This is a genomic window from Streptomyces sp. NPDC001700, assembly GCF_053596435.1.
In genome coordinates, this window is record NZ_JBSFGE010000025.1 from 1 (window position 1) to 56377 (window position 56377).

The 56377-nt window shown below is 71.3% G+C and carries 49 protein-coding genes and 4 pseudogenes (1 of these 53 cut by a window edge); 16 read left to right on the forward strand and 37 right to left on the reverse strand.

Translation table 11 applies throughout. From position 1 onward, the window contains the following. The 11 genes and pseudogenes from ACWC5C_RS33435 to ACWC5C_RS33485 all read right to left on the reverse strand — a co-directional run. Positions 1-335, reverse strand: a pseudogene (locus ACWC5C_RS33435) (IS200/IS605 family accessory protein TnpB-related protein); the annotation flags it as partial. A gap of 124 nt (positions 336-459) precedes the next feature. Beyond that, positions 460-2010, reverse strand: a complete 1551-nt coding sequence (locus ACWC5C_RS33440) for an NADH-quinone oxidoreductase subunit N (protein ID WP_450881636.1) — start codon at positions 2008-2010, stop codon at positions 460-462. Next, positions 2010-3605: a complex I subunit 4 family protein gene (locus ACWC5C_RS33445; RefSeq protein ID WP_450881638.1), complete on the reverse strand. Its 1596-nt coding sequence runs from the start codon at positions 3603-3605 to the stop codon at positions 2010-2012. Before ACWC5C_RS33445 ends, ACWC5C_RS33440 begins: the two co-directional genes overlap by 1 nt. Positions 3606-3608: 3 nt before the next feature. After that, positions 3609-5627 carry an NADH-quinone oxidoreductase subunit 5 family protein gene (locus ACWC5C_RS33450; protein WP_450881640.1) on the reverse strand — a complete coding sequence of 673 codons (2019 nt, stop codon included), beginning with the start codon at positions 5625-5627 and terminating at the stop codon, positions 3609-3611. Then, the gene (gene nuoK / locus ACWC5C_RS33455) at positions 5624-6025 is read right to left on the reverse strand and encodes an NADH-quinone oxidoreductase subunit NuoK (protein WP_450881642.1); all 402 of its coding nucleotides are present in this window, start codon (positions 6023-6025) and stop codon (positions 5624-5626) included. Before nuoK (ACWC5C_RS33455) ends, ACWC5C_RS33450 begins: the two co-directional genes overlap by 4 nt. Beyond that, positions 6025-6588: an NADH-quinone oxidoreductase subunit J family protein gene (locus ACWC5C_RS33460; protein WP_385440652.1), complete on the reverse strand. Its 564-nt coding sequence runs from the start codon at positions 6586-6588 to the stop codon at positions 6025-6027. Before ACWC5C_RS33460 ends, nuoK (ACWC5C_RS33455) begins: the two co-directional genes overlap by 1 nt. Then, a complete protein-coding gene (locus ACWC5C_RS33465; RefSeq protein WP_450881644.1) occupies positions 6585-7223 on the reverse strand; it encodes a NuoI/complex I 23 kDa subunit family protein in 639 nt (212 codons plus the stop codon). Before ACWC5C_RS33465 ends, ACWC5C_RS33460 begins: the two co-directional genes overlap by 4 nt. Continuing rightward, positions 7223-8185, reverse strand: coding sequence for a complex I subunit 1/NuoH family protein (locus tag ACWC5C_RS33470; RefSeq protein ID WP_385440656.1), 963 nt, complete (start codon positions 8183-8185; stop codon positions 7223-7225). Before ACWC5C_RS33470 ends, ACWC5C_RS33465 begins: the two co-directional genes overlap by 1 nt. Next, positions 8182-9708, reverse strand: coding sequence for an NADH-quinone oxidoreductase subunit C (locus ACWC5C_RS33475; RefSeq protein WP_450881647.1), 1527 nt, complete (start codon positions 9706-9708; stop codon positions 8182-8184). Before ACWC5C_RS33475 ends, ACWC5C_RS33470 begins: the two co-directional genes overlap by 4 nt. Further along, positions 9705-10316, reverse strand: coding sequence for an NADH-quinone oxidoreductase subunit B (locus ACWC5C_RS33480; protein WP_450881649.1), 612 nt, complete (start codon positions 10314-10316; stop codon positions 9705-9707). Before ACWC5C_RS33480 ends, ACWC5C_RS33475 begins: the two co-directional genes overlap by 4 nt. Then, the gene (locus ACWC5C_RS33485; RefSeq protein WP_385440661.1) at positions 10307-10723 is read right to left on the reverse strand and encodes an NADH-quinone oxidoreductase subunit A; all 417 of its coding nucleotides are present in this window, start codon (positions 10721-10723) and stop codon (positions 10307-10309) included. Before ACWC5C_RS33485 ends, ACWC5C_RS33480 begins: the two co-directional genes overlap by 10 nt. Positions 10724-10938: 215 nt before the next feature. On the opposite strand from ACWC5C_RS33485, the gene ACWC5C_RS33490 reads away from it, so the two are divergent. From ACWC5C_RS33490 to ACWC5C_RS33525, 8 genes are all read left to right on the forward strand, one after another. After that, complete coding sequence (locus ACWC5C_RS33490; protein WP_450881651.1) at positions 10939-12186, forward strand: sensor histidine kinase; 1248 nt, start codon at positions 10939-10941, stop codon at positions 12184-12186. Positions 12187-12346: 160 nt separating this feature from the next. Continuing rightward, positions 12347-13693 (forward strand): sensor histidine kinase, encoded by a 1347-nt coding sequence (locus ACWC5C_RS33495; RefSeq protein WP_450881653.1) that lies wholly within the window; start codon positions 12347-12349, stop codon positions 13691-13693. A gap of 155 nt (positions 13694-13848) precedes the next feature. After that, entirely contained in the window at positions 13849-14508 is a 660-nt protein-coding gene (locus ACWC5C_RS33500) for a LuxR C-terminal-related transcriptional regulator (RefSeq protein ID WP_385440877.1), read from the forward strand. Between the two features lie 267 nt (positions 14509-14775). Next, positions 14776-16728 (forward strand): 2-oxoacid:acceptor oxidoreductase subunit alpha, encoded by a 1953-nt coding sequence (locus tag ACWC5C_RS33505; protein WP_450881655.1) that lies wholly within the window; start codon positions 14776-14778, stop codon positions 16726-16728. After that, positions 16721-17803 (forward strand): 2-oxoacid:ferredoxin oxidoreductase subunit beta, encoded by a 1083-nt coding sequence (locus ACWC5C_RS33510; RefSeq protein ID WP_450881657.1) that lies wholly within the window; start codon positions 16721-16723, stop codon positions 17801-17803. The genes ACWC5C_RS33505 and ACWC5C_RS33510 overlap by 8 nt, the downstream gene beginning before the upstream one ends. 157 nt (positions 17804-17960) lie before the next feature. Then, positions 17961-18818: an SDR family oxidoreductase gene (locus ACWC5C_RS33515; RefSeq protein WP_450881659.1), complete on the forward strand. Its 858-nt coding sequence runs from the start codon at positions 17961-17963 to the stop codon at positions 18816-18818. Positions 18819-18951: 133 nt separating this feature from the next. Beyond that, positions 18952-19929: an EamA family transporter RarD gene (gene rarD, locus ACWC5C_RS33520; RefSeq protein WP_450881661.1), complete on the forward strand. Its 978-nt coding sequence runs from the start codon at positions 18952-18954 to the stop codon at positions 19927-19929. A 182-nt stretch (positions 19930-20111) separates the two neighbouring features. After that, positions 20112-21107 (forward strand): M28 family metallopeptidase, encoded by a 996-nt coding sequence (locus ACWC5C_RS33525; RefSeq protein WP_450881663.1) that lies wholly within the window; start codon positions 20112-20114, stop codon positions 21105-21107. Positions 21108-21146: 39 nt separating this feature from the next. Here ACWC5C_RS33525 and ACWC5C_RS33530 read toward each other — a convergent pair whose 3' ends face one another. From ACWC5C_RS33530 to ACWC5C_RS33555, 6 genes are all read right to left on the reverse strand, one after another. After that, the gene (locus tag ACWC5C_RS33530) at positions 21147-22067 is read right to left on the reverse strand and encodes an ABC transporter permease (RefSeq protein ID WP_450881665.1); all 921 of its coding nucleotides are present in this window, start codon (positions 22065-22067) and stop codon (positions 21147-21149) included. After that, positions 22054-23007 carry an ABC transporter ATP-binding protein gene (locus ACWC5C_RS33535; RefSeq protein WP_450881667.1) on the reverse strand — a complete coding sequence of 318 codons (954 nt, stop codon included), beginning with the start codon at positions 23005-23007 and terminating at the stop codon, positions 22054-22056. Before ACWC5C_RS33535 ends, ACWC5C_RS33530 begins: the two co-directional genes overlap by 14 nt. 21 nt (positions 23008-23028) lie before the next feature. Beyond that, positions 23029-24267, reverse strand: coding sequence for a LolA family protein (locus ACWC5C_RS33540; RefSeq protein WP_450881669.1), 1239 nt, complete (start codon positions 24265-24267; stop codon positions 23029-23031). A 240-nt stretch (positions 24268-24507) separates the two neighbouring features. After that, entirely contained in the window at positions 24508-25515 is a 1008-nt protein-coding gene (locus tag ACWC5C_RS33545; protein ID WP_450881671.1) for a polyprenyl synthetase family protein, read from the reverse strand. Between the two features lie 249 nt (positions 25516-25764). Continuing rightward, the gene (locus ACWC5C_RS33550) at positions 25765-26967 is read right to left on the reverse strand and encodes an FAD-dependent oxidoreductase (protein ID WP_450881673.1); all 1203 of its coding nucleotides are present in this window, start codon (positions 26965-26967) and stop codon (positions 25765-25767) included. 19 nt (positions 26968-26986) lie between these two features. Beyond that, positions 26987-28231, reverse strand: a complete 1245-nt coding sequence (locus ACWC5C_RS33555) for a carboxylate--amine ligase (RefSeq protein WP_450881675.1) — start codon at positions 28229-28231, stop codon at positions 26987-26989. A gap of 250 nt (positions 28232-28481) precedes the next feature. Between ACWC5C_RS33555 and ACWC5C_RS33560 the strand changes: the two genes are divergently transcribed. From ACWC5C_RS33560 to ACWC5C_RS33575, 4 genes and pseudogenes are all read left to right on the forward strand, one after another. Continuing rightward, the gene (locus tag ACWC5C_RS33560) at positions 28482-29795 is read left to right on the forward strand and encodes a fumarylacetoacetate hydrolase family protein (protein WP_450881677.1); all 1314 of its coding nucleotides are present in this window, start codon (positions 28482-28484) and stop codon (positions 29793-29795) included. Positions 29796-29861: 66 nt separating this feature from the next. After that, positions 29862-30362, forward strand: a complete 501-nt coding sequence (locus tag ACWC5C_RS33565) for a hypothetical protein (protein ID WP_450881679.1) — start codon at positions 29862-29864, stop codon at positions 30360-30362. A gap of 231 nt (positions 30363-30593) precedes the next feature. Further along, a pseudogene (locus ACWC5C_RS33570) lies at positions 30594-31302 on the forward strand (GntR family transcriptional regulator); the annotation flags it as partial. Then, positions 31295-31363: pseudogene (locus tag ACWC5C_RS33575) on the forward strand (4Fe-4S dicluster domain-containing protein); the annotation flags it as partial. The pseudogenes ACWC5C_RS33570 and ACWC5C_RS33575, both read left to right, overlap by 8 nt. Positions 31364-31453: 90 nt before the next feature. On the opposite strand, the gene ACWC5C_RS33580 reads toward ACWC5C_RS33575, so the two are convergent. Next, positions 31454-32644 (reverse strand): RNA-guided endonuclease InsQ/TnpB family protein, encoded by a 1191-nt coding sequence (locus ACWC5C_RS33580; protein ID WP_450881681.1) that lies wholly within the window; start codon positions 32642-32644, stop codon positions 31454-31456. Positions 32645-32835: 191 nt separating this feature from the next. On the opposite strand from ACWC5C_RS33580, the pseudogene ACWC5C_RS33585 reads away from it, so the two are divergent. Beyond that, positions 32836-33171 (forward strand): annotated as a pseudogene (locus tag ACWC5C_RS33585) (HEAT repeat domain-containing protein); the annotation flags it as partial. Positions 33172-33270: 99 nt separating this feature from the next. Here the strand turns inward: ACWC5C_RS33585 and nuoN are convergent. From nuoN to ACWC5C_RS33655, 14 genes are all read right to left on the reverse strand, one after another. Next, a complete protein-coding gene (gene nuoN / locus ACWC5C_RS33590) occupies positions 33271-34923 on the reverse strand; it encodes an NADH-quinone oxidoreductase subunit NuoN (protein ID WP_450881683.1) in 1653 nt (550 codons plus the stop codon). Beyond that, positions 34920-36584, reverse strand: a complete 1665-nt coding sequence (locus ACWC5C_RS33595) for an NADH-quinone oxidoreductase subunit M (protein WP_450881685.1) — start codon at positions 36582-36584, stop codon at positions 34920-34922. The genes nuoN and ACWC5C_RS33595 overlap by 4 nt, the downstream gene beginning before the upstream one ends. Before the next feature lie 3 nt (positions 36585-36587). Continuing rightward, positions 36588-38483 (reverse strand): NADH-quinone oxidoreductase subunit L, encoded by a 1896-nt coding sequence (gene nuoL, locus ACWC5C_RS33600; RefSeq protein WP_450881687.1) that lies wholly within the window; start codon positions 38481-38483, stop codon positions 36588-36590. A 16-nt stretch (positions 38484-38499) separates the two neighbouring features. Further along, positions 38500-38799, reverse strand: a complete 300-nt coding sequence (nuoK, locus tag ACWC5C_RS33605) for an NADH-quinone oxidoreductase subunit NuoK (protein ID WP_009715954.1) — start codon at positions 38797-38799, stop codon at positions 38500-38502. Next, on the reverse strand, positions 38796-39665 hold the full coding sequence (locus ACWC5C_RS33610) for an NADH-quinone oxidoreductase subunit J (protein ID WP_450881690.1): 870 nt from the start codon (positions 39663-39665) through the stop codon (positions 38796-38798). Before ACWC5C_RS33610 ends, nuoK (ACWC5C_RS33605) begins: the two co-directional genes overlap by 4 nt. Next, on the reverse strand, positions 39662-40288 hold the full coding sequence (gene nuoI, locus ACWC5C_RS33615; RefSeq protein WP_450881692.1) for an NADH-quinone oxidoreductase subunit NuoI: 627 nt from the start codon (positions 40286-40288) through the stop codon (positions 39662-39664). The genes ACWC5C_RS33610 and nuoI overlap by 4 nt, the downstream gene beginning before the upstream one ends. Next, positions 40278-41648, reverse strand: coding sequence for an NADH-quinone oxidoreductase subunit NuoH (nuoH, locus tag ACWC5C_RS33620; RefSeq protein WP_385440702.1), 1371 nt, complete (start codon positions 41646-41648; stop codon positions 40278-40280). The genes nuoI and nuoH overlap by 11 nt, the downstream gene beginning before the upstream one ends. Then, positions 41645-44140 (reverse strand): NADH-quinone oxidoreductase subunit G, encoded by a 2496-nt coding sequence (locus ACWC5C_RS33625; RefSeq protein WP_450881694.1) that lies wholly within the window; start codon positions 44138-44140, stop codon positions 41645-41647. The genes nuoH and ACWC5C_RS33625 overlap by 4 nt, the downstream gene beginning before the upstream one ends. Next, the gene (nuoF, locus tag ACWC5C_RS33630; protein WP_450881696.1) at positions 44137-45516 is read right to left on the reverse strand and encodes an NADH-quinone oxidoreductase subunit NuoF; all 1380 of its coding nucleotides are present in this window, start codon (positions 45514-45516) and stop codon (positions 44137-44139) included. The genes ACWC5C_RS33625 and nuoF overlap by 4 nt, the downstream gene beginning before the upstream one ends. Beyond that, entirely contained in the window at positions 45516-46325 is an 810-nt protein-coding gene (nuoE, locus tag ACWC5C_RS33635) for an NADH-quinone oxidoreductase subunit NuoE (protein ID WP_385440879.1), read from the reverse strand. Before nuoE ends, nuoF begins: the two co-directional genes overlap by 1 nt. 109 nt (positions 46326-46434) lie before the next feature. Further along, positions 46435-47769: an NADH-quinone oxidoreductase subunit D gene (locus tag ACWC5C_RS33640; protein WP_450881698.1), complete on the reverse strand. Its 1335-nt coding sequence runs from the start codon at positions 47767-47769 to the stop codon at positions 46435-46437. Next, entirely contained in the window at positions 47769-48506 is a 738-nt protein-coding gene (locus ACWC5C_RS33645) for an NADH-quinone oxidoreductase subunit C (protein WP_385440711.1), read from the reverse strand. The genes ACWC5C_RS33640 and ACWC5C_RS33645 overlap by 1 nt, the downstream gene beginning before the upstream one ends. Further along, positions 48503-49057, reverse strand: a complete 555-nt coding sequence (locus ACWC5C_RS33650; protein ID WP_385440712.1) for a NuoB/complex I 20 kDa subunit family protein — start codon at positions 49055-49057, stop codon at positions 48503-48505. Before ACWC5C_RS33650 ends, ACWC5C_RS33645 begins: the two co-directional genes overlap by 4 nt. Positions 49058-49089: 32 nt before the next feature. After that, a complete protein-coding gene (locus tag ACWC5C_RS33655; RefSeq protein WP_385440714.1) occupies positions 49090-49449 on the reverse strand; it encodes an NADH-quinone oxidoreductase subunit A in 360 nt (119 codons plus the stop codon). A 722-nt stretch (positions 49450-50171) separates the two neighbouring features. Between ACWC5C_RS33655 and ACWC5C_RS33660 the strand changes: the two genes are divergently transcribed. Continuing rightward, positions 50172-50984, forward strand: a complete 813-nt coding sequence (locus ACWC5C_RS33660) for a C40 family peptidase (protein ID WP_450881701.1) — start codon at positions 50172-50174, stop codon at positions 50982-50984. A gap of 91 nt (positions 50985-51075) precedes the next feature. On the opposite strand, the gene ACWC5C_RS33665 is transcribed toward ACWC5C_RS33660, so the two are convergent. After that, complete coding sequence (locus tag ACWC5C_RS33665) at positions 51076-51495, reverse strand: CBS domain-containing protein (protein ID WP_385440719.1); 420 nt, start codon at positions 51493-51495, stop codon at positions 51076-51078. A gap of 234 nt (positions 51496-51729) precedes the next feature. On the opposite strand from ACWC5C_RS33665, the gene ACWC5C_RS33670 reads away from it, so the two are divergent. Next, a complete protein-coding gene (locus ACWC5C_RS33670) occupies positions 51730-52515 on the forward strand; it encodes a VOC family protein (RefSeq protein ID WP_450881703.1) in 786 nt (261 codons plus the stop codon). A gap of 15 nt (positions 52516-52530) precedes the next feature. Here the strand turns inward: ACWC5C_RS33670 and ACWC5C_RS33675 are convergent, their stop codons facing one another. Then, positions 52531-53853: a geranylgeranyl reductase family protein gene (locus ACWC5C_RS33675; protein ID WP_450881705.1), complete on the reverse strand. Its 1323-nt coding sequence runs from the start codon at positions 53851-53853 to the stop codon at positions 52531-52533. 105 nt (positions 53854-53958) lie between these two features. On the opposite strand from ACWC5C_RS33675, the gene ACWC5C_RS33680 reads away from it, so the two are divergent. Beyond that, positions 53959-54465 carry a GNAT family N-acetyltransferase gene (locus tag ACWC5C_RS33680; RefSeq protein WP_450881707.1) on the forward strand — a complete coding sequence of 169 codons (507 nt, stop codon included), beginning with the start codon at positions 53959-53961 and terminating at the stop codon, positions 54463-54465. Positions 54466-54481: 16 nt separating this feature from the next. On the opposite strand, the gene ACWC5C_RS33685 is transcribed toward ACWC5C_RS33680, so the two are convergent. The 3 genes in view from ACWC5C_RS33685 to mqnC are tightly spaced (at most 42 nt apart) and all read right to left on the reverse strand, a layout consistent with a single transcriptional unit that may run on beyond the window. Next, on the reverse strand, positions 54482-55174 hold the full coding sequence (locus ACWC5C_RS33685) for a demethylmenaquinone methyltransferase (protein WP_450881709.1): 693 nt from the start codon (positions 55172-55174) through the stop codon (positions 54482-54484). A gap of 42 nt (positions 55175-55216) precedes the next feature. Further along, entirely contained in the window at positions 55217-55666 is a 450-nt protein-coding gene (locus ACWC5C_RS33690) for an imidazolonepropionase-like domain-containing protein (protein WP_450881711.1), read from the reverse strand. Further along, on the reverse strand, positions 55666-56377 hold the 3' portion of the coding sequence (gene mqnC, locus ACWC5C_RS33695) for a cyclic dehypoxanthinyl futalosine synthase (protein ID WP_385440729.1). It continues 488 nt past the right edge of the window; only the last 712 of its 1200 coding nucleotides appear in the window; the start codon falls outside the window, past its right edge — the gene reads right to left on this strand; its stop codon occupies positions 55666-55668. Before mqnC ends, ACWC5C_RS33690 begins: the two co-directional genes overlap by 1 nt.

The window sequence follows — 56377 nt, forward strand, 5'->3', positions numbered from 1 at the left end:
CGCGCACCGGCCTCAAGGGACTGGATATGCGCGAGCTGACCGCGCCGGGCCAGCGCCCACTGATCATGCGTGGCCTTGGTGATACTGCCCGCCCACCGCGAGGAAGACTCCCCGGTCAAAGCCCGCTTACGCTGCGCCCACCGCTCACTGTCATGTTCCAACCCGGCCGCGCAGCGGACCTTCCAGTCCCGGGAGGCCAGAGAGCCCAGCAGATCACCGACCAGGCGCAGGACCTTCTCGTCCTGCCCGGTCAGCCCCTTGAGACTGCCACGGATGGCCACCCCGGACGGGCCAGGCACCACGAACGGCGCAGCCACCTCGCGTAACCCGCCCACCCCGCGCCCCCCTTGCCCGGACCGAACTTCTCCTGTCACCGCACCCAACGAGCGCCACCCGTAAAGGTCACGTGTGCGATGCGAGAACTCCCGTTCCCTTCCGCAGCTCGTCGCACATGGGGGCTTACAGCAGCGCGCCGGAGGCGAAGCGCAGGACGAGCTGGGGGGCGCCGGAGAGGGCTATGCCGAGGACGGCGGCCAGGCCGATGGCGGCCGTCAGGGGGGCGGTGGCCGCCACGGGGGTGACGGATGCCACGCCCGTGGTGTCCGGTGCGGGCTCCGGGGCGCGGAAGAGGATCGCCGTCCACTGGAGGTAGTAGTAGAGGGCGATCACCACGTTGAGCGCCATCACGACGGCCAGCCAGCCGAGCCCCGCGTCGACGGCCGTCTGGAAGACGGTCACCTTGGCGAAGAGCCCGATGATGCCCGGCGGCAGTCCGGCCAGGCACAGCAGGAAGAAGCCGAGCGCGAGGGCGGCGGCCGGGCGGGTGGCGTACAGGCCCCGGTAGTCGGTGATACGGCCGCTGGCGTGCGTACGGGCGACCAGGGCGACGACCGCGAAGGCGCCGAGGTTCACGGCCGCGTACATGAGGGCGTACGCGACGGTCGAGCCGATGGCGTGGGCCGCGTCCCGGTCGGAGCCCGCGTATCCGGCGGCCGCGATCGGGACCAGCAGATAGCCCGCCTGGCCGACGGAGGACCAGGCCAGTACGCGTACGGCGCTGTGCGCGCGCTCGGGGCGCTGGCGCAGCGCGGCGACGTTGCCCGCGGTCATGGTGAGGGCGGCGAGGACGGCGATGGCCGGGCCCCATACGTCGTCGTACGCCGGGAAGGCGAGGACGGTCACCAGGATGAGGCCGGAGAAGCCGACCGCCTTGCCGACGACGGAGAGATAGGCGGCCACCGGGATCGGCGCGCCGACGTACGTGTCGGGGACCCAGAAGTGGAAGGGCACGGCGGCGGTCTTGAAGGCGAAGCCGACCAGGGTGAGGACGACGCCCGCCTGGGCGAGCGTGTCGAGCCGCGGGTCGACGTGGGCGAGGCCGTCGGCGATCCGGGACAGGTGGAGGCTGCCGGTGGCGGCGTAGACGAAGCTGACGCCGAGCAGCATGACGGCGGTCGCGGTGACCGAGGAGAGGAAGAACTTCAGCGCGGCCTCGGAGGAGAGCCGGCTCTCCCGGCGCATTCCGACGAGCGCGAAGGCGGGCAGGGAGGCCACCTCCAGGGCGACGACGAGGGTCGCCAGGTCCCGGGAGGCGGGCAGCAGGGCCGCGCCCGCGGCGGAGGACAGCAGCAGGAACCAGAACTCGCCCGCGGGGAGCCGCAGGTCCTTGACGCTGCTGATGGACAGCAGCGCGGTGAGCAGTGCCCCGCCGAGCACCAGCAGCTGGATGACGAGGGCGAACGTGTCGGCCGTGTAGCTGCACGCCCCGTCGCCGGAGGTGAGGCAGAAGGTGGAGCGGTCCCGGCTCAGCAGGGGCAGCAGGCTGAGCCCGGCCAGGACGAGGCCCGCGGTCGCGAGCCATCCCAGGAGGGGCTTGCGCTGCTCGGGCAGGAAGAGGTCGGCGACGAGGACGACGAGACCGGCCACGGCGGCGATGGTGGGCGGCGCGACGGCGAGCCAGTCGACGGACTGGACGAGCCCCGCGGCGAGATCAGAGGCGATCGGTGTCATCAGTTGCCTCCCGCGAGGAGCTGCTGCACGGCCGGGTCGGTGAGGCCGAGGAGGGCCGCGGGCCACAGTCCGGCGAGGACGGTGAGGGCCACCAGGGGGCTCCAGGCGGCGAATTCGTAGCCCTGGACGTCGGCCAGGGCGGGCCGGGCGGCGCCGTGTTCGGCGCCGGGTTCCACGGGGTGGTCGCCCATGCAGACGCGCCGTACGACGATGAGCATGTAGGCGGCGGTCAGCAGGGTGCCGAAGCCCGCGAGCGCCATATAGGTGAGGTAGGCGGGGCGGCTGAGCCCGTCGGCGGGTTCGAAGGCGCCGAACATGGCGAGCATCTCGCCCCAGAACCCGGCGAGTCCGGGCAGCCCCAGGGAGGCGACGGCGCCGAAGGCGAGCAGCCCGCCGAGCCGGGGCGCCCGGCCGTAGAGGGCGGCGCCGCTGACGCCCGAGAGCTGGTCCAGGTCGGTGGTGCCGGAGCGGTCCTTGAGGGCGCCGACCAGGAAGAAGAGCAGGCCGGTGATGAGGCCGTGGGCGATGTTGGCGAACAGCGCGCCGTTCACCCCGGTGGGGGTGAGGGTGGCGATGCCGAGCAGCACGAAGCCCATGTGGCCGACGGAGGAGTAGGCGATGAGCCGCTTGAGGTCGCCGCCCGCGCCGCTGCGCGCCAAGGCGAGGCAGGCGAGGGATCCATAGATGATGCCGACGACGGCGAACGCCGCGAGGTAGGGCGCGAAGGTGTGGGCGCCCTCGGGGACGATCGGCAGCACGATGCGGACCAGTCCGTACGTGCCCATCTTGAGGAGAACGCCCGCGAGGAGGACCGAGCCGACCGTGGGGGCGGCGGTGTGGGCGTCCGGCAGCCAGCTGTGCAGCGGCCACATCGGGGCCTTGACGGCGAGTCCGACGATGAGCGCGAGGGCCGCGATGAGCTGGGTGGTGTGGGTCAGCCCGGCGCCACTGTCAGTGGCGAGTGCCACCATGTCGAAGGTGCCGCCCTTGACCCCGATGAGGAGGAGGCCCAGCAGCATGACGACGGAGCCGAGCAGCGTGTAGAGGATGAACCGCCAGGCGGCGCGCTCCCGTTCGGCGCCTCCCCACTGGTTGATGAGGAAGTACATCGGGATGAGCGTCATCTCGAACGCCAGGAAGAACAGCATCAGGTCGAGGACCGCGAAGCTGGCCAGGGTGCCGCACTCCAGGAGGAGCAGCAGCGAGACGAATCCCTTTGGAGAGGGAGTGGATCCTCCGGCGGGCATCTTCTTGTACGAGTAGAGCGCGCAGAGGAACGTCAGCAGCGCGGTCAGGACCAGGAGGGGCAGCGAGACGCCGTCCACGCCGAGGTGGACGCGGATGTCCAGCGCCGGGATCCAGCTGATGTCGGTCTGGGCCTGCATCGTGGCCGGGCGGCCGTGGTCGAAGCCCGCGGCGAGCGCGATGGCGGCGATGAGCACGGCGCCGGTGACGGTGACGCCGTGGCGCAGCACGGCCTGGCCCGGGTCGCGGCCCCGCAGGCCGGGCGGGGCCGGGAGCAGGGCGGCGACGGAGCCCAGCAGGGGGAGCACGACGACGGCCGCGAGGAGGTATTGCAGGACGGTGTGGTTCACGGGTCAGGCTCCCGCTGCGACGAGGACGGCGGCCACGGCCAGGACGAGGGAGCCCGCGAGCAGCGCGCCGAGGTAGGTCTGCACATTGCCGGTCTGGGCGCGGCGGACGGCCGCGCCGAGCAGGCGGGGGGCACCGGCCGCGCCGCGTACGTACGTCTCGACGACCTCGCGGTCGAGGAAGCGGACGAGGGCGGCGGCGGCGCGCACGGGGCGGACGAACAGGGCGCTGTAGACGGCGTCGAGGTGGAAGCCCGCTGCCGCGTGACGGTGGAGGGGGCCCAGGAGGAAGCGGCCGGGGTCGGCGGGGTCCTTGGCTCCGGCGATGGAGCCGTAGGCGGCCTCGTGGGTGGCGATGGCCTCGACCTCGGAGACGGCGTCGGCGGCGTCCGGGTGGGCGGCCACGGCGCCGATCGGCACGCGGGCGGCCCGCGCCGAGGTGTGCCGCCACGCGGCGTACATGACGAGCACGCCGATGAGGGCGGCGCCGGTGCCGACGACGGAGGTGGTGAGGGTCGGGGTGAGGGTCTCACCGTCGAACCAGTCGGGGAGGGTGCCGTAGGACAGGCCGAAGGCGACGGTGGGGACGAAGAGCACCCACAGGACGACGTTCAGGGCGGCGGGCTGCCGGCCGTGGTCGGGGGCCTGTTCGCCCTTGCCGCGGAAGGCCAGCAGCCACATCCGTCCGGCGTACGCGGCGGTGAGCAGCGCGGTGAGCACTCCGGCCACGAGCACGGTCCAGCCGACGCCCGTGGGAACGGCGGCGGTGTGACCGGTGGCGGCGTGCTCGGCGGCGCCGAGGACGGCTTCCTTGGAGAAGAAGCCCGCGAACGGCGGGATGGCGGCGAGCGCGAGCAGCGCGACCGTGGTCGTCCAGTAGGCGTCGGGGACGCGCTTCGCGAGGCCGCTCATCCGGGACATGGCGGCGAGGGAGTTCGTCCCCGCCGCGTGGATGATCACGCCCGCGCCGAGGAAGAGGAGCGCCTTGAACGCGCCGTGGGCGATGAGGTGGAAGACGGCCGCGCCGCGGTCGTCGACGGCCAGCGCGCCGGTCATGTAGCCGAGCTGGCCGACGGTCGAGTAGGCGAGGACGCGTTTGATGTCGTCCTGGGCGAGCGCGGCGAGCGCCGAGCCGACCATGGTGATGGCCGCCATGACGGCCAGGACGGCGAGGGCCGCGGCCGAGGAGGCGAAGACGGGCAGCAGCCGGGCGATGAAGTAGACACCGGCGGCGACCATGGTGGCGGCGTGGATCAGCGCGGACACCGGGGTGGGACCGGCCATCGCGTCCGGCAGCCAGGTGTGCAGCGGGAACTGGGCCGACTTGCCCGCGACCCCGGCCAGCAGCAGCAGCGCGATCAGGGTGGGGTGGTCCAGCGGAATGCCGGAGGTGGTGGCGGTGAGCCGGGCGTAGATCTCGCTGATGCGGAACGTGCCGGTGTCCCCGGCGAGCGCGAAGATGCCGATCAGGAACGGGACGTCGCCGAGCTTGGTGACGAGGAACGCCTTGAGGGAGGCGGACCGGGCGGCCGCGGTCTCCCAGTAGTGGCCGACCAGGAAGTACGAGCAGATGCCCATGATCTCCCAGCCGACGAGCAGCACGATCAGGTCGTCGGAGTAGACGACGAGGAGCATCGCGGCGGTGAAGAGGGAGACGAGCGCGGCGTAGGAGGCGTAGCGGGGGTCGTCCCGCAGATAGCCGGTCGAGTAGATCTGCACACAGGACGCGACGACGGCGACGAGGACCGCGACCAGGGCGGCGAACCCGTCGATGTGGAACGCGAGGTCGATCGGGACCGAGCCGGTGTCGGCGAGCCGGGTCGCGATGGTCAGCGGCGCCTTCCCGGCGCCCTCGCCGCCGCCCTGGCGTACGGCGACGAACACGGCGATCGCGGCCGCGGCGAGGACGGGCAGGATGGCGAGGGGGCGTACGAAGCCGGGGGCGCGGCGGCCCAGCAGCAGTCCCGCGGCGGCGCCGAGGAAGGGCAGGAGCGGGACGAGAACGGCGGCGGTCGTGGTCGTCACGCGGTCTGCCTCCGGGCGGGAGTTCCCTGGTCAGGGCCGTTGTCAGTGGCGGCTGCCATGCTGTCGTCCATGGGGTCATGGCCGCCCGGCGGGGGGTCGGCCAGGTCCCGGAGCCGGTCGACGTCGGAGGTGCCCCGGTTGCGGTACACGAGCAGGACGATGGCGAGCCCGATGCCGATCTCGGCGGCGGCGATGGCGATGGTGAACAGGGTGAGCGCCTGGCCCGCGTGCAGGGTGTCGCGGAGCCAGACGTCGAAGGCGACGAGGTTGAGGTTGACGGCGTTGAGCATCAGCTCGACCGACATCAGCACCAGGATCGCGTTGCGGCGGGCCAGGACGCCGTACAGGCCGGTGCAGAAGAGGAGGACGGCGAGCACGGCGGGGTAGGCGAGGTGCATCAGCGCTTCTCCTCAACCTTCTTGCGGGACAGCACGATCGCGCCGACGAGCGCGGCGAGGAGCAGCACGGACAGCGCCTCGAAGGGCAGCACCCAGTGCCGGAAGAGGCTCTCGCCGGAGACCGCGGTGGAGCCCTGTACGCCCTTGTCCAGGTCGATCCAGGTGGCCCGGAAGGCGTCCACGACCACCCACACCAGCGCGGCCGCGGCGGCGATGGCCACCGCGAGGGCGGCCGGGCGGTTGCCCGAATCGGCGTCCGGGGAGCGGCCGATGGGGGCCCTGGTCAGCATCAGCCCGAAGAGGAGGAGGACGACGACGGAGCCGACGTAGATCAGCACCTGCACCCAGGCGATGAACTCGGCGGTGAGCAGGAGGTATTCGACGGCGATGCCGCCGAGCGCCACCACCAGCCACAGCGCTGCGTGCACCAGCTGTTTGGTGGTGACGGAGACGATGGCCGCGCCGAGCGTCGCGATGCCCACGAGGAGGAAGGCGATCTCGACACCGGTGGGCGACAGGAACCCGTGGCCGGTGGCGGCCGCGAGGTGGACCGCGGTGCTCACGAGGCGGCCCCGTTCGTCCCGTCGGCCCCGTTCGCGTCGGCGGCTTCGGCGGCTTCGGCGGCTTCGGCGGCTTCGGCGGCTTCCGCTGCCTTGGCCTCTTCCGCTGCCTTCGCTTCGGCCGCGGCCTGCTTCTCGGCGGCCTTGCGGGCGGCGCCGATCTCCTTCGGCTCCTCGGCGGCCGGGTCGAGCGCGGGCGGCGCGGGCACCGTCCACATCCATTCGCGGAGCTTGTCCCGCTCATGGGTGAGGTCGCGGATGTCCTCCTCCGCGTACTCGAACTCCGGCGACCAGAACAGCGCGTCGAAAGGACACACCTCGATGCAGATACCGCAGTACATGCACAGGGCGAAGTCGATGGCGAACCGGTCCAGCACATTGCGGCTGCGCTCGCGTCCGCCCGGCGCCGCCGGGGGCACCGTCTCCTTGTGGGAGTCGATGTAGATGCACCAGTCCGGGCACTCGCGCGCGCACAGCATGCAGACCGTGCAGTTCTCCTCGAACAGCCCGATCACCCCGCGGGTGCGCGGCGGCAGTTCGGGCTGGACCTCCGGATACTGCGCGGTGTGCGACTTGCGGGTCATCGTGCGCAGGGTGACGGCCAGGCCCTTGGCCAGGCCGGAACCGGGAATACCCATCAGGAGATCACCACCTTGACGACGCCGGTGAGGGCGATCTGGGCGAGGGAGAGCGGAATGAGGCAGGTCCAGGCGAACTTCTGCAGCTGGTCCTCGCGCAGCCGCGGATAGCTCACCCGCAGCCAGATCACGACGAAGGCGAGGACGGCCGTCTTGAGCAGCGTCCACAGCCAGCCCACGTCGCCCGAGAACGGACCGTGCCAGCCGCCGAGGAAGAGGACCGTGGTCAGCCCGCAGAGGATGACGATGCCCGCGTACTCGGCGAGCAGGAAGAGCGCGAAGCGGAGCCCGGTGTACTCGGTGTACGCACCGAAGATGATCTCGGAGTCGGCCACCGGGGCGTCGAACGGCGGGCGTTGCAGCTCGGCCAGCCCGGCGGTGAAGAACACCAGCCCGCCGACGATCTGCCACGGCACCCACCACCACTCGAACGCGTCGAGGATGCCCGGCAGCGACACCGTGCCCGCGGCCATCGCCACGGACGCGGCGGCGAGCAGCATCGGCAGCTCGTACGCCATGAGCTGGGCGGCGGTGCGCAGGCCCCCGAGCAGGGAGAACTTATTGGCCGAGGCCCAGCCCGCCATCAGCGAGCCCAGCACGCCGACGCCCATCACGGCGAGCGCGAAGAAGATGCCCGCGTCGATGGTCTCCCCGACCGCCCCGCTCGGGCCGATCGGGATCGCGACCAGGACCAGCAGATACGGCAGCAGGGCGACGGCGGGCGCGAGCTGGAAGATCCGCCGGTCGGCCCCGGCCGGAACGACGTCCTCCTTCTGCGCGAACTTCACGCCGTCCGCGACCAGCTGGGCCCACCCGTGGAACCCACCCGCGTACATCGGCCCGAGGCGGCCCTGCATATGGGCCATGACCTTGTGCTCGGTCTGACCGACGAGCAGCGGGAGAACCAGGAACGCGACGAGGAGGGCGAGCAGTCGCAGCGCGACGTCGAGGACGTCGTTCACGCGGTGCCTCCTGGTGGGCCGTCGGGGTGGGTCGTCGTCTCGTCGTCGCCGGGTTTCGCGGCGCCGGGTTTGTCGGTGCCGGGTTGCGCGTCGTCCGGTTGCTCCGGGGCGTCCGGTTTCGCGGCACCGGGCTGGCCGTCGCCCGCTCCCGGCTCACGGCCGGACTCGGCCGCGTCGTCCCGCGCCGGGCGCGGGTTGTGCCAGGGGGCGTCGGACGACCGGGTCCGCCGCGCCGGGCGGGCGGAGGGACGGCCTGCGGCCGTACCCTCGGCTGTTCCGCCAGTGCCGCGGGCGGGGCGCTCCGGCTCCGCGCTCGGCGCGGCGTCCACCGTCGACTCCGCGTCGGCCCGCTGGCTCGCCGAACCCTCGGCCGTCGTCCGCTCCGATGGCGTCGGCTCGGCAGCCGAACCCGCCGACGCGCTCCGCGCCGGGGTACCGGACCGCGCATCGCTCGACGCGGCGTCGGCGCGCTCAGGCGCCGGGGTCGGTTCCGCACTCGGCGCGGCCTCCGCCGTCGTCTCAGCAGCGGCCCGCTGCGTCGCCGAACCCTCGCCCGCGCTGCGCGCACGGCGGGTCGGGCGCTCGGGCGGCGTGGTGCCGGACTCCCCCTCAGCTGCCGTCCGCTCGGGCGTCGGCTCGGCAGCCGACGCGCGCTGGCTCGCCGAGCCTGCCGACGCGCTGCGCGCGCGCCGCGCCGGGGCTTCCGTCGGCGGGGTCGCCTCGGGCTGCTGGCTTGCTGAGCCTTCGTCCGTGGTGCGGGTGCGGCGCGTCGGGCGCTCTGGTGCCGGGGTGTCGCCGGGCGCCGCGCCTGCTGCTGCCGGGCGGCGGCGGGCTGGGCGGTCGCCTGCTGCTCGGGCGCCGCGGGCCGGGCGGGCGGGGGCTGGGGGGAGCTGGCCCTTGAGGGGGCCCCATTCGTTGGGGTCGGGCACGCCCGGCGGGAGCATCTGGCGCCGCTTGGGGCCGCCGTGATCGGACTCGCCCGGCTCCTTCGCGCCCGGCCAGGCCTTGGCGACCCGGGCCGCCAGCACGAAGTCCTTGCGCAGCGGGTGGCCCTCGAAGTTGTCGGGCAGCAGCAGCGGCGCGAGGTCGGGGTGGCCGGTGAAGCCGATCCCGAACATCTCGTGGGTCTCGCGCTCATGCCAGGCCGCGCCCGCGTAGACGCCCACGGCGGTGGGCAGCGTGGCCGCGTCGTGCGGCACGGTGGTGCGGACCAGGAGGCGGCGTATGGCGGCGCCCGGGGCGAGGGCGACGACGTGCGCGGCCACCCGGAAGCCCTGGCCGGGCTCGTCCACCGCGCTCAGCCAGTCGAAGTAGGTGCAGCCGAGGGTGGAGCGGGCGGTCTCCAGCGCCGTGATCCAGGCCTCGGCGGGCACGTCGACCGTGAGCAGGCCGTACGCCTCCTCGGCCGTCGCGCCCTCGCCGAACAGTTCGGGGGCGGGGGTGGGGAGCCAGCCCACCGCCACTTCCTGCTCCGCAGGCTCAGTCGGCTGCGTCGGCTCGGTCGGCTCCGTCGGCTCCGTCATCGCGTGTCCTCCCCGGCGGCCGGGGGCGTGACCAGGCCGCTGCGCAGCGCGGCCGTGGACGGGCGGCGGCCGCCCTCCGTCGCGTACCGCTCCCCCAGCGACTCGCGGGCGATCTTCTCCTGGAGCTTGAGGATCCCCTGGAGCAGCGCCTCGGGCCGGGGCGGGCAGCCGGGGACGTAGACGTCGACCGGGATGATCTGGTCGACGCCCTTGGTCACGGCGTACGAGTCCCAGTACGGGCCGCCGCAGTTCGAGCAGGCGCCGAAGGAGATCACGTACTTCGGCTCCGGCATCTGCTCGTAGAGCCGCTTGACCGCGGGCGCCATCTTGTCCGTCACGGTGCCGGAGACGACCATCAGGTCGGCCTGGCGCGGGCCGGGCGCGAACGGGATCACGCCGAGCCGCATGAAGTCGTGGCGGGCCATCGAGGCGGCGATGAACTCGATGGCGCAGCAGGCCAGCCCGAAGTTGAACACCCACAGGCTGTAGCGGCGGCCCCAGTTCAGGACCACCTTCATCGGTTCAGGCGCCAGCCGGGCGAGCGGGCCGAGGTGGCGCGGCTCCGGGAGATCCACGGGAGCCTGCGCGGGGGTCGGTGTCACGTCCATTCCAGGACGCCCTTCTTCCATGCGTACAGCAGACCTACGGCGAGAAACCCGAGGAAGATGAACATCTCCACCAGGGTCGCGGCGCCGAAACCGGGCGCGGCGAAGACCGTCGCCCACGGGAACAGGAAGATCGAATCCACCGCGAAAATCACGTACAAGAAAGCGTAGACGTAGTAGCGGACCTGGGTGTGTGCCCAGCTCTCGCCCACGGGGTCCACGCCGCACTCGTACGTGAGCAGCTTCTCCGGCGTCGGCACCACCGGTCGCAGCAGCCGCCCTGCCCCGAAGGCCACGGCGACGAAGATCACCCCGACCGCCGCGACCAGACCCACCAGCGTATAGGCGTGGAAATAGTCGGCCGCGAGCGGGACGCTACTGGCCGCACGTACGGTCGTCGCCTCCGGCACGTCCGCCCCTCGCTCCCTGTCCTGCCTGCTGCTCGCCGACGTCGTGTGTTCGACGATCCGTACGCACGGGAGTCTAGGCCCTACCGGCGGTGGGGTGATCCGCCCGTCCGGCATGCGGAGCCCGCGGTGGACAGCGGTGGGTGGGGATAGCCCTACTCACGCCCGGCGACGCGCCCCATGGCGCCGCCCGCCGCAGGGCGGCAGTCTTGGCTGCCATGACCTCCAGTTCCCCCGGTGAGAGCGGCGGCGAGCGACTGCCGCGCCCGCCCGCCTTCGCCTATCCCGCGCAGACGTGGAAGGAGATCACGCATCTCCTGATCAATCTGCCGATGGGCATCTTCGGTTTCGTCTACGGGCTGACCTGGCTGGCCGTGGGCGTGGGCATGGCGGTCACGATCGCCGGTCTGCCCGTGCTGGCCGTGGGCCTGCTGGGGAGCCGGGGGTTCGCCCGGTTCGAGCGGTCCCGCGCCCGGGCGCTGCTGGCGGTCCGGGTGGACGAGCCCAGCCGGATGCCGCGCAGGGGGGACGACGGCTTCTTCGGCTGGGTGTGGCGGAGCCTGCGGGACCCGGTGGGCTGGCGGTCCACGCTGTACGCCGCGATCCGGCTGCCCTGGGGCATCCTCACCTTCACCGTGGCGCTGATCTCGCTGTTCATCGCCTGGCCGGTGCTGCCGTGGATCGCCCGGGCGCTGACCAATGTCGACCGGCTGATGGTGCGGGGGCTGCTGTCGCCGTCGGATGAGCTGGAGCGGCGTATCGCGGAGCTGGAGTCGGACCGGGGCACGGTGGTCGACACCGCGGCCGCCGATCTCCGCCGTATCGAACGCGACCTCCACGACGGAGCACAAGCCCGCCTCGTCACCCTGGCCATGGGCCTCGGACTCGCCAAGGAAAAGCTCGAAGAAGACCCCCAGGCAGCCGCCCGCATGGTCGACGAAGCCCACGGCGAGATCAAACTCGCCCTCCAGGAACTCCGCGACCTCGCCCGCGGCATCCACCCCGCCATCCTCACCGACCGAGGACTCGGCCCCGCCCTCTCCGCACTCGCCGCCCGCTGCACCGTCCCCGTCACCGTCACCGTCGACCTACCCGAACGCCCCGCACCCGCCATCGAAGGCATCGCCTACTTCACCGTCTCCGAACTCCTCCAGAACATCAGCAAACACAGCGCCGCCCGCACCGCCTCGGTGACCCTGGCCCGGTCGGGCAGCCGACTGCTGATCCGGGTGCGGGACGACGGCCGCGGCGGCGCGGGCACCTCAGTCGCGGGCACGGCGGGCGGCGGCAGCGGGCTGGCGGGGCTGACCGAGCGCATCGAGGCGGTCGACGGCCGGTTCGAGGTGGAGTCCCCGCCCGGCGGCCCGACCTCGGTGGACGCCGAGCTGCCGTGGCGCGACCGCGACGGCACGAGCCACACCGGCGGAGTCCCCCGCCGCACGGCGGCGGCCCGCCGCACCCCGTGAGCGCGCGGAAGGGGTGGGGCTAACCCCCGGGTGAAGACGCCGACCCGCTTCATGGCCCGGCCCGCCGGTGCCGGGGAATCTGGAGTACGACGACAGCGGCCAAGCCGGGCACCGGATTCTGCACCGGCTTCGGCTTCGGCTCGGGAGGACGGACGACGAGATGGCCACCGCATACGGACCGTACGAGCCGTACGAGCCGGGCAGCGAACCCCGGCGCGGCCTGGTGCCGCCGGTACTGCGCGCGCCGTTCGAGGCCCGCGTCTGGCGCGAGTTCCTCTATCTGGTGATCAGCCTGCCGATGGCGGTCCTGACCTTCTCGTACGCGGCCATCATGCTCTCCCTCGGCGCCGGGCTCCTGATCACCTTCCTCGGCGTCCCGGTGCTCGGCGCCGCCCTGGCGGGCTGCCGGGGGATCGGGGTCGTGGAGCGGGCCCGCGCCCGCGCGCTGCTGAGGCTCAGGATCGCCGAGCCGGAGCCGGTCCGCCCGGCGAGCGGCAAGCGGGGGCCGGTGTCGTGGGTGGGCGCGCTGCTCAAGAGCGGCACCTCGTGGCGGCATGTCCTGTACGCGCTGCTGCACCTGCCGTGGGCGATCTTCGCCTTCACCGTCGCGATGGTGTTCACCTGCTACGGCTGGGGTTTCGCGACGTATCCGCTGTGGCGGTGGGTCTTCCCCACGTACATCGATCAGCCCGGTATCGAGCTGTTCGGGGACGACAGCAGAGGGCGCCACTTCTACCTCGACACCCCGTTCGAGGTCACCGCGTCCTGTGTCCTCGGGGTGCTGGTCCTGCTGGCGACCCCGTGGGCGATGCGGGCGCTGACAGCCGTCGACCGGCTGCTGGTCCTCGGACTGCTGGGGCCGTCCCGGCTGGCGACCCGGGTGTGGGAGCTGGAGTCGGACCGGGGCACGGTGGTCGACACCGCCGCCGCCGATCTCCGCCGTATCGAACGCGACCTCCACGACGGAGCACAAGCCCGCCTCGTCGCCCTCGCCATGGACCTCGGCCTCGCCAAAGAGAAACTCGACGAAGACCCCGAAGCAGCCGCCCGCATGGTCGACGAAGCCCACGGCGAGATCAAACTCGCCCTCCAAGAACTCCGCGACCTCGCCCGCGGCATCCACCCCGCCATCCTCACCGACCGAGGACTCGGCCCCGCCCTCTCCGCACTCGCCGCCCGCTGCACCGTCCCCGTCACCGTCACCGTCGACCTACCCCAGCGCCCCGCACCCGCCATCGAAGGCATCGCCTACTTCACCGTCTCCGAACTCCTCCAGAACATCAGCAAACACAGCGCCGCCCGGACGGCCGACGTCGACGTGTGGCGCACCGAGAACCGGGTGATGCTGCGGGTCGGCGACGACGGGCGCGGCGGGGCGGGCACTGCGGGCGCGGGCAGCGGGCTGTCCGGGCTGGCCGAGCGCATCGAGGCGGTCGACGGGGCGCTGGTCGTCCACTCCCCGCCCGGCGGCCCGACGACGGTGACGGTCGAGCTGCCCTGGCGCTGATGTCGAGCTGCCCTGGCGCTGATACGGCGGACCGGTCGCGCGGAACCCGGTCGCGGGATGCGCGACGGATCCGTCCGAATCCTGGAATGCTGGCCCCGACAACGCGGAACAACGCGGACACGACTGGGGCCGGGGGCATCGTGGTGGAGGACAGAGTGCGGGTGGTCATCGCCGAGGATTCGGTGCTGTTGCGGGAGGGCCTGACCCGGCTGCTGACCGACCGGGGCCATGACGTCGTCGCGGGGGTGGGGGACGCGGAGACGCTGATCAAGGCGATCCGCGAGCTGGCCGACGAGGGCGCGCTGCCGGATGTGGTGGTCGCCGACGTACGGATGCCGCCCACCCACACCGACGAGGGGGTGCGGGCCGCGATCCGGCTGCGCCATGACCACCCGGGGATCGGGGTGCTGGTGCTCTCGCAGTACGTGGAGGAGCAGTACGCGACGGAGCTGCTGGCCGGGAACAGCCGCGGCATCGGCTATCTGCTCAAGGACCGGGTGGCCGATGTGCGCGAGTTCGTGGACGCGGTGGTCCGGGTGGCCCGGGGCGGTACGGCGCTGGACCCGGAGGTCGTCGCCCAGCTGCTGGGCCGCAGCCGCAAGCAGGACGTGCTGGCCGGCCTCACCCCACGGGAGCGGGAGGTCCTGGTCCTGATGGCCGAGGGCCGGACGAACGGGGCGATCGCCCGGCAGCTGGTGGTGAGCGACGGCGCGGTCGAGAAGCACGTCAGCAACATCTTCCTGAAGCTCGGCCTGTCGCCGAGTGACGGGGATCACCGTCGCGTGCTCGCGGTGCTCACCTACCTCAACTCCTGACGGCGGTGGCCGACCGGCGGCCCGGCGGGGGTCGTAGGCCCCCCGGCGGGGCCAAAGCGGGACCAAAGGCCGAGTGAGGGGATCACCAGACATCACGCCACGGACACCGGGAAAGTCCCGCCACACCGTGACATAACGGACACGTCATGCGGTATTTTCCGGGTGATCCACCCAGGGAAGGCGAACCTTACCGACGTACGATGGCCATGGGACAACCGGTCGGCACCGAACGGTCCAGGTGCGCCGCCTCGAGGGAGGTCCGAAGCAGTGACCAGCCAGGTCAGCAGCCCGGCCGAGCAGGCCGAACCAGCCGATCAGCAGGGCGAGCGGGGGCTCGCAGGGGAACGGGGAACACCGGACGGCGGCAAGGAGGTCCGCCGTCTGGATCGCGTCATCATCCGATTCGCCGGTGACTCGGGTGACGGTATGCAGCTCACCGGAGACCGGTTCACCTCGGAGACGGCGTCGTTCGGGAACGACCTGTCGACCCTGCCGAACTTCCCGGCGGAGATCCGTGCCCCCGCCGGCACCCTGCCCGGAGTGTCGAGCTTCCAGCTCCACTTCGCCGATCACGACATCCTCACCCCCGGCGACGCGCCGGACGTCCTGGTGGCGATGAACCCGGCCGCGCTCAAGGCCAATCTGGGCGACGTCCCGCGCGGCGCCGACATCATCGTCAACACCGACGAGTTCACCAAGCGGCCCATGGCGAAGGTCGGCTACGAGCGCAGCCCGCTCGAAGACGGCTCGCTGGACGCGTACCAGGTCCACCCGGTGCCGCTGACGACGCTGACCATCGAGGCCCTGAAGGAGTTCGGGCTGTCCCGGAAGGAGGCGGAGCGCAGCAAGAACATGTTCGCGCTCGGCCTGCTGTCGTGGATGTACCACCGGCCCACCGAGAACACCGAGAAGTTCCTGCGCCAGAAGTTCGCCAAGAAGCCGCAGATCGCCGAGGCGAACGTGGCGGCCTTCCGGGCCGGGTGGAACTTCGGCGAGACCACCGAGGACTTCGCGGTCTCCTACGAGGTGGCGCCCGCCGCCACCGCCTTCCCGGCGGGTACGTACCGGAACATCTCCGGCAACCTGGCGCTGTCGTACGGGCTGATCGCCGCGTCCCAGCAGGCGGATCTGCCGCTGTTCCTGGGCTCGTACCCGATCACCCCGGCCTCCGACATCCTGCACGAGCTGAGCAAGCACAAGAACTTCGGCGTGCGCACCTTCCAGGCCGAGGACGAGATCGCGGGCATCGGCGCGGCGCTGGGCGCCGCGTTCGGCGGGGCGCTCGCGGTGACCACCACGTCCGGTCCCGGGGTGGCGCTGAAGTCGGAGACCATCGGGCTCGCGGTCAGCCTGGAGCTGCCGCTGCTGGTGATCGACATCCAGCGCGGCGGGCCGTCCACGGGGCTGCCGACCAAGACCGAGCAGGCGGATCTGCTGCAGGCGATGTACGGGCGCAACGGCGAGGCGCCGGTGCCGATCGTGGCGCCGAAGACCCCGGCCGACTGCTTCGACGCCACGCTGGACGCGGCGCGGATCGCGCTCACCTACCGCACCCCGGTCTTCCTGCTGTCCGACGGCTATCTGGCCAACGGGTCGGAGCCGTGGCGGGTGCCGGAGGTCGACGGCCTGCCGGACCTGCGGGTCCAGTTCGCGACCGGCCCCAACCACACCACCGAGGACGGCACCGAGGTCTTCTGGCCGTACAAGCGCGACCCGCTGACCCTGGCGCGCCCGTGGGCGGTGCCCGGCACCCCGGGGCTCGAACACCGCATCGGCGGCATCGAGAAGCAGGACGGCTCCGGGAACATCTCCTACGACCCGGCCAACCACGACCACATGGTCCGCGTCCGGCAGGCCAAGATCGACGGCGTCGAGGTCGAGGAGCTGACGGTGGACGACCCCACCGGCGACGCCCGCACCCTGGTGCTGGGCTGGGGCTCGACGTACGGGCCGATCACCGCCGCCGTGCGGCGCGTACGGCGGGCGGGCGACCGGATCGCCCAGGCCCATCTGCGCCACCTCAACCCCTTCCCGGCCAACCTGGGCGCGGTGCTGGCCGCTTACGACAAGGTCGTCGTGCCCGAGATGAACCTCGGCCAGCTCGCCACCCTCATCCGCGCCAAGTACCTCGTCGACACCCGTTCCTTCACGCAGGTGCGGGGACTGCCGTTCAAGGCCGAGCAGCTGGCGACGGCCCTCAAGGAGGTCATCGATGACTGAGATCCTCTCGCAGCCGCCCCTCGCGCTGTCCGAGGCGCTGTCCCTGGTGCCCAAGGCCGAGGGCAAGCAGTCCATGAAGGACTTCAAGTCCGACCAGGAGGTGCGCTGGTGCCCCGGCTGCGGTGACTACGCGATCCTCGCCGCCGTCCAGGGCTTCATGCCCGAGCTGGGGCTGGCGAAGGAGAACATCGTCTTCGTCTCCGGCATCGGCTGCTCCTCCCGCTTCCCGTACTACATGAACACCTACGGGATGCACTCGATCCACGGCCGCGCCCCGGCGATCGCCACCGGCCTCGCGGCCGCCCGGCGCGACCTGTCGGTGTGGGTGGTCACCGGCGACGGCGACGCGCTGTCCATCGGCGGCAACCACCTCATCCACGCGCTGCGCCGCAATGTGAATCTGAAGATCCTGCTCTTCAACAACCGGATCTACGGCCTCACCAAGGGCCAGTACAGCCCGACGTCCGAGGTCGGCAAGATCACCAAGTCCACGCCGATGGGGTCCCTGGACGCGCCGTTCAACCCCCTCTCGCTGGCGATCGGCGCCGAGGCGGGCTTCGTCGCCCGCACCGTGGACTCCGACCGCAAGCACCTCACCCAGGTGCTGCGCGAGGCCGCCGCCCACCCGGGCACCGCGCTGGTGGAGATCTACCAGAACTGCAACATCTTCAACGACGGCGCCTTCGACGCGCTCAAGGACAAGGAGCAGGCCGAGGAAGCCGTGATCCGGCTGGAGCACGGCCGCCCGATCCGCTTCGGCGCGGACAACGCCAAGGGCGTCGTACGGAACCAGGCCACCGGTGACCTGGAGGTCGTCGCGGTCACCCCGGAGAACGAGGGCAGCGTCCTGGTCCACGACGCCCACGCGGCCTCCCCCACCACCGCGTTCGCCCTGTCCCGGCTGGCCCACCCGGACACGCTGCACCACACCCCCATCGGGGTGCTGCGCGACGTCCAGCGCCCGGTCTACGACGACCAGATGACGACCCAGCTCGACGCCGCCGTCGAGCGCGAGGGCAAGGGCGACCTCGGCGCGCTGCTCGCGGGGAACGACACCTGGACCGTCGTCGGCTGAGCCGTCCGTCTACCTGTACGCGGCCAGGCCGGGGTTGATCCCCCGGCCTGGCCGCTTCGTATGTCATGGAGCGTGGGCACTTTCAAAAAGTTAGCGCTGCGTCTAAGGTGGTGAGCGAATCGGACAACGCGACCGCGACCAGAAGAGAGACACCCCCATGAGCATCGTCGTCACCGGAGCCACCGGACACCTCGGCCGCCTTGTCATCGACGGCCTGCTGGAGAAGGTTCCGGCCGACCGGATCACCGCGGTCGTGCGCGACGCCGACAAGGCCGCCGACCTCGCCGCCCGCGGCGTCACCCTGAAGGTGGCCGACTACAGCCAGCCCGAGACGCTGCGCGGCGCCTTCGCGGCGGGCGACAAGGTGCTGCTGATCTCCGGCAGCGAGATCGGGCAGCGCGTTCCGCAGCACCAGGCCGTCATCGACGCCGCCAAGGAGGCCGGGGTCGCGCTGCTCGCGTACACCAGCGTGCTGGGCGGCCCGGCCGCCGACTTCACGCTCGCCGACGAGCACCGGGCCACCGAGCAGGCCCTCACCGAGTCCGGTCTGCCGTACGCGCTGCTGCGCAACGGCTGGTACAACGAGAACTACACCGAGCGGCTGGCCCCCGTACTGGAGCACGGCGCCGTCGTCGCCGCCGCGGGCGAGGGCCGGGTCGCCTCCGCCTCGCGCGCCGACTACGCGGCGGCCGCCGTCGCCGTACTGACCGGCGAGGGCCACGAGAACACCGCGTACGAGCTGTCCGGCGACACCGCCTGGAGCTTCACCGAATACGCCGCCGAGATCGCCCGGCAGACCGGCGAGGAGATCGCCTACCGCGCGGTCTCCGCCGAGGAGGTCCAGCAGATCCTGACCGGTGCGGGCCTGCCCGAGCCCTTCGCCGCCATCCTCGCCGACGTCGACACGGCGATCGAGCGCGGACGCCTGGCCGCCACCCCCGGCGACCTGTCCCGCCTGACCGGCCGCCCGACCACCCCGATCGCCGACTCCCTCGCGCTGGCCCTCAAGGGCTGACCCGGACCCATCAGCGCCGGGCGCCCCGGCTGTCAGTTCCGTATCGTGGATACGGTGATGACAGCCGGGCCGCCCGGCGCTACCGTCGGACAGGCCCCTGCACCAGGGCCGCCACGCCGTCGGGGAGGCCCTTATGCAGCCGCAGCACCAGCAGGACCGCACCGGTCTCCTCTGCGGCTTCGCCGCGTACGGGCTGTGGGGCCTCGCCCCGCTCTTCTGGCCGCTGCTGGAGCCCGCCGGAGCGGCCGAGATCCTCGCCCACCGCATGGTCTGGTCGCTGGTGGTCGTCGGGCTCATCCTGCTGGCGCTGCGCCGCTGGTCCTGGATCGGCCCGCTGCTGCGGCAGCCCCGGCGGCTCGGCCTCGTCGCGCTCGCCGCGACCGCCATCTCCATCAACTGGGGCCTCTACATCTGGGGCGTCAACAGCGGACACGTCGTCGAGACGGCGCTCGGCTACTTCATCAACCCGCTGGTCAGCATCGGCTTCGGCGTACTGCTGCTGCGCGAGCGGCTGCGCCCGGTGCAGTGGGTGGCGGTCGGCGTCGGCGTGGCGGCGGTGGGCGTGCTGGCCGTCGGCTACGGCAAGCTGCCCTGGATCGCCCTCACGCTGGCCTTCTCCTTCGCCACGTACGGCCTGGTCAAGAAGCGGATCGGGCTGGACGGGCTGGAGTCGCTGGCCGCCGAGACCGCCGTCCAGTTCCTGCCCGCGCTCGGCTTCATCGGCTTCCTCGCGGTGCGCGGCGACAGCACGTTCGGCAGCGGCGGGACGGGCCATTCGGTGCTGCTGGTGAGCTGCGGGCTGATCACCGCGGTGCCGCTGAGCCTGTTCGGGGCGGCCGCGGTACGGCTGCCGCTGTCGACCATCGGGATGCTCCAGTACCTCACGCCCACCTCCCAGTTCATCCTCGGGGTGGCCGTCTTCCACGAGTCCATGCCGCCCGAGCGGTGGGCGGGCTTCTCCCTCGTCTGGCTCGCGCTCGCGCTGCTCACCTGGGACGCGCTGCGGACCGGGCACCGGGCACGCCGCCAATTGGCGGACGCGGCGGCGCTGGCGGCCGCGGCACCGCCCAAGGCGGCGGAGCCACAGCCCGGCCCGATATCCGGCGGCTGATGTCCGGATTTCGCCCTTGACGGAGGGTCAGCCACACCCGGAGCATCAGCCTCGCGCCATTTCGGCGTCATCTTGTCGTACCGCTCCACTACCCCCATGGGTACGTACGTACGTGCATCACCTTGTGCATCACACAGCGTCACGTCATTCCGTGCAGTCCCCGTTCGGAATCGGAGCCCCCCATGTCGTCATGTGCTGAGCCCCGCCACACCCCCCGAAGATCCGTGTCCCGCCGGGCGGCCGTCGCCGTCGCGGCCGGAGCCGCGATCGCCTCTCTGGTGTCGGCCGCCCCCGCCTCTTCCGCCGCCGCGGCTCCCCCGCCTCCGGCGGCCGCCGCCCTCGCCGTACCGGATGTGCCGCTCGCCAACGTCAAGGCGCATCTGACCAAGCTCCAGTCCATCGCCACCGCCAACGGCGGCAACCGCGCCCACGGCCGCCCCGGCTACAAGGCGTCGCTCGACTACATCAAGGGGCTGCTGGACGCGGCCGGGTTCACCACCACGGTCCAGACGTTCACCTCCGGCGGCGCCACCGGCTACAACCTCATCGCCGACTGGCCCGGCGGCGACGCCGACAACGTGGTGTTCTCCGGCGCCCACCTGGACTCCGTCAGCGCGGGACCCGGCATCAACGACAACGGCTCGGGGTCCGCCGCCATCCTGGAGACCGCGCTCACCGTCGCCCGCTCGGGGCTGAAGCCCACCAAGCACCTCCGGTTCGCCTGGTGGGGCGCCGAGGAGCTGGGCATGGTCGGGTCCCGGTACTACGTCAACAGCCTGTCGACCGCCAACCGGGCGAAGATCGACGGCTATCTCAACTTCGACATGATCGGCTCGCCCAACCCGGGCTACTTCGTCTATGACGACGACGCCCGGATCGAAGGGGTCTTCAAGGACTTCTACGCGACCAAGGGCGTCGCGACGGAGATAGAGACCGAGGGCGACGGCCGCTCCGACCACGCTCCGTTCAAGAACGTGGGCATCCCGGTGGGCGGCCTGTTCAGCGGCGCCGACTACATCAAGACCGCCGCCCAGGCCCAGAAGTGGGGCGGCACCTCCGGTCAGGCCTTCGACCGCTGCTACCACCGCTCGTGCGACACCACGACGAACATCAACGACACCGCGCTGGACCGCAACAGCGACGCCATCGCGTACGCCGTCTGGACGCTGTCCTCCTGACGCACCGGCATCACGGTCTGAGTGGTCTGGCCCGACCGCTCAGGCCGTGATGTCCTTCGCGGTGAACCGGGCCCAGGCCGCCGAGCCGAACACGGCCAGATACAGCCCCTGCAGCTCGGCGTTCTTGATGAGCTGGTCCCAGTAGACCGGCTGGCGGAGGAGATCCGCGAAGCTGAGCCAGTAGTGCGGGAAGAGATACGGATGGATCGCGTGCAGCTGCGGGATCTCGTCCAGGATCTGCACCGTCACCACGAGCCCGACGGTGGTCGCCATGGCCGCGATGCCGCTGTTGGTGAGGGTGGAGATGAACAGGCCCACCGCCGCGATCCCCACCAGTGACAGCGCCACGACGCCCGCCACGCCGAGCGCCCGCACCAGCCCGTCGCCGAAGGACACCGAGGTGCCGGAGATCAGCGTGACATCACCGAGCGGGAACAGCATCGCCCCGGTCGCGAGCCCGGCGGCGGCCACCGTGAGGGTCGCGGCCACGCAGAACGCCAGGATGGTGACGAACTTGGCGAGCAGCAGCCGGGTGCGCCCGGCGGGGGCGACCAGCAGATAGCGCAGCGTCCCCGGACCCGCCTCACCGGCGATGGAGTCCCCGGCGATCACGCCGATGGCCATCGGCAGGAAGACGGGCAGCGTCGCCGCCAGCGCGGCGAAGACGAGGAAGATCCCGTTGTTGGTGATCTGCGAGAAGAAGGCGGGCCCGTCGCTACCGGCTCCGCCACCGCCGCCACCCCGGCCGAAGCCGCCGCCGTCGCTGGTCTCGATCTTCACGGCGACGCCGATGAGGACCGGGACGGCCGCGAGCACGCCGAGCAGCGCCAGGGTCCGCCAGCGGCGGAAGGTGGTGGACAGCTCGCTGCGGAAGAGGGCCAGGGCCCACAGCGGCCGCGCCCGGGGCGTCTCGTACGTCCCTCCGCCCCCAGCCGTTTCAGCCGCTTCAGCCCGCGACATCGAATCCCTCCCCGGTCAGCGCGACGAAGGCGTCCTCCAGCGAGGCGCCCTCGGCGCCGAAGGCCCGTACCCGCACCCCGGCGCGCACCAGGGCGGCGTTCAGGTCGGCGGGCTCGGGCGCGGGCGTGGGCAGCTCGCCGGAGACCCGCTCCTCCAGGACCACCAGGTCCGTCACCCCGTGCTCCTTGAGGACGCGGACGGCGTCGGCCGGGTCCGGGGTGGTGACCGACAGCCTGCCGCGGCTGCCCGCCGCCAGCTCGGCGACCGTGCCCTGGGCGACCAGGCGGCCCCGGGTCATGACCGCCGCATGGGTGCAGACCTGTTCGATCTCGTCCAGGAGATGCGAGGAGAGGAAGACCGTGGTGCCCTCCTGGGCCAGCGCGCGCACCAGGGTACGGATCTCGCGCATGCCCTGGGGGTCGAGCCCGTTGGTCGGCTCGTCGAGAACCAGCAGCTCACGCGGCTGGAGCAGGGCGGCGGCCAGGCCGAGGCGCTGTTTCATCCCCAGCGAGTACGCCCGCGCCTTCTTCCCCGCCGCGGCCCCGAGCCCGACCCGCTCCAGCGCCGAGGCGGCGCGGGCGGCCCGGGTGCGGGGGTCGGCGGTCGGATCGGCGGCGTCGTAGCGCAGCAGGTTGTCCCGGCCGCTCAGATACGGGTAGAGGGCGGGCCCCTCGATGAGGGCGCCCACCCTGGGCAGCACGCTGCGGGCGGCGCGCGGCATCGGCAGGCCCAGCAGCCGGGCGCCGCCCGAGGTGGGCTCGATCAGCCCCATGAGCATGCGGATCGTCGTCGTCTTCCCCGAGCCGTTGGGCCCGAGGAAGCCGAAGACGCTGCCGCGCGGGACGGTCAGGTCGAGCGCGTCGACGGCGAGCTGCCCGCCCCGGTAGCGCTTGGTGAGCCCGCGGGTCTCCACCACGGCATCGGCGGACCGCTCGTCCACGGGCTCTCCTTCCCTCTGCTCCTACTTGGCCTTGTTGGCGGCCGCGACCAGGGCTTCCTTGTCGACCGCGCCGACGAAGACCTTGCCGTCGTCGGTCATCAGCGCGTTGACCAGGCGGGTGCTGAACACCGTGCCGGAGCCGAAGTCGCCCTTGACCTTCTTGCCGAAGCTGCCGAGGAGGTCGGAGGCCGCTCCGCCGTCGCCGCCCGGGGCGGAGGGGGTCTCGCCGGTCGCCCCGGCCTTCTGGCCGTCGTCGAGGCGGGCGATGGTGTCCCAGCCCTTCCCGGTGACGTTCAGCCCGGACAGCGCGTCCGCGCCGCCCGGCTGGCCCTTGAAGCCCTTCTCCCCGTGACCCGGGCCGTCGGCGCTGTCGTGGGTGACCTTGGCGCCCTTGGGCGGCGTGAAGTCGAAGGTGCCCGCGGCGGGCTTGCCGAAGTCGACCTTGGTGAAGCCGACGTCGACGGCCGCCTTGCCGCCGCTCTTCGGGGTGAGGGTGAACTTCAGCGGCACACCGTTGTCCGCGTCGACCGCGATCCGGACCGAGCCGACCGTGGAGGCGCTCTGCTTGGGCTTGATCAGCAGCTCGTAGGCGTCCCGCCCGGCGACCTGGGTGGTGCCGTCGACCGTCACCTCGGTGGTGTCGTCCACGGCGGCCAGCATCTGCTTCGCGAACTGCTGCGGGGTGGCACGCTCCAGACCCTTGGGGGCCTGGTCGCGCTTGTCCGCGGCGTCCTTGGGGGCGCTGGCGTGGAAGACGGAGTTGCTTCCGCTGTCGTACGCCCACAGCTGATCACCGTTGTGGATCATGCTGTACTCGGCGGCGTTCTCGACGATCGACACCCGCTGCTTGTCGGGGCCGTCGGCGGCCACCCGCAGGGTGTGGGTGCCGGACGCCAGCTCGGTGAGCTTGGCCTCCGGCGCGGTGCCCTCGCCCTTCTCGCCCGCGAGGCCGTTCGCGGCACCGGCGAGGGAGCCGCCGCCCGGGAGCGTGGGGAGCCCCAGATCGGTGGTGATCTTCACCGAGCCGGACACCTGCTGCTGGTCCGATGCGGCCATCTTGCTGATCAGCTGCTGTGCCGTGATCTTCGGCAGGTCCGGGGCGCCGCTGCTGGCCAGCGCCGGGACCAGCCCGATCGTCGCGGCCGCGATGCCCGCGACCGCGACCGGGGCCCCGTAGCGGAGCGCCTTGGTGCGTCGTGTGGGCCGTTCGTCGTCCCAGAAGCCGTCGTCGGCGACCTGTATCGGTCGGATCCGTGCCATGTGTGCTCTACCTCCGTCGTCGGCGGCGGTCGTCAGCCTGCACTCGTCCACCTCTCGGGCCATTGTCTCCCGATCCCGCCATGTGGTGGTCTTCTCATCCCACCAAATCGGGAGGGCCGATACGTCAGCCCGCAGGATCAAGTGTGTGTACTGCTCCGGTATGACGGTCCGCGCCGCGAGGCGGATCCCCCTCGGGGTATCCCGTAGGGGCTACGGCCCCGGGACGGTACGGGGTGGAGATCATCCGGCCCGGTGGGCCACCGCGTCGCACAGGCCCTCCAGGGCCGACTTCGCCGGGCCCTCCGGCAGGGGTGCCAGCATCGAGCGGGCCTCCGCCGCGTAGCGCAGCGTGTCCCGGCGGGCCTGCTCCAGGGCGGGGTGGGCGCGCAGCCGCCGCAGCACCTCGGCGTGGCGGGCGTCGTCGGTGAGGTCGCCCGCGAGCAGCTCGCACAGCTCCCGGTCCTCCGGCGCACCGGTCGCCTCCGTCCGCGCTCTCAGATGCAGGACGGGAAGGGTGGCGATGCCCTCGCGCAGATCGGTGCCGGGGGTCTTGCCTGACTCATGGCTGTCGCTGGCGATGTCCAGCACGTCGTCGGCCAGCTGGAAGGCCATGCCGAGCCGCTCGCCGTACTGGGTCAGGATGTTGACGATGGACTCGTCGGCGCCCGACATCATCGCGCCGAACCGCCCCGAGACGGCGATCAGCGAGCCGGTCTTGCCCGCGAGGACGTCCAGATAGTGCTCGATGGGGTCGCGGCCGCGCGGTCCGGCGGTCTCCAGGATCTGGCCCGTGACCAGCCGCTCGAACGCCTCGGCCTGGACCCGTACCGCCTCAGGACCCAGGTCGGCCAGGACGTGGGAGGCGCGGGCGAAGAGGAAGTCACCGGTGAGCACCGCGACCGAATTGCCCCAGCGGGCATTGGCGCTGGGCACCCCGCGCCGCACCTCCGCCTCGTCCATGACGTCGTCGTGGTAGAGCGTGGCCAGATGCGTCAGCTCGACGACGACCGCCGAGGGCACCACACCGGGGGCGTACGGGTCGCCGAACTGGGCGGCCAGCAGCACCAGCAGGGGCCGGAAACGCTTGCCGCCCGCGCGCACCAGATGCTGGGCGGCCTCGGTGATGAACGGCACGTCGCTCTTGGTGGCCTCCAGCAGGCCCTCTTCGACAGCCGCCAGCCCGGCTTGGGTATCGGCTTCCAGAGTCTGGTCCCGCACGCTCAGCCCGAAGGGCCCGATGACGCTCACGGGGTACTCCTGTCTGCCTACGTTCACGCGGAATGTCGATGTGTCGCCGCCTCCACCAAAAGGCAGCGTATCCGGTCGGGTATCGATCGCTGTGGGCGCCTTCCCGCCTTGTGCGCAGCACAACGCCCTCACCCCGAATCGACCGGTTACCCACGCGGTACCGCGATCGCGAGCAGATCATTCATCATGTGGCCCCCGACCGTTCACCGATCGGGGGCGGAACCGGGCCCAGGGCCCGGCTCAGGTCACTCATCCGTGCGCGGCGGCCACCGCCTTCGCCAGCCGGGGCGACGCGTACTCCGTGCCGCACACGAACCGCATCACCGGGCCGAAGGAGGCCGCCGCCGGGAGCCCGGTGAAATAGAGCCCCGGCACCGACGAGCCATACCCGGCGTCCAGTCGGGGACCACCGGCGCCGGTGACCACCTGGGCGCGCAGCTCGGGGCCGAGGAAGCCGAGCGCGGCCAGATCCATCCGGTAGCCGGTCGCGGCCATCACATGGTCCGCGGCCAGCTCGCCGACCCGGCCGCCGCCGCCCAGCGTGAGCACCGGCCTGCCGCCGCTCTCCACGGTGACCCGGGTGACCTTCACTCCCTGGGTGACCTTCACCTTCCCGGCGAAGCGACCGCGCAGCCACCAGGCGCCCTTGGGCCCGAGCACCGTGCGCACCAGATACTCCCGGGCCGGTGCGGGCAGCCGCCGGAAGCCCGCCGCGTGGTACGACAGCGCGTACAGCGACCAGGCGCGGCCGAAGGGCGATACGGGCCGCAGCCGGGGCTGACGGTCCGGCGGGGAGCCGAAGGCGACGGCGGCCCTCCCCCGGGCCACCACCCGCACCGACGCGGCGCCCGCCTCGGCCAGCAGCACCGCGCTCTCCAGCGCCGACTGCCCGGCCCCGACCACGACGACCTCGCGGCCCGCGAACCGCCCCAGGTCATGGTGGTGTGAACTGTGCGACACCGGCCCGGCCGCAGACGGGCCGTCGGGGACGGCGGCGGCGAACTCGGCGGGCAGATGGGCCAGCCCGCTGAGCCCGCTGGCCACCACGACGGCCCGCGCCGTGAACTGCTCCCCCGAATCCAGCTTCAGCTCGAAGCGGCCGCCCCGCCGGTCGACGGCCACCACCCGGGTCCGCTCCAGCTCCGGCACCAGCCGCTCCTGGAACCACAGCCCGTACCCCGCGAAGGTCTCGACGGGGATGATGTCCCAGTCGGACTGATAGGGCGTGCCGCCCACCGCGTGGCAGTAGTCGAGCAGGGTGTGCCCCGGCTGCGGTGCGTCGATGGTCGACGCGACCGGGGTGGACTTGAGCAGCATGCCCGCGGGCATCTGCTCGCGCCAGCTCACCATCGGCTCGCCGAAGACGCGGACCGGCAGGCCGCGGGCGCGTAAGTGGGCGGCGGCCGACAGACCGTATGGACCGGCCCCGATGACTGCTACCGGATCGTTCACGAATCCCCTCCCCAAGGCGTTACCTGTTCTTGGCGCGCCACATCCGGTACAGATGCGTCGCACCGGGCCGCACGCAGCGCGCCAGCATGGTGAAGAACGGCCGCAGGTCGTCGCGCGCGGCCCAGGCCAGCTCGGTCCCGCTCGCCCGGGCGGGCGCGTGCGGCGTGGTGTATCCACTGCGGCGGTAGGCGAGCAGGGCGGGCAGGTCGATGTTCTCGACGACGAACCGCCGGGCCGCCAGCTGCGCGGCCTCGGGCACCTTGCGCCCCGTCAGATCGAGGTGCTGCGCCCGGACGACGTCGAGCCGCGCCTCGTTCTCGAAGAGCCGGAACTGCGCGCCCATCCGGGGGTTGAAGTCCAGCAGCTTGTACCGCCCGTCCCGCCGGTCGAAGCGCCAGTCCAGATCGACGATGCCGCTGAAGCCGATCCGCTTGATGAACCGGGCCGTCATCCGGGCCAGCTCCTCGTTGTCCACCGCGTAGGCGCACGCCGTCATGCCCGCGTGCGGCGGCCAGGACCGCACCTTGACGCCGGTGAACATCGCCAGCGGCGAGGACTCCGCGTCGAAGTAGGCGTGCACGATCCAGTCCTCGGCGGACTCCCGTGGCAGGTACTCCTGGAGGACCACCCCGGGCCGTGGCCCCCAGTCGCGGGCCAGCGCCAGCAGCTCGCGCGGCCCGGCGATCCGCGTGGTGCCGCCCACCGCGGGCTTCGCCCGCCGCTCGAACGCCTCCCGGTTCTTGGCGACGACCGGAAACCGCGCGCTCACCGCGAACGCCTTGACGTCGGCGTACGAAGCGGGGAACACCGCCTCCGGGGTGGGCACCCCGTGCTCGACGCACAGCTCGTGCAGCCCCTGCTTGCTGGCCAGCCGCCGGGGCAGCCCCGGCTCGGTGCGCGGGAAGAGGAACCGGCCCTCCCCGGCGAGCACATCGGCATGCTCGCCGATCAGCACCGCCGCCTCCTCGTCCGTGGGCACCAGGACCGCCGGACGGCCGATCGCCCGCGCCGCCCGCAGCAACCCCTCGACCAGCCGCTCCGGCCGCTCCCTGCCGGTGGTCGGCCAGACGAAGGCCCGCTTCAGATAGCGCGACTGGGCGGCCGGGGTCCAACGGTCCTCGGTGACCGCGTACATGGGGATGCCGAGACGGCCCAGGGAGCGGATGGCCCCCACACCCCCGTGATGCAGCGGGTAATCGCCTATCTTCACGATCAGCCCCGGCACGGAACGGTCCACCGCGAACGGCACAGCACTGCTCGCCACGAGTCCCCCTCGGTCACCCCACCGCAGTGGTCCCCCCACTGTGCGTGACCTGATCCAGGACGCTACTTCGGATTTACCTCCTTCAGCAAGGATTTTCCGGACATTGCCATCCCTTTAGGTGGCAGTCACCCCACAGGGGTGGCATACCCCCGGGCCATAGGGTGAGCCCCGACCGTGGCGACACCCCACCGTGGCGCCCCCACCGTGACGACAGCGGTGGCGACGACGAGAAGGCGAGGCACCCCCACCCATGGCGCAGCGAAGCCCGCTCGACCTGCCCGAAGGCGACCCCTTCGGCCCGGACAACCTCCCCTATGGCGTCTTCACCACCTCCGAAGCCCCTCATCTGCGGAAAATCGGCGTGCGCTACGGCAGTCATGTGCTGGACGCGGGCGCCGCCGCGGCGGCCGCGGCCTCCCCGCACGCCGAGCTGCTCGGCGCCTCCTCGCTCAACCCGCTGATGGCCGCGGGCCGTCCGGCCTGGCAGGCCGTCCGCGCGGAGCTGCGCGACTGGCTGACCGACCCGGCGCACCGGCACGCCATCGAGCCCCTGATGCACCCCCTCGCCACCGTGGCTCTCCACCTCCCGATCGAGGTGGCGGACTATGTCGACTTCTTCGCCAGCGAGCACCACGCCTCCAACGCGGGCAAGATCTTCCGCCCGGACGGCGACGCCCTCACCCCCAACTGGAAGCACATGCCGATCGGCTACCACGGCCGGGCCGGTACCGTGCTCGTCTCGGGCTCGCCCATCGTCCGCCCCCAGGGCCAGCACCTGCCCCCGGCCGAAGCCCCCGCTCCCGCATCGTCTGGCCCCGCATCGTCTGGCCCCGCATCGTCTGGCCCCGCATCGTCTGCTCCCTCATCGCCCGCTCCTCCCCGGCCGGTCTTCGGCCCCTCGCTGCGCCTCGACTTCGAAGCCGAGGTCGCGTTCGTCGTCGGTGCCCCCTCACCTCTGAATACACCGCTGCCGCTCGCCGGGTTCCACGATCACGTCTTCGGCGTCTGTCTCCTCAACGACTGGTCCGCCCGCGACATCCAGGCCTGGGAGTACCGCCCCCTCGGCCCCTTCCTCGGCAAGTCCTTCGCCACCTCCCTCGCCGCCTGGGTCACCCCGCTGGACGCGCTCGCCGCGGCCCGTACCGCCCCGCCCGCCCGCGACGTCCCGCCGCTCCCCTACCTCGACGACTCGGCCGCCGAGCCCGGCGGGTTCGATCTCCGCCTCGACGTGGCGGTCAACGGCCACACCGTCTCCCGGCCCCCGTTCTCCGCCATGTACTGGACCGCGGCCCAGCAGCTCGCCCACCTGACCGTGAACGGCGCCTCGCTGCGCACCGGCGACCTCTTCGCCTCCGGCACGGTCAGCGGCCCGCACCAGGACGAGCTGGGCTGTCTGCTCGAACTCACCTGGGGCGGCCGCGACCCCCTCCGCCTCCCCGACGGCACCCGCACCTTCCTGGAGGACGGCGACGAGGTGACCCTCACCGCCTGGGCGCCCGGCCCGGACGGGGTCCGCATCGGTCTGGGCGAGGTGACCGGCCACGTTGTCCCGGCGGCGTCATGAGCGGCTGCTAATTTGTCGTGCTCCTTGCCCCGATGGCCCTGATATCCAATATCCGAGGAGAAGCGCGTGAAGAAGGCAGCGAGTATCGCCGGGACGGTGGCCGCGGCCGCCCTTCTGCTGACGGCGTGCGGCAGTGACAGCGACGAGGGGACGAAGGACACCTCCAAGGACACGCCGTCGGCGCAGGAGTCGAGCGCCCCGGCGGAGGGGGGCGCGGACTCCACGATCACCGGCGCCTACCTCGCCAAGAACGGCGGCCAGACGCTCATCCTCTCCATCGGCGGCGAGAAGGCCTCCCTGATCGCGGGCAAGCACGTCTGCAACGGTGAGTACACCGACACCGGCGAGAAGATGCTGATGTTCAAGTGCGCCGACGGCAACACCGACCGCGCCATGGGCAAGGTGGCCCCGAGCGGCGACGGCAAGACGCTCACCGTCGACTGGGACGCGCTCTCCGAGAACGACACCTTCACCCGGGCCACCCCCGGCGACGTCCCCTCGGGCATGCCGACCTCGCTGCCCTCCGGTCTCCCCACCGACCTGCCGAAGGACATTCCCACCGGCTGATCCCGGCCCGCCGTTCCCCTCCCGCCGCACCCCGCGAGCCCCCGGTGAAATCGCCGGGGGCTCGCCGCGCGCAGTGGCAGATCTTGCTTCCGCGCTGGTGATAGGCGCAGGTCAGGGCGGTTTCCAACGGGCCGCCAGGTGGCGCAATGTACTGGCAACACCATCGCACCGGCCCCGTCGGTATGGTCCGAAACAGACCCGCCGCCCAGCACACCACCCCGGAGCCGGCCGATGCCAGCCGAACGCACCCGCGAACGCACCCGCGAGCACGCCCCGCCGCTCGCCGCCGCGCGCCGCCGCCGGTTGCGCGCCGACCAGGCCCGGCAGCTCGCCGATCTGCTCCGCCACCAGATCCTCACCGGCGGCTTCCCCGGGGGCGTACTGCCGCTGGAGGACGCGCTCGGCGCGGACTACGGCGCGTCCCGCAACACCCGTGCGCCTGGCGCTCGACCTGCTGCGCGCCGAGCGGCTGGTGGAGCGGCAGCCGGGCGTGGGTACGGTCGTCGTGGCCGAGAAGTACCCGCACGGCCTCGACCGGCTGCAGGGGCTGGCGGAGACCCTGAAGGAACACGGCCGGGTCACCAACGAGGTGCGCACCGTCGGCCCGGTGCCCGCCCCCGCCTGCGTCGCCGACCGGCTGCGGGTCCCCGTACGCACCGATGTCCTCTACGTCGAGCGGCTGCGGCAGCTCGACGGTCTGCCGCTCTCCCTCGACCTCACCTACCTCCCGATGGACATCGGCGCCGAACTGCTGGGCGCCGACCTGGAGAACACCGATGTGTTCCGGCTGATCGAGAAGATCACCGGACAGCGGCTCGGCACCGCCGAGATCACCCTGGAGGCCGTCAACGCCGACGCGCACTCCGCCGCCGTGCTCCAGGCCCCGCGCGGCGCGGCCGTCCTCATGCTGGAGCGGCTCAGCCACCTGGCACATGAACGTGGACGAGTGCTGGTACTGCGGCCCGTGCGCCGCCCGCTGTACCACCGGCGCGGTCACGGTCATCAAGCAAGATGCCCTATCTCCTGAGTTGACTGCTCCCCTCCCTGAAGGGGAAGGGAGTCCTGGCTCAGGCTGCCTTCCGGAGCAGCGCTCAGGAAGGTCTTACGCCCTCGGCACCAGCCGGGTTCAGACCTGCCCGGACGAGCATCACGCGCGCGGAGTTCTTGTCCCTGGGGGAGACGGCTCCGCACATGGTGCAGGTGTAGGTACGTTCCGACAGCGGAAGTGCGTGCTTGGTTCTCGCACCGCACGACGCGCAGTCCATGGTGGTGTGCGCGGGATGCACGAGGCGGACGTCCCGCCCGTGCTTGCGGCCCATCTCGACCAGGGCCTGCTTGGTCGCGCCGATCGCGGCGTCCGCCGCCTTGCGCGCCATGGTGGTCTTGGCGAGGAACTTCGGGCGGAAGTCCTCGACGGCCAGGGCGTCGTGGTCAGTCACGACGCGCTTCGCCCACTTGCGGGCGGTGTCCTGCCGCTGCCGCGCCACCTGCTTGTGCAGCTTCGCCGTCTGCCGCTGTGCCTCACGGTAGCCCGTGGACGCGGCCTGCCCACGGGCGGGGCGGCGGCGGGCCATCATCCGCTGGTATCGGGCGAGCCGCTGAGCGGCTTTCCGGCCGTGCTGGGCGTGGGGGAGGTCGTGGGTGTCAGATGTGGTCGTGGCGGTCTCCTTCACGCCCCAGTCCACCCCGAGGACGGCGCCGGTCGTGGGAAGCGGCTGCACCTCGGTGGCGACGACGAAGGAGGCGTACCAGTGCCCCGCCGCGTCGCGGTACACGCGCACCGAGGAGGGCGCGGCGGGCAGCTCACGCGACCACACCACGGTCAGCACGATGCCGCCGGCGAGGTGCAGGCGGCCGTCCTTCAGCCGGAACCCGCGCACCGTGTAGTTCAGGGTTGGGTCGGCCTCGCGCTTCTTCTTGTGCCGGGGCATGCCCGCGCGCTGCCGTATCGGCAGCCGCTTCTCGATGTCCTTCCAAGCCTTGGAGCGGGACTTGGCGAAGTCCCGGATGATCTGCTGCTGCGGTACCGAGGCGCCTTCACGCAGCCACGGCGTGCACTCGCGGGCCCCGGTCAGCATCTTGTCGAGCTGAGCCGGGCCGCACGTCAGCCTGTCGTCCGGGGCGGCCTTGTTGTGGGCGTGTACGGCTCGGGACTTGGCGACGCATTCGTTCCACACCCACCGGCAGCGGTCCCACTCGGCGAGCAGCAGCGTGCGGGCGGTCGACGACACACGCAGCCGGTACGTGTATCGGGCATGCCCGCTCTCCTTCACCACCGGCATGACATCACCCCCTCCCACCTGGGGAGACCATACGTGCGACACACGTACGCCCGTACCCTTACCGCACCTTGTCATCACAATCAGCGAACACAGGTACATACATTCGCTTTTCCGGCTTTGCTGGCGGTCTTACGGGGGCTCCACGCCCCGGTAGGTCCAGACACTGCGACGCTCCGCGTCGCCATCACAGGATGGAGCCGGGCGCCGCCGACGCGTCGCGCGAGGTGCGGGTGGCGACGGCGGCGCCCTGGACACCCTGGCCCCCGGCGGCCGACGCCCGCCGCCTCCTCACGCCCCTGCTGCACGACGGGGACGTCCTGGTACGGGCCGCCGCCCTGGAATCCCTGGCCTCGGCGGGCTGCCCGCCACCACTGGACGCGGAGGCGCTGGCGGCCCAGCAGGACCCCGCCTGGCAGGTCCGCCGGGCCGCGGCGACGGCCCTGTCCGCCGCCGCCCCGCCCGTCGCCGTCCCGGCCCTCGCCGGGGCCCTGACCGACCCCCACGCCGACGTCCGCAAGGCGGCGGTGCTGTCCCTGGGTTCGGGGAGGGGGTGGGGAATGACGGTGCCCCGGCCAGGCACCGTCGCGGTGTCCGGCCGGGGCGGAGCGCACTGGGGGCGGGGACGGCTAGCGTACGAAGACGCCTGCTTGGCCCGCCAGGTCCAGGAAGTACTGCGGGGCCACGCCCAGGACTACCGTCACCGCCACGCCGATCGCGATCGCCGACGACGTCAGGGGGCTCGGGACGGCCACCGAGGGGCCGTCCGCGCGGGGTTCGCTGAAGAACATCAGCACGATGACCCTGATGTAGAAGAAGGCCGCGATGGCCGACGAGATCACACCGACCACGACCAGCGCACCCGCGCCCCCGTCCGCCGCCGCCTTGAAGACCGCGAACTTCCCCGCGAAACCACTGGTCAGCGGGATACCGGCGAAGGCCAGCAGGAAGATCGCGAAGACGGCGGCCACCAGGGGCGAACGACGCCCCAGACCGGCCCACTTCGACAGATGCGTGGCCTCGCCGCTCGCGTCGCGCACCAGGGTGACCACGGCGAAGGCGCCGAGGGTCACGAAGGAGTACGCGGCGAGGTAGAAGAGGACGGAGGAGATGCCCTCCGGCGTGGTGGCGATGACACCGGCGAGGATGAACCCGGCGTGTGCGATGGAGGAGTAGGCCAGCAGCCGCTTCACATCGGTCTGGGTGACGGCGACGATCGCGCCGCCCAGCATGGTGACGATGGCGACGCCCCACATCACCGGCCGCCAGTCCCAGCGGAGCCCCGGCAGGACGACGTACAGCAGCCGCAGCAGCGCGCCGAAGGCCGCCACCTTGGTGGCCGCGGCCATGAAGCCGGTGACCGGGGTGGGGGCGCCCTGGTAGACGTCCGGGGTCCACATGTGGAACGGCACGGCGCCGATCTTGAACAGCAGCCCCATCAGCACCAGCGCCCCGCCGAGGAGCAGCAGCACGTCGTTGCCCATGGTCCCGGCGAGCGCCGGGGTGACGTTGCGGACCTGGCCGTTCACGACGTCGGCGATACCGGCGTACGCCACGGTGCCCGCGTACCCGTACAGCAGGGCGATCCCGAAGAGCAGGAACGCGGAGGAGAAGGCGCCGAGCAGGAAGTACTTGACGGCGGACTCCTGGGACAGCATCCGGTGGCGCCGGGCGAGCGCGCACAGGATGTACAGCGGGAGGGAGAAGACCTCCAGCGCCACGAACAGGGTCAGCAGGTCGTTCGCGGCGGGGAAGACGAGCATGCCGCCCACCGCGAAGAGGACCAGCGGAAAGACCTCGGTGGTGGTGAACCCGGCCTTGACGGCGGACTTCTCGGCGTCGCCGCCGGGCACGGCGGCGGCCTGGGCCGCGAAGGAGTCGACGCGGTTGCCGTGGACGACCGGGTCGAGCCGCCGCTCGGCGAAAGTGAACACCGAGACCAGCGCGACCAGGAGAATGGTGCCCTGGAGGAAGAGCGCGGGCCCGTCGACGGCGATGGCACCCATGGCCGCGACATGGGCCTTCCCGGTGCCGTAGTCACTGGCGGCGAGGCCGATGACGGCCGCGAAGGCCGCGGCGAGGGAGACGACGGAGACGAACAGCTGCGCCGCGTAACGCTGGGCGCGCGGCAGGAACGCCTCGACGAGTACGCCGATGATCGCGGCGCCGAGCACGATCAGGGTGGGCGCCAGTTGCCCGTACTCGATGTGCGGCGCGGGGATCTTGTCGGGCGCCGCCGCCGCTGTCGTCCACAGGCTGTGGACAGTGGCCGCGTGGGTCACTTGGCACCTCCGGAAGCACCGTCGTGGGAAGCACCCTCGGGCTTGGGGCTGTAGTGGAACCAGCCCGCGTCAGTGACGGGGTGATCGGGCTTGGGATCCTTCTCGTCCACCACGGACAGCGTGTGGTCGACCGCCGGGTTGACGATCTCGGTCAGCGGCTTGGGGTAGACGCCGAGGAAGAGCAGCAGCGCGATCAGCGGCGCGACGACGAGCACCTCGCGCGGCCGCAGATCGGGCATGGTGCGCACCTCCTCCTTCACCGGGCCGGTCATGGTCCGCTGGTAGAGGATCAGGACGTACAGCGCGGCGAGCACGATGCCGAGGGTGGCGATCACTCCGACCACCGGATAGCGGGCGAACGCGCCGACGAGCACCAGGAATTCGCTGATGAAGGGCGCGAGCCCGGGCAGCGAGAGGGTGGCCAGACCGCCGATCAGGAAGGTCCCGGCGAGCACCGGGGCGACCTTCTGCACGCCTCCGTAGTCGGCGATGAGCCGGGAGCCGCGCCGGGTGATGAGGAACCCGGCCACCAGCATCAGCGCGGCGGTCGAGATGCCGTGGTTGACCATGTAGAGGGTGGCGCCGCCCTGGCCCTGGGTGGTCATGGCGAAGATGCCGAGGACGATGAAGCCGAAGTGGGAGATCGACGCGTAGGCGATCAGCCGCTTGATGTCCCGCTGGCCGATCGCCAGCAGCGCCCCGTAGATGATGCTGATGAGCGCGAGGACCAGGATCACCGGGGTGGCCCACTTGCTGGCCTCGGGGAAGAGCTGGAGGCAGAAGCGGAGCATCGCGAAGGTGCCGACCTTGTCGACGACCGCGGTGATCAGCACGGCCACGGGCGCGGTGGACTCGCCCATCGCGTTGGGCAGCCAGGTGTGCAGCGGCCACAGCGGGGCCTTCACCGCGAAGGCGAAGAAGAAGCCGAGGAACAGCAGCCGTTCGGTGGTGGGCGCGATGTCCAGCTGTCCGCTCGCCCGGGCGTCCACGATCTGCTGGAGCGAGAAGGTGCCGGTGCCCAGGTCGTCGGCGGTGACCGCGTAGAGCCCGACCACCGCGGCCAGCATGATCAGCCCGCCCGCCAGGTTGTAGAGCAGGAACTTCACGGCGGCGTACGAGCGCTGGGTGGCCGTCTCCTCCTCGGACCGCTCCCCGGCCCGGTCCCCGAAGCCGCCGATGAGGAAGTACATCGGGATGAGCATGGCTTCGAAGAAGATGTAGAAGACGAAGACGTCGGTGGCCTCGAAGGAGATCACCACCATCGCCTCGACCAGCAGGATCAGCGCGAAGAAGCCCTGGGTGGGCCGCCAGCGGCGGTTCGGGCGGGCGCCTTCCAGCGGATCGGCGTCATGCCAGCCCGCCAGGATGATGAAGGGGATGAGCACGGCGGTGAGCGCGATCAGGGCGACCGCGATGCCGTCCACGCCCAGTTCGTAGCGGACCCCGAAGTCCTTGATCCAGGCGTGGGATTCGGTGAGCTGGAAGCGGCCGCCGTCCGGGTCGAAGCGGACCAGGATGACCGCCGCGAGGGCGAGGGTGACCAGGGAGAAGGCCAGCGCCACCCACTTGGCGGCGGCGCGCTGGGCGGCGGGCACCGCGGCGGTGGCGATCGCGCCGAGCGCGGGCACCACGGCCGTGGCCGTCAGCAGGGGAAAGGACATGACTCAGACCGCCCTCATCAGCAGGGTCGCGGCGATGAGGACCGCCGTACCGCCGAACATCGAGACCGCGTACGTACGGGCGTAGCCGTTCTGGAGCTTGCGCAATCGGCCGGAGAGTCCGCCGACCCCGGCCGCGGTGCCGTTGACCACCCCGTCGACCAGCGTGTGGTCGACGTAGACCAGACCGCGGGTGAGGTAGCGGCCGGGCTGGACGAGCGCGACATGGTTGAAGTCGTCCTGGAGCAGGTCGCGGCGGGCGGCCCGGGTGAGCAGGGAGCCGCGCGGAGCGGTGCGCGGCACGGGCTTGCGCCCGTACTGCGCCCAAGCGAGGGCGACGCCGATCACGAGGACGACCATCGTCCCGGCGGTGACGGTCGCGGCGCTGAGCGGGGAGTGGCCGTGGCTGTGGCCGGTGACCGGCTCCAGCCACTTCAGGAACGCGTCGTTCAGGCTGAACAGCCCGCCCGCGAAGACCGATCCGAAGGCCAGGACGATCATGGGGATGGTCATGGACTTCGGCGACTCGTGCGGATGCGGTTCGTTGCCCTGGGCGTCGCGCTCCCACCGCTTCTCGCCGAAGAAGGTCATCAGCATCACGCGCGTCATGTAGTACGCGGTGATGGCCGCGCCCAGCAGGGCCGCGCCGCCGAGGATCCAGCCCTCGGTGCCGCCCTTGGCGAAGGCCGCCTCGATGATCTTGTCCTTGGACCAGAAACCGGAGAGCCCGGGAAAGCCGATGATGGCGAGGTAGCCGAGCCCGAAGGTGGCGAAGGTGACCGGCATGTACTTTCGCAGGCCGCCGTACTTGCGCATGTCGACCTCGTCGTTCATGCCGTGCATGACCGATCCGGCGCCGAGGAAGAGCCCCGCCTTGAAGAAGCCGTGGGTGACCAGGTGCATGATCGCGAAGACATAGCCGATCGGGCCGAGCCCGGCGGCCAGGATCATGTAGCCGATCTGCGACATGGTCGACCCGGCCAGGGCCTTCTTGATGTCGTCCTTCGCGCAACCGACGATCGCACCGAAGAGCAGCGTGACCGCGCCGACCGCGACCACCGCGGCCTGTGCGTCGGGCGCGGCGTTGAAGATGGCGCCGGAGCGGGTGATCAGGTAGACGCCCGCGGTCACCATGGTCGCCGCGTGGATCAGGGCCGAGACCGGGGTCGGGCCCTCCATCGCGTCGCCGAGCCAGGACTGCAGCGGCACCTGGGCCGACTTGCCGCACGCGGCGAGCAGCAGCATCAGCCCGATGGCGGTGAGCTTGCCCTCGCTCGCGTGGTCCGCTGTCGACAGCACGGGGGCGAAGGCGAAGGACCCGAAGGTCGTGAACATCAGCATGATCGCGATGGACAGGCCCATGTCGCCGACGCGGTTGACGATGAACGCCTTCTTCGCCGCCGTCGCCGCGCTCGGCTTGTGCTGCCAGAAGCCGATGAGCAGGTACGAGGCGAGGCCGACGCCCTCCCAGCCGACGTACAGCAGCAGGTAGTTGTCGGCGAGGACGAGCAGCAGCATGGCCGCGAGGAACAGATTGAGATAGCCGAAGAAGCGGCGGCGCCGCTCGTCGTGCTCCATGTAGCCGATCGAGTAGATGTGGATCAGCGTGCCCACACCCGAGATCAGCAGGACGAAGGTCATCGACAGCTGATCGAGCTGGAAGGCGACGTCCGCGCGGAAGCCGCCCACCGGAATCCAGCTGAAGACCTGGCTGTGCAGGGCGCGGTCGTGCTCGCCCCGGCCCAGCATGTCGGCGAAGAGCACGGCGCCGATCACGAAGGAGGCGCCCGCGAACGCCGTGCCCAGGTAGTGGCCCGTGCGGTCCAGCCGCCGCCCCCCGCACAGCAGGAGGGCCGCGCCGAGCAGCGGGGCCGCGACGAGCAATCCGATGAGGTTCTCCACTTGAACGCGACCCCTTCTAGAGCTTCATCAGGCTGGCGTCGTCGACCGAGGCCGAATGGCGGGAGCGGAAGACGGTCACGATGATCGCGAGGCCGACCACGACCTCCGCCGCCGCGACGACCATCGTGAAGAACGCGATGATCTGGCCGTCGAGGTTGCCGTGCAGCCGGGAGAAGGTGACGAACGCGAGGTTGCACGCGTTCAGCATCAGCTCGACGCACATGAAGAGGACGATCGCGTTCCGCCGGATCACGACCCCGGCCGCACCGATGGTGAACAACAGGGCGGCCAGGTAGAGGTAGTTGACCGGATTCACTTGGCGGCTCCCTTGTGGTGCTCGGCGTCCTCAGAGGCGCTGTCGTCGCCCTTGGAGCCCTTGGGGTTCCGCCCGAGCCAGCGCTCCGAGCGCCGCTCCAGCGCCGCCAGCTCCGCCAGCGCCTCACCGGAGACGTCCCGGACCTGGCCGCGGCCGCGCAGCGTCGCGTTGACGGTCAGCTCGGACGTCGTGCCGTCGGGCAGCAGACCGGGGATGTCCACCGCGTTGTGCCGGGCGTAGACACCGGGGGCGGGCAGCGGCGGGACGTGCTTGCCGGTGCGCACCCGCGCCTCGGACTGCTCGCGCTGGCTGCGCGCGCGCTCGATGCGCTCGCGGTGGGTCAGCACCATCGCGCCGACCGCCGCGGTGATCAGCAGCGCGCCGGTGATCTCGAAGGCGAAGACGTACTTGGTGAAGACCAGGGCCGCCAAGCCCTCCACATTGCCGCCGGAGTTGGCCCGCGCGAGCCCGTCGAACGTCGTCAGCGAGGCGTTCCCGATTCCGGCGCACAGCAGGATGCCGAAGCCGAGCCCGCACAGGGCGGCGAGCCAGCGCTGCCCCTTCAGGGTCTCCTTCAGCGAATCGGCGGCGGTGACACCGACCAGCATCACGACGAAGAGGAAGAGCATCATGACCGCGCCCGTATAGACGACGATCTGGACGACGCCCAGGAAGTACGCCCCGTTGGCGAGGTAGAAGACCGCCAGGACGATCATGGTCCCGGCCAGGCTCAGGGCGCTGTGCACGGCCTTGCGCATCAGGATCGTGCACAGCGCGCCGATCACGGCGACCGTGCCGAGCACCCAGAACTGGACGGCCTCACCGGTGGAGGTGGTGGAGGCCGCGGCGGCCAGTGCGCCGCTCATGCCTGCACCCCCTCTTCGGCCTGCTCACCGTCGGTCTCGGAGGTCTCGGAGGTCTCGGAGGTCTCGGGCGTCTCGCCCTTGCTGACCGCGACCTGCCGGGTGGTCCCGGGCGCGGCCTCGGTCACCAGCCCCCGGTAGTAGTCCTGCTCGTCCGTGCCCGGGTAGATGGCGTGCGGGCTGTCGACCATGCCGTCCTGCAGCCCCGCGAGCAGCTCCTCCTTGGTGTAGATGAGCGATTCGCGGGTGCGGTCGGCCAGTTCGTACTCATTGGTCATGGTCAGCGCCCGGGTGGGGCACGCCTCGACGCACAGACCGCACAGGATGCAGCGCAGATAGTTGATCTGGTAGACGCGGCCGTAGCGCTCACCCGGCGAGTAGCGCTCCTCGTCCGTGTTGTCCGCGCCCTCCACGTAGATCGCGTCCGCCGGGCAGGCCCAGGCGCACAGCTCGCATCCGATGCACTTCTCCAGCCCGTCCGGATGCCGGTTGAGCTGGTGACGTCCGTGGAAGCGGGGCGCGGTGGGCTTCTTCTCCTCGGGGTACTGCTCGGTCAGCCGCTTCTTGAACATGGCCTTGAAGGTCACGCCGAAGCCGGCCACCGGGTTCTGGAAGTCAGACACCATCGGCCTCCTTTCCGTCACTTACAGTGTCGGGGCCACCACTGACAATCAGCTCCCGGTCCTGTCGGGAGCGCCGTCGCGGTACGGGCGGCAGGGACTGGCCGGGCAGCGGCGGCACCGGGAATCCGCCCGCCATCGGGTCGAAGGCGGGCTCGGGACCCTCCTCCACCACCGGTCCGGCCTCGCCCTTCGCTGCCGCCGCCCCGCGGTCGCGGAAGATGTCGACGACGAAGGACAGCAGCAGCAGCGCGATCACCGCGCCGCCGACGTACAGCACGATCGACTGGTTGTCGTAGTTCTCGTTGCGCAGCGCCCGCACGGTGGCGACCAGCATCAGCCAGACCATCGAGATCGGGATGAGGACCTTCCAGCCCAGCTTCATGAACTGGTCGTAGCGCACCCGGGGCAGCGAGGCGCGGATCCAGATGAAGACGAACAGCGACGCGACGACCTTGCCGAGGAACCACAGCAGCGGCCACCAGCCGTGGTTGGCGCCTTCCCAGAAGGTGCTGATCGGCCAGGGCGCCCGCCAGCCGCCCAGGAAGAGCGTGACGGCGACCATCGAGACGGTGACCATGTTGACGTACTCGGCGAGCATGAACAGCGCGAACTTGATCGACGAGTACTCGGTGTTGAAGCCGCCCACCAGGTCGCCCTCGGACTCCGGCATGTCGAACGGCGCCCGGTTGGTCTCCCCGACCATCGCCACGATGTAGATGAGGAACGAGACCGGGAGCAGCACCACGTACCAGCGGTCCTCCTGGGAGGCGACGATCTGCGAGGTCGACATCGACCCGGAGTAGAGGAACACCGCCGCGAAGGACAGGCCCATCGCGATCTCGTAGCTGATCATCTGGGCGCAGGAGCGCAGGCCGCCGAGGAGCGGATACGTCGACCCGGACGACCAGCCCGCCAGCACGATGCCGTAGATGCCGACCGAGGCGGTGGCGAGGATATAGAGGACGGCGATCGGCAGATCGGTCAGCTGCATCGCGGTGCGGTGCCCGAAGACCGACACCTCGCCGCCGGACGGGCCGAACGGGATCACCGCGACCGCCATGAAGGCCGGGATGGCCGCGACGATCGGCGCCAGGACGTAGACCACCTTGTCGGCGCCCTTGACGACCACGTCCTCCTTGAGCATCAGCTTCACGCCGTCCGCGAGGGACTGCAGCATGCCCCAGGGGCCGTGCCGGTTGGGCCCGATGCGCAGCTGCATCCAGCCCATCACCTTGCGCTCCATGACGATGGAGATCAGCACCGTCAGCATCAGGAACGCGAAGCAGAACACGGCCTTGATCAGGATCAGCCACCATGGGTCGCTGCCGAACATCGACAGGTCCTCTGCGGCGAGGTACTTCATGCGGTCACCTCCGGCTCGGTCGCGGGAGCGGTGATCGTGACGACGTCACCGGGGGACGCCCCCAGATCGCGCCGCACACCGCCGCCCGTGGAGGCCAGCGGCAGCCAGACGACCCGGTCGGGCATCGGCGTCACACACAGGGGCAGCTGGACGGAACCGTCCGGGCCGGTGACGCGCAGCGGCTGGCCGTCGCGCACCCCCGCCTCCTCGGCGGTCGCCGCCGAGAGCCGGGCCACCGCGGCGTGCCGGGTCGCCGCCAGCGCCTTGTCACCCTCCTGGAGCCGTCCCTGGTCGAGCAGCAGCCGGTGACCGGCGAGCACCGCCTCGCCCTCGGTGGGCCGGGGCAGCGGGCCCCCGGTCTCCAGCGGGGCGGTGGCGCGCAGCCCCTGCCAGGTGGAGAGCCGGGTCAGCTCGGCGCGGGCGGCCGCCACGTCCGGCAGGCCCAGGTCCGTATCGAGGGCGTCGGCCAGCATGTGCAGCACCCGGCCGTCCGGGAGGGTGTGACGGCGGGTCATCTGGTCCGGTTTGAGCGCGGCCTCGAACGGCCGGGCCCGGCCCTCCCAGTTGAGGAACGTGCCGGACTTCTCGACGACCGCCGCGACCGGAAGCACCACGTCCGCCCGCTCGGTGACCTCCGAGGGCCGCTGCTCCAGGCTGACCACGAACTCCGCCGCGTCCAGGGCCGCCAGGGCCCGCGCCGGATCGGGCAGATCCGCCACCTCGACCCCGCCGACCAGCAGCGCACCGAGCCCGCCGGTCGCCGCGGCCTCCACGATCTGGCCGGTGTCGCGGCCCACCTGGTGCGGCAGATCGGCGCTCCCCCACACCTCGGCGGTCTCCTCGCGGGCCCGCGGATCGTGCGCCGGGCGGCCGCCGGGCAGCAGCCCGGGCAGGGCGCCCGCCTCGATCGCGCCCCGCTCGCCCGCGCGGCGCGGGATCCACGCGAGCGTGGCCCCGGTGGCGGCGGCGGCCCGTACGGCGGCGGTGAGTCCGCCCGCCACCGACCCCAGCCGCTCGCCGACGACGATGACCGCGCCCTCCTGGCGCAGCGCCTCGGCGGCGGACTCGCCGTCCTCGTCCAGACCCGTGCGTCCCGCGATCGCGTCCAGCCACTCGGTCTCGGTGCCGGGCGCGGCGGGCAGCAGGGTGCCGCCCGCCTTCGTCAGACCCCGGGTGGCGTGGGTGGCGAGCGAGAAGGTGCGCTGGCCGTGCTTGCGGTAGGCCTTGCGCAGCCGCAGGAAGACGCCGGGCGCCTCCTCCTCGGCCTCGAACCCGGCCAGCAGCACCGCCGGTGCCTTCTCCAGCGCGGTGTACGTCAGCCCGCTGCCGTCCAGGTCACGGCCTCGGCCCGCGATGTGGGCGGCCAGGAAGTCGGCCTCCTCGTCGCTGTGCGCACGGGCCCGGAAGTCGATGTCGTTGGTCTCCAGGACGGTCCGCGCGAACTTGGCGTACGCGTACGCGTCCTCGACGGTCAGCCGCCCGCCGGTCAGCACTCCGGTGCGGCCGCGCGCCGCGGCCAGCCCCTCGGCCGCCGCCGCCAGGGCCTCGGGCCAGCCGGCCGGTTCCAGCTTCCCCGACTCGCGGTCGCGCACCAGCGGAGTGGAGAGCCGGTCCGGGAGCTGCGCGTAGCGGAACCCGAAGCGGCCCTTGTCGCAGATCCACTCCTCGTTGACCTCGGGGTCGTCCGCCGCGAGCCGCCGCATCACCTTGCCGCGCCGGTGGTCGGTGCGGGTCGCGCAGCCGCTGGAGCAGTGCTCGCACACGCTCGGCGAGGAGACCAGGTCGAAGGGGCGGGAGCGGAAGCGGTACGCGGCCGAGGTGAGCGCGCCCACCGGGCAGATCTGGATGGTGTTGCCGGAGAAGTACGACTCGAACGGATCGCCCTCCCCCGTGCCGACCTGCTGCAGCGCGCCGCGCTCCAGCAGCTCGATCATCGGGTCGCCCGCGACCTGGTTGGAGAAGCGGGTGCAGCGCGCGCACAGCACACAGCGCTCGCGGTCCAGCAGCACCTGGGCCGAGATGGGGACCGGCTTGGCGAACGTGCGCTTCTGGCCCTCGAAGCGGCTGTCGGCCTGCCCGGCGCTCATCGCCTGGTTCTGCAGCGGGCATTCACCGCCCTTGTCGCAGACCGGGCAGTCCAGCGGATGGTTGATCAGCAGCAGCTCCATCACGCCGCGCTGCGCCTTCTCGGCGACCGGCGAGGTGAGCTGCGTCTTCACGACCATGCCGTCGGTGCAGGTGATGGTGCAGGAGGCCATCGGCTTGCGCTGGCCCTCCACCTCGACGATGCACTGGCGGCAGGCGCCAGCGGGGTCGAGCAGCGGGTGGTCGCAGAAGCGCGGGATCTCGATCCCGAGGAGTTCGGCGGCGCGGATGACCAGCGTCCCCTTGGGGACGGAGATCTCGATCCCGTCGATGGTGACGGAGACCAGGTCCTCTCGCGGCACCGCCGCCTCCCCGCCTCCCGAGGGCGCGTTGGTGGTCACGGTCATGCGGTCACCCCCAAGGTGGTGCGCGGCTCGTCGGCCCAGACGGTGGACTTGGCCGGGTCGAAGGGACAGCCCCCGCCGGTGATGTGCTGCTCGTACTCCTCCCGGAAGTACTTCAGCGAGGAGAAGATGGGGCTGGCCGCGCCGTCGCCCAGCGCGCAGAACGACTTGCCGTTGATGTTGTCGGCGATGTCGGCCAGCTTGTCGAGGTCGGCCATCCGCCCCTTGCCCGCCTCCACGTCGCGCAGCAGCTGCACCAGCCAGTACGTGCCCTCGCGGCAGGGTGTGCACTTGCCGCACGATTCATGCGCGTAGAACTCGGTCCAGCGGGTCACCGCCCGCACCACGCAGGTGGTCTCGTCGAAGCACTGGAGTGCCTTGGTGCCCAGCATCGACCCGGCCGCGCCCACACCCTCGTAGTCCAGCGGGACATCGAGGTGCTCCTCGGTGAGCAGCGGGGTGGACGAGCCGCCGGGCGTCCAGAACTTCAGCCGGTGGCCGGTCCGCATGCCGCCGCTCATGTCGAGCAGCTGGCGCAGGGTGATGCCGAGCGGGCCCTCGAACTGGCCGGGGTTGGCCACGTGCCCGGACAGCGAGTAGAGCGTGAAGCCCGGGGACTTCTCGCTGCCCATCGAACGGAACCATTCCTTGCCCTTGTTCAGGATGGCGGGAACCGAGGCGATGGATTCGACGTTGTTCACCACAGTGGGGCACGCGTACAGACCGGCGACCGCGGGGAAGGGCGGCCGCAGCCGGGGCTGGCCTCGGCGGCCCTCCAACGAGTCCAGCAGCGCGGTCTCCTCACCGCAGATGTACGCGCCCGCGCCCGCGTGCACCGTGATGTCGAGGCCGGGAAGCCCGTCCACCCCGAACTTCCGCCCGCGCCGCTCCGCCGTGCCCAGGTAGCCCGCCTCGTACGCCTCGCGGACGGCCTCGTGCAGCCGCCGCAGCACCGGCACGGTCTCACCGCGCAGGTAGATAAAGGCGTGTTCGGAGCGGATGGCGTGGCAGGCGATGATCATGCCCTCGATGAGGGCGTGCGGATTGGCGTAGAGAAGGGGGATGTCTTTGCAGGTGCCGGGTTCCGACTCATCCGCGTTGACGACGAGATAGTGCGGCTTGCCGTCGCCCTGCGGGATGAACTGCCACTTCATTCCGGTGGGGAAGCCCGCGCCGCCACGGCCGCGCAGTCCCGCGTCCTTCACCAGCGCGATCACCGCGTCGGGGTCCATGGCCAGCGCCTTGTCGCTGCCCTGGTAGCCCTCGTGCCGCAGATAGGCGCGCAGCGACCAGGAGTTGGCCTCGTCCCAGTGCGCGGAGAGCACGGGTGCCAGCAGCTTCTCGGGGCTGTGCTCGGATCGCTCGGTCGTCACGGTCATCACTCCCCCTCCTCGGCGACCGGACCTGCCGGGTGGTGCGGATCGGAGGCCGAGGTCCGCTGCGGCGCGTCGTGCGAACTGGGGTGCGCCGGCGGCGTCTCGTCCTGCGGGGCGCCTCCGTACCTCGGCGAGACGACCCGGCCGGGCGTGCCCTCGCCCTTGGCCAGCCGCAGCCCGACGAGTGAGGCGTGCCCCGCGGAGCCACCGGCCTCGACGGCTCCGGGGCGCGGGTCGGGGAAACCGGCGAGGATGCGCGCGGTCTCCTTGAACGTGCACAGCGGCGCGCCCCGGGTCGGGGTGACGGTGCGGCCCGCGCGGAGGTCGTCGACCAGCTGCTTGGCGGAGCCGACGGTCTGGTTGTCGAAGAACTCCCAGTTGACCATCACCACGGGCGCGAAGTCGCAGGCCGCGTTGCACTCGATGTGCTCCAGGGTGACCTTGCCGTCCTCGGTGGTCTCCCCGTTGCCCAGCTCCAGATGGTGCTGCAGCTCCTCGAAGATCGCGTCCCCGCCCATCACCGCGCACAGGGTGTTCGTGCACACCCCGACCTGGTAGTCGCCCGAGGCCTTGCGCCGGTACATGGTGTAGAAGGTCGCGACCGCGGTCACCTCGGCGGTGGTCAGGTCCAGCACCTCGGCGCAGAACCGGATGCCGGTGCGGGTGACATGGCCCTCCTCGGACTGCACCAGGTGCAGCAGCGGCAGCAGGGCGCTGCGGCTGTCCGGGTAGCGGGCGATCACCTCCGCGGCGTCCGCCTCCAGCCGGGAGCGCACCTCGGCCGGGTAGTCGGGGGCCGGTAGCTGCGGCATGCCCAGGGTCACGTCGGTCACGGTGCCTCACTGTTCCCTTCTCCGCCCACGCGGCGCAGCGGTGCGGCCATCGTCGTCGTCTGCGGCCGAGCGGCCGCGTGTGCGTCGGTCACCTATCGACGCCTCCCATCACGGGGTCGATGGACGCGACGGCGACGATGACGTCGGCGACCTGGCCGCCCTCGCACATGGCCGCCACGGCCTGCAGATTGGTGAACGACGGATCGCGGAAGTGGACGCGGTACGGGCGGGTGCCGCCGTCGCTGGCCATGTGCACGCCCAGTTCGCCCTTGGGCGACTCGACGGCCACGTACGTCTGTCCGGGCGGGACCCGGAATCCCTCGGTCACCAGCTTGAAGTGGTGGATCAGGGCCTCCATGGAGGTGCCCATGATGTTCTTGATGTGGTCGAGGGAGTTGCCGAGCCCGTCGGCGCCGAGCGCGAGCTGCGCGGGCCAGGCGATCTTCTTGTCCGCGACCATCACCGGTCCGGGCTCCAGCCGGTCCAGGCACTGTTCGACGATGCGCAGCGACTGGCGCATCTCCTCCAGCCGGACCAGGAAGCGGCCGTACGCGTCGCAGGTGTCGGCGGTCGGCACCTCGAAGTCGTACGTCTCGTAGCCGCAGTACGGCTGGGCCTTGCGCAGGTCGTGCGGCAGCCCGGCGGAGCGCAGTATCGGGCCGGTCACGCCGAGCGCCATGCAGCCCGCGAGGTCGAGGTAGCCGACGTCCTGGAGGCGGGCCTTGAAGATCGGGTTCCCGGTCGCGAGCTTGTCGTACTCGACCAGGTTCTTGCGCATCGTCTTCAGGAACGCGCGGATCTGGTCGACCGCACCGGGCGGAAAGTCCTGGGCGAGGCCGCCGGGCCGGATGTACGCGTGGTTCATCCGCAGGCCGGTGATCAGCTCGTAGAGGTCCAGGATCAGTTCGCGGTCGCGGAAGCCGTAGATCATGACGGTGGTCGCGCCCAGCTCCATGCCGCCGGTGGCGATGCACACCAGGTGGGAGGAGAGCCGGTTCAGTTCCATCATCAGCACCCGGATGATGGTGGCGCGGTCCGGGATCTGGTCCTCGATGCCGAGGAGCTTCTCGACGCCCAGGCAGTACGCCGCCTCGTTGGAGAAGGGCGTCAGGTAGTCCATGCGCGTCACGAACGTGGTGCCCTGCGTCCAGTTCCGGAATTCGAGGTTCTTCTCGATGCCGGTGTGCAGGTAGCCGATTCCGCAGCGGGCCTCGGTGACCGTCTCGCCGTCGATCTCCAGGATCAGCCGCAGCACCCCGTGGGTGGAGGGGTGCTGCGGACCCATGTTGACGATGATCCGCTCGTCGTCGGCCTTCGCCGTGGCGGCCACGACCTCGTCCCAGTCGCCGCCGGTGACGGTGTAGACGGTGCCCTCGGTGGTCTCGCGCGCGGAGGCGGAGGGCGTTGCGTGAGTGGCAGACATCAGCTGTACGACCTCCGCTGGTCCGGAGCCGGGATCTGGGCGCCCTTGTACTCGACGGGGATGCCGCCGAGGGGGTAGTCCTTGCGCTGCGGGAAGCCCTGCCAGTCGTCGGGCATCATGATCCGCGTCAGCGCGGGGTGACCGTCGAAGACGATGCCGAAGAAGTCGTAGGTCTCCCGCTCGTGCCAGTCGTTCGTCGGGTAGACGTCGACGATCGACGGGATGTGCGGATCGCCGTCCGGGGCGGTCACCTCCAGCCGGAGCACCCGGTTATGGGTGATCGACCGCAGGTGGTAGACGGCGTGCAGCTCACGGCCCTTGTCGCCGGGGAAGTGCACGCCGCTGACGCCGGTGCACAGCTCGAAGCGGAGCGCCGGGTCGTCGCGCAGGGTCCGGGCGACGCGCGGCAGATGTTCGCGGGCGATGTGGAAGGTCAGCTCGTCGCGGTCCACGACGGTCTTCTCGATCGCGCTCGAAGGGAGCAGCGACTGCTCCTCCAGCGCGCCCTCCAGCTCGTCGGCGACCTCGTCGAACCAGCCCCCGTACGGGCGGCTGGCCTGCCCTGGCAGCCGTACGGGGCGCACCAGCCCGCCGTAGCCGGTGGTGTCGCCGCCGTTGTTGGCGCCGAACATGCCGTGCTGGACGCGGATGGCCTCGCCCTGGTCACCTCGGCGGCCGGGGAGGTTCTCGGCGTTGAGGTCCTTGTCGGGATTGACCCCGTTCCCGTTCGCTGTCACCTCAGCAGCCCCTTCATCTCGATCGTCGGGAGCGCCTTCATCGCCGCTTCCTCCGCCTCACGGGCCGCACGCTCGCGGTTCACGCCGAGCTTCTCCTCGCGGATCTTCTGGTGCAGTTTGAGGATCGCGTCCATGAGCATCTCGGGCCTCGGCGGGCAGCCGGGCAGATAGATGTCGACGGGGACGATGTGGTCGACGCCCTGCACGATCGCGTAGTTGTTGAACATGCCGCCGGTGGAGGCGCACACGCCCATCGAGATGACCCACTTCGGGTTCGGCATCTGGTCGTAGACCTGGCGCAGCACCGGGGCCATCTTCTGGCTGACCCGCCCGGCGACGATCATCAGATCGGCCTGCCGGGGCGAGCCCCGGAAGACTTCCATGCCGAAGCGGGCGAGGTCGTAGCGCCCGGCACCCGTCGTCATCATCTCGATGGCGCAGCAGGCCAGGCCGAAGGTGGCCGGGAAGACGGAGGACTTACGGGCCAGCCCGGCGGCCTGTTCGACCGTGGTGAGCATGAAGCCGCTCGGCAGTTTCTCTTCGATACCCATGCGCTGTTTCCCCTATCTCCTCTTGAGCCCCTTTAGTCCCACTCCAGGCCGCCGCGCCGCCAGACGTACGCGTAGGCGACGAAGACGGTGAGCACGAAGAGGAGCATCTCCACGAGCCCGAACAACCCGAGGGCGTCGAAGGTGACGGCCCAGGGGTAGAGGAAGACGATCTCGATGTCGAAGACGATGAAGAGCATCGCCGTCAGGTAGTACTTGATGGGGAAGCGCCCACCGCCGGCCGGATGCGGAGTCGGCTCGACGCCGCACTCATAGGCCTCGAGCTTGGCCCGGTTGTAGCGCTTGGGGCCGATGATCGCGGCCATGACCACCGAGAAGATCGCAAAACCTGCCCCGAGTGCTCCCAGTACGAGGATGGGCGCGTATGCGTTCACCGTCCTCGCTCCCTTCAGTCGACGATGACTGGCTGGCGGACCGTACGGACATGCCCCCGCCCCACGAAGATCGCGCTCATGTGAGGCAGTTCACAAGCCCGTTTCGCCTGCATCTTATGCCCGTCGTCCTGTGATCTGCGACACGGGGTACAGCAACGTCTTTGTGATCTCCACCACCTGACGAAGGATCATGAAGTCGGATGAGCGGTGATCTTGTACGTGAAGCATCCATTCAGTCACGAGCCGTGACAATCGAGGACGTCATCACAGGTGAGCGCAGTGCGCCCCTACCAAGACATGGTACATACATGCAAATTTGAGCCGGACATCGTCAGCTGATATTGGCCCTCCATCCTCATGAGTGACCCCGCTCGACCGAGGCTCGGATCGGGGTCGAGTGACCCCCCTTGATCGCCGGTTCGCGCTTCCGTTCACGAGCGTCACAAATGGGACACGGGGCAGTGAGGTATCCCACCCCGGAAAGAGTTGTGGATCTCGATTTGACGGGAACCATTGGTATGCGGGCCGTATCGGTGATAGGCCGCCCGCCGCTACCGCGTGACGCCAAATGCCATGCGTACGCACATGATCGAGGAATTCGGACATGGCCCCGGCGCCCGCGATGAAGATCATTTAGCCCGGATTTTGGGCGTGCACACGCCAAATGTGGTGCAGACCACTTTTGTTGATCCGGGCCTTTGGGCCCTGGTACCCAGTGACCTATGTCCCCGATCGCACACATACCCAGCCACCGGAAGCCCCGCCGCGCCGCCGCTTCCACGCGTGCACTCCGCGCAGGGGTGACCGGTGGCTTCCTCACCCTCGCGGTGGCCGGCGCTGCCATGCCCGCCTCCGCCGCCGAGCCGGCCGCCCCCGAGGCGACGCTCGAAATGCCGACCGTCAGCGACACGCTGGCGAGCACGGCCGCCCAGACTGCTGCCGCCACCCAGCAGGCGGCCTCCGGCTATGAGCTGCAGGCCCAGCAGGACCAGGCAGCCGCCCAGGCGAAGACCGCCGCCAAGAAGGCCAAGGCCGAGGCCGACAAGAAGGAGCGCGAGGCCGAGGCGCGCCGCGCCGCCGCCAAGAAGGCCGCCGAGGCCCGGGCCGAGAAGGCGTCCCGCTCCGCCGAGCGCGCCACCCTCTCCACCGCCGCCTCCACGCCTTCGGTGTCCAACGCCACCGGCAACGCCGCCGCGGTGATCAGCTTCCTCAAGGCACAGCTCGGCAAGGCGTATGTGCTCGGGTCCAGCGGCCCGTCCTCGTACGACTGCTCCAGCCTGACCCAGGCCGCGTTCAAGCAGGTCGGCATCGACCTGCCGCGGGTCTCCCAGGACCAGTCCGCCACCGGCACCCAGGTGTCCCTGGACAACCTGCAGCCGGGCGACCTGCTCTACTGGGGCAGCTCCGGCAGCGCGTACCACGTCGGCGTCTACATCGGCGACGGCAAGTTCATCGGCGCCCAGAACCCGAGCACGGGCATCGTGGAGCGTCCGCTGGACTACGACCAGCCGACCGGGGCCGTGCGCGTCCTCTGACAGGCTGACGTCAGCTGATTTCGGCCATTGATTTCGGCCATGGGGCCGCCGTTCCTCGCCGCTCGAAGCGGAACGGCGGCCTCACGCCTGTCTACGTGGCGTAGACCTTCTCCACGAACTCGCCGATCTGCTGCTCGGAGACATGCCGGGCCAGATCCGCCTCGCTGATCATGCCGACCAGCCGCTTGTTCTTGTCGATCACCGGCAGCCTGCGGATCCGGTGCTCCTCCATCTCGTGCAGCACCTCGGAGACGTCGGCGTCCGAGCTGATCCAGCGCGGGGTGCCCTTGGCGAGGTCCCCCGCCGTCATCCGGGAAGGATCGCGGCCCTGGGCCACACAGCCGACGACGAGGTCGCGGTCGGTGAGGATCCCGCACAGCCGCTCCTGGCTGTCGCTGATGGGCAGGGCGCCCACGTCCAGGTCGCGCATCAACTGCGCGGCGCGTTCCAGGTTCTCCGTCGCCGGAATCCATTGCGCGCCCGGGTGCATGATGTCTGCGGCCTTCGTCATGGTGTACCTCCTGAAGGCCCACCGGCGGAGAACCGGCCCGTGGGCCCGATCGATCCGGCGTCGCCGCGGCGGACGCGCACGGCGCCCCCTCCTTCCATGTCACCACCGCCGGCGGGCCCGCGCGACCGCCCGGTGCCAGACTGAGAACTGTCGCCAGAGCACCACAGCGGGCGCACCCCATAAGCCCCATAAGCTCACATAAGCCCTTTGCGCACGATCGTTGAAGGAGCAGCCATGCTCACCACCGATTTCGTCCCCGGCGCACCCAACTGGCTGGATCTCGGCGCCCCCGACACCGAGGCGGCCCGGGCCTTCTACGGCGGGCTGCTGGGCTGGGCCTTCGAATCGGCCGGTCCCGAAGCGGGCGGATACGGCTTCTTCACCCATGGCCGCAGAACCGTCGCCGCCCTCGGCCCGCTCACCGACGCCGGGTCCCGGGCCGCCTGGACCCCGTACTTCCAGACCCCCGACGCCGACGCCACCGCGCTCTCCGTCGTGCAGGCGGGCGGCCAGGTGCGCGCCGCGCCGTTCGACGTCTTCGACGAGGGGCGGATGGGGCAGTTCACCGACCCCGGCGGCGCCCGGTTCGCGGTCTGGCAGCCCGGCAAGACGGCCGGTCTGGAGGCGGTCACCGAGCCGGGCTCGCTGTGCTGGACCGAGCTGCACTCCCCCGACCCCGCCGAGGCCCGCGCGTTCTACCGCACCGTGTTCGGCTGGGACGCCGAGGAGATGTCGTTCCCCGGGGGCTCGTACACCGTCCTGTCGACGGCGGGCGGCGGCAAGGACGGCACCTTCGGCGGCGTCGCACAGCTCCAGGAGGGGCATTCGACGCCGCCGCAGTGGCTGCCGTACTTCGAGGTCGCGGACTGCGACCGGGTGGTCGCGAAGGGTCAGGAGCTGGGTGGCTCCGTACTGATGCCCGCCATGACGGCGGAGGACATCGGCCGGATGGCATGGCTGACGGACGTGGCGGGCGCCCCGTTCGGCGTGATCACCAGCGAGAGCCCGGACGCCACGTGAAAACGCGCCGAAGAGTCAGGCGCGCGGGGCCACCTTCGTCAGGCCGTTGATGACGCGGTCCATCGCGTCGCCGCCCGTCGGGTCCGTCAGGTTGGCCAGCAGCTTCAGCGTGAAGCGCATCAGCATCGGATGCGTGAGCCCGCGCTGCGTCGCCAGCTTCATCACCTTCGGGTTGCCGATCAGCTTCACGAACGCGCGGCCCAGCGAGTAGTAGCCGCCGTACACGTCCTTGAGGACCTGCGGGTAGCGCCGGAGGGCCATTTCGCGCTGCGCCGGGGTGGCGCGGAAATGGGCCTGGACGATCACGTCCGCCGCGATCTGCCCGGATTCCATCGCATAGGCGATGCCCTCGCCGTTGAACGGGTTGACCATGCCGCCCGCGTCGCCGACCAGCAGCAGGCCGCGGGTGTAGTGCGGCTGCCGGTTGAAGGCCATGGGGAGGGCCGCGCCACGGATCGGGCCGGTCATGTTGTCCGGGGTGTAGCCCCACTCCTCCGGCATGGACGCGCACCACGCCTTGAGGATCTCGCGCCAGTCCAGCTCCTTGAAGGAGGACGAGGTGTTGAGCACGCCCAGGCCGACGTTGCTCGTGCCGTCGCCCATGCCGAAGATCCAGCCGTAGCCGGGCAGCAGCCGGTCCTCGGCGCCGCGCTTGTCCCACAACTCCAGCCAGGACTCCAGGTAGTCGTCGTCGTGGCGGGGCGAGGTGAAGTACGTACGCACCGCCACGCCCATCGGGCGGTCCTCGCGCCGGTGCAGGCCCATGGCGAGCGAGAGCCGGGTGGAGTTGCCGTCGGCGGCGACGACCAGCGGCGCGTGGAAGGTGACGGGCGTCTTCTCCTCGCCCAGCTTCGCCTCGACGCCGGTGATGCGGCCGGTGCGGTCGTCGGTGATGGGGGCGGTCACGTTGCAGCGCTCGTACAGCCGCGCCCCGGCCTTCTGGGCCTGCCGCGCCAGCTGGTCGTCGAAGTCGTCGCGCTTACGCACCAGACCGTAGTTGGGGTACGCCGCGAGATCCGGCCAGTCCAGCTCCAGCCGGTGCCCGCCGCCCATGATCCGCAGGCCCCGGTTGCGCAGCCAGCCCGCTTCCTCGGAGATGTCGATGCCCATCGCGATGAGCTGCTTGGTCGCGCGCGGGGTCAGACCGTCGCCGCAGACCTTCTCGCGCGGGAACGCCGTCTTCTCCAGCAGCAGGACGTCGAGTCCCGACTTGGCCAGGTGGTACGCCGTAGTGGAACCAGCCGGTCCGGCGCCGACGACGATCACATCGGCGCTGCGCTCCGAGATCCCGGAGGATGCGCTTCCGGTGGCGCTCGCGGTGGGTGCGGTCTCGCTCACGCAGGGTCTCCCGTGGCCTGGGTAACAGCGTGCCGGTCGCGCCGGGCACTGGACATGTGCAGTCTATGGGGGCGTACTCCGGCACCTGCGAAGGGCGGCCCTCCCATGACCGTGACTCAGCCTGTGATACGGCTCCGCGTACCCGTCCCCGAGGACGCCGCCGCCTGGCACCGGGTCTTCGACGACCCGGAGGTGATGGAGTTCCACGGCGGTGCGTCCCAGACCCTCGCCCACTACGAGGAGTTCACCGCGCGCCAGCGCGATCACGCCGAGCGGTACGGCTGTTGTCTGTACACGCTGCTCGACGGCTCGGGCGAGGTGGTGGGCTTCACCGGCGCCCAGCCGTGGCCCCACGACTGGGGACCGGCGGGCGAGATCGAGATCGGCTGGCGGCTGGGGCGGGCCCACTGGGGCAGGGGGTACGCCACGGCCGCCGCGCGCACGGCCCTGGAGCGGGTGCGGGCGGCCGGATTCGGACACGTGGTGGCGATGGTGCACGAGCGCAACGAACGGTCGATCGCGGTGACGCGGCGGCTGGGCATGCGGGTGGGCGAGCACCTGGTGACACCGGTGTCGAAGTCCCCGGCCGTGTGCTTCCGCCTGGACCTCTGAGTCCGGGGTCCCGGCGTCAGGGGCGGGTGGCGCGGTGCAGGGCCACGATGCCGCCGGTCAGATTGCGCCAGGCCGGACGGGCCCAGCCCGCCGCGCGGAGGCGGGCGGCGAGCTGCGGCTGGTCGGGCCAGGCGCGGATGGACTCGGCCAGGTAGACGTACGCGTCCGGGCTGCTGCTGACCGCCGTCGCGACCGGCGGCAGCGCGCGCATCAGGTACTCGCTGTAGACCGTGCGGAACGGCGCCCAGGTGGGGTGGCTGAACTCGCACACGACCAGCCGCCCGCCCGGCCGGGTCACCCGCAGCATCTCGCGCAGCGCGCCGTCCGTGTCCTGCACGTTGCGCAGCCCGAAGGAGATCGTGACGGCGTCGAAGACCCCGTCCGCGAAGGGCAGCCGGGTCGCGTCGCCCGCCGTCAGCGGCAGCCGCGGGTGGCGGCGCTTGCCCTCGCGGAGCATGCCGAGCGAGAAGTCGCAGGGCACCACGTACGCACCGGCCGCCGCGTACGGCAGCGAGGAGGTGCCCGTACCGGCGGCGAGGTCGAGCACCCGGTCCCCGGGGCGGGCGTCCACCGCGCGGGCGACCGCCTTGCGCCACAGCCGGGCCTGGCCGAGCGACAGCACGTCGTTGGTCAGGTCGTAGTTGGCCGCCACGTCGTCGAACATGGCGGCGACTTCGTGCGGCTGCTTGTCCAGGGATGCTCGGGTCACCCGCCCATTGTTCACCTCCCCGCGCATCGCGCCGTGCGGGGGTCAGCGGCGGCGGTGCACCAGGCGCCCGGCGAGCACGGTGGCCAGGCACTCCCCGTCCGCGCCGAAGACCGCCAGATCGGCCCGTCCGGCCTCGGCCAGGGCGGCCGGGCGCGGCCGGTCGAGGACGGCGACCTCGTTGCGCTCCGCGGCGGCGCGCAGCCCGGGCTCGGCGACGTGCTCCGCCAGGACCGCCGTCGCGCCCAGCCGCAGCAGGGCGTGGATGCGCTCCCGGGGCGTCGGCGCGTCCGGCACCGGCCCGTCGTGGACGAGGGCGGGGCCGAGGGTGCCGGGCCACTGCCGCACCCGGGCCTGCGGATGCGCGGCCCGCAGCTCGTCCAGCGGGCCGATCGCGGCGATGCGGCCGCCGTCGACCAGGACCGCGCCGTCGTGCAGCGGGGCGGGGTCGTCGAGGGTGCCCCGGACGACCGGCGCCGCGTGGAGCGTGCGCATCAGGAGGCGTCGATCAGCTTCAGCTCGGGGTGGGCCTTGCCGGAGTCGATCGCCGTCGAGGACAGGTGCGAGACGACGTGGTCGTCCACCGGGTCGTTCGCCGGGTCGTCGTGCACCACCAGGTGCTCGTACGTGGTCGCGCGCTGCGCGGGCACCCGCCCGGCCGTGCGGATCAGGTGGAGCAGCTCCATCCGGTTGGAGCGGTGCTTGGCACCGGCGGAGGAGACCACGTTCTCCTCCAGCATCACCGAGCCGAGGTCGTCCGCCCCGTAGTGCAGCGACAGCTGTCCGGCCTCCTTGCCGACGGTCAGCCAGGAGCCCTGGATGTGGGCCACGTTGTCGAGGAAGAGCCGGGCGATCGCGATCATCCGCAGGTACTCGAAGACGGTCGCCTGCGTCTGCCCCTTCAGATGGTTGTTCTCGGGCTGGTAGGTGTACGGGATGAAGGCGCGGAAGCCGCCCGTCCGGTCCTGTACGTCGCGGATCATGCGGAGGTGCTCGATCCGCTCCGCGTTGGTCTCACCGGTGCCCATGAGCATCGTGGAGGTGGACTCGACCCCGAGGTTGTGGGCGATCTCCATGATCTCCAGCCACCGCTCGCCGGACTCCTTGAGCGGGGCGATGGCCTTGCGCGGCCGCGCGGGCAGCAGCTCGGCGCCCGCGCCCGCGAAGGAGTCCAGACCGGCGGCGTTGATGCGGCGGATCGCCTCC

What these genes read in the sequence shown, in the direction of transcription:
- ACWC5C_RS33440 (WP_450881636.1), bottom strand. Translation starts at nt 2,010, where the DNA reads ATGACACCGATCGCCTCTGATCTCGCCGCGGGGCTCGTCCAGTCCGTC.
- nuoK (WP_450881642.1), bottom strand. Translation starts at nt 6,025, where the DNA reads ATGCACCTCGCCTACCCCGCCGTGCTCGCCGTCCTCCTCTTCTGCACC.
- ACWC5C_RS33465 (WP_450881644.1), bottom strand. Translation starts at nt 7,223, where the DNA reads ATGGGTATTCCCGGTTCCGGCCTGGCCAAGGGCCTGGCCGTCACCCTG.
- ACWC5C_RS33475 (WP_450881647.1), bottom strand. Translation starts at nt 9,708, where the DNA reads ATGACGGAGCCGACGGAGCCGACCGAGCCGACGCAGCCGACTGAGCCT.
- ACWC5C_RS33480 (WP_450881649.1), bottom strand. Translation starts at nt 10,316, where the DNA reads ATGGACGTGACACCGACCCCCGCGCAGGCTCCCGTGGATCTCCCGGAG.
- ACWC5C_RS33490 (WP_450881651.1), top strand. Translation starts at nt 10,939, where the DNA reads ATGACCTCCAGTTCCCCCGGTGAGAGCGGCGGCGAGCGACTGCCGCGC.
- ACWC5C_RS33495 (WP_450881653.1), top strand. Translation starts at nt 12,347, where the DNA reads ATGGCCACCGCATACGGACCGTACGAGCCGTACGAGCCGGGCAGCGAA.
- ACWC5C_RS33510 (WP_450881657.1), top strand. Translation starts at nt 16,721, where the DNA reads ATGACTGAGATCCTCTCGCAGCCGCCCCTCGCGCTGTCCGAGGCGCTG.
- ACWC5C_RS33515 (WP_450881659.1), top strand. Translation starts at nt 17,961, where the DNA reads ATGAGCATCGTCGTCACCGGAGCCACCGGACACCTCGGCCGCCTTGTC.
- rarD (WP_450881661.1), top strand. Translation starts at nt 18,952, where the DNA reads ATGCAGCCGCAGCACCAGCAGGACCGCACCGGTCTCCTCTGCGGCTTC.
- ACWC5C_RS33525 (WP_450881663.1), top strand. Translation starts at nt 20,112, where the DNA reads ATGTCGTCATGTGCTGAGCCCCGCCACACCCCCCGAAGATCCGTGTCC.
- ACWC5C_RS33530 (WP_450881665.1), bottom strand. Translation starts at nt 22,067, where the DNA reads ATGTCGCGGGCTGAAGCGGCTGAAACGGCTGGGGGCGGAGGGACGTAC.
- ACWC5C_RS33540 (WP_450881669.1), bottom strand. Translation starts at nt 24,267, where the DNA reads ATGGCACGGATCCGACCGATACAGGTCGCCGACGACGGCTTCTGGGAC.
- ACWC5C_RS33560 (WP_450881677.1), top strand. Translation starts at nt 28,482, where the DNA reads ATGGCGCAGCGAAGCCCGCTCGACCTGCCCGAAGGCGACCCCTTCGGC.
- ACWC5C_RS33580 (WP_450881681.1), bottom strand. Translation starts at nt 32,644, where the DNA reads ATGCCGGTGGTGAAGGAGAGCGGGCATGCCCGATACACGTACCGGCTG.
- ACWC5C_RS33595 (WP_450881685.1), bottom strand. Translation starts at nt 36,584, where the DNA reads ATGTCCTTTCCCCTGCTGACGGCCACGGCCGTGGTGCCCGCGCTCGGC.
- ACWC5C_RS33610 (WP_450881690.1), bottom strand. Translation starts at nt 39,665, where the DNA reads ATGAGCGGCGCACTGGCCGCCGCGGCCTCCACCACCTCCACCGGTGAG.
- nuoI (WP_450881692.1), bottom strand. Translation starts at nt 40,288, where the DNA reads ATGGTGTCTGACTTCCAGAACCCGGTGGCCGGCTTCGGCGTGACCTTC.
- nuoH (WP_385440702.1), bottom strand. Translation starts at nt 41,648, where the DNA reads ATGAAGTACCTCGCCGCAGAGGACCTGTCGATGTTCGGCAGCGACCCA.
- ACWC5C_RS33625 (WP_450881694.1), bottom strand. Translation starts at nt 44,140, where the DNA reads ATGACCGTGACCACCAACGCGCCCTCGGGAGGCGGGGAGGCGGCGGTG.
- nuoF (WP_450881696.1), bottom strand. Translation starts at nt 45,516, where the DNA reads ATGACCGTGACGACCGAGCGATCCGAGCACAGCCCCGAGAAGCTGCTG.
- nuoE (WP_385440879.1), bottom strand. Translation starts at nt 46,325, where the DNA reads ATGCCGCAGCTACCGGCCCCCGACTACCCGGCCGAGGTGCGCTCCCGG.
- ACWC5C_RS33640 (WP_450881698.1), bottom strand. Translation starts at nt 47,769, where the DNA reads ATGTCTGCCACTCACGCAACGCCCTCCGCCTCCGCGCGCGAGACCACC.
- ACWC5C_RS33650 (WP_385440712.1), bottom strand. Translation starts at nt 49,057, where the DNA reads ATGGGTATCGAAGAGAAACTGCCGAGCGGCTTCATGCTCACCACGGTC.
- ACWC5C_RS33660 (WP_450881701.1), top strand. Translation starts at nt 50,172, where the DNA reads ATGTCCCCGATCGCACACATACCCAGCCACCGGAAGCCCCGCCGCGCC.
- ACWC5C_RS33665 (WP_385440719.1), bottom strand. Translation starts at nt 51,495, where the DNA reads ATGACGAAGGCCGCAGACATCATGCACCCGGGCGCGCAATGGATTCCG.
- ACWC5C_RS33670 (WP_450881703.1), top strand. Translation starts at nt 51,730, where the DNA reads ATGCTCACCACCGATTTCGTCCCCGGCGCACCCAACTGGCTGGATCTC.
- ACWC5C_RS33680 (WP_450881707.1), top strand. Translation starts at nt 53,959, where the DNA reads ATGACCGTGACTCAGCCTGTGATACGGCTCCGCGTACCCGTCCCCGAG.
- ACWC5C_RS33690 (WP_450881711.1), bottom strand. Translation starts at nt 55,666, where the DNA reads ATGCGCACGCTCCACGCGGCGCCGGTCGTCCGGGGCACCCTCGACGAC.